This window comes from Methylocystis rosea SV97 (genome assembly GCF_000372845.1).
GTDB classification, from domain to species: Bacteria; Pseudomonadota; Alphaproteobacteria; order Rhizobiales; family Beijerinckiaceae; genus Methylocystis; species Methylocystis rosea.
The window spans coordinates 1931923-1988179 of sequence record NZ_KB889963.1 but is presented as its reverse complement, the minus strand read 5'-3'; the positions used below and the strand labels follow the sequence as shown (position 1 = coordinate 1988179).

53 protein-coding genes (1 of these 53 cut by a window edge) are annotated in these 56257 nt (G+C 63.1%); 25 read left to right on the top strand and 28 right to left on the bottom strand.

Features of this window, described 5'->3' with window-relative positions; genetic code table 11:
* Both A3OO_RS0110350 and A3OO_RS0110345 read right to left on the bottom strand, forming a co-directional pair.
* Positions 1-325, bottom strand: the start of a protein-coding gene (locus A3OO_RS0110350) for an alginate O-acetyltransferase AlgX-related protein (protein ID WP_018407774.1). Its footprint begins 983 nt before the window's first position; the window shows 325 of its 1308 coding nt (coding positions 1-325); it begins with the start codon at positions 323-325; the stop codon falls past the left edge of the window.
* A 5-nt stretch (positions 326-330) separates the two neighbouring features.
* The gene (locus A3OO_RS0110345) at positions 331-1752 is read right to left on the bottom strand and encodes an MBOAT family O-acyltransferase (protein WP_018407773.1); all 1422 of its coding nucleotides are present in this window, start codon (positions 1750-1752) and stop codon (positions 331-333) included.
* Between the two features lie 481 nt (positions 1753-2233).
* On the opposite strand from A3OO_RS0110345, the gene tyrS reads away from it, so the two are divergent.
* A complete protein-coding gene (gene tyrS, locus A3OO_RS0110340) occupies positions 2234-3496 on the top strand; it encodes a tyrosine--tRNA ligase (RefSeq protein WP_018407772.1) in 1263 nt (420 codons plus the stop codon).
* 9 nt (positions 3497-3505) lie between these two features.
* Here the strand turns inward: tyrS and A3OO_RS0110335 are convergent, their stop codons facing one another.
* The gene (locus A3OO_RS0110335; RefSeq protein ID WP_018407771.1) at positions 3506-7018 is read right to left on the bottom strand and encodes an AsmA-like C-terminal region-containing protein; all 3513 of its coding nucleotides are present in this window, start codon (positions 7016-7018) and stop codon (positions 3506-3508) included.
* A 123-nt stretch (positions 7019-7141) separates the two neighbouring features.
* Between A3OO_RS0110335 and A3OO_RS0110330 the strand changes: the two genes are divergently transcribed.
* Complete coding sequence (locus A3OO_RS0110330; protein WP_051080407.1) at positions 7142-7660, top strand: peroxiredoxin; 519 nt, start codon at positions 7142-7144, stop codon at positions 7658-7660.
* A 24-nt stretch (positions 7661-7684) separates the two neighbouring features.
* Here A3OO_RS0110330 and A3OO_RS0110325 read toward each other — a convergent pair whose 3' ends face one another.
* Positions 7685-8635 carry a tetratricopeptide repeat protein gene (locus tag A3OO_RS0110325; RefSeq protein ID WP_018407769.1) on the bottom strand — a complete coding sequence of 317 codons (951 nt, stop codon included), beginning with the start codon at positions 8633-8635 and terminating at the stop codon, positions 7685-7687.
* A 323-nt stretch (positions 8636-8958) separates the two neighbouring features.
* Between A3OO_RS0110325 and rnd the strand changes: the two genes are divergently transcribed.
* Positions 8959-10131: a ribonuclease D gene (gene rnd / locus A3OO_RS0110315; RefSeq protein WP_018407767.1), complete on the top strand. Its 1173-nt coding sequence runs from the start codon at positions 8959-8961 to the stop codon at positions 10129-10131.
* A gap of 250 nt (positions 10132-10381) precedes the next feature.
* Positions 10382-10768: a hypothetical protein gene (locus A3OO_RS0110310; protein WP_026222873.1), complete on the top strand. Its 387-nt coding sequence runs from the start codon at positions 10382-10384 to the stop codon at positions 10766-10768.
* Between the two features lie 58 nt (positions 10769-10826).
* Here the strand turns inward: A3OO_RS0110310 and A3OO_RS0110305 are convergent, their stop codons facing one another.
* From A3OO_RS0110305 to A3OO_RS0110245, 13 genes are all read right to left on the bottom strand, one after another.
* On the bottom strand, positions 10827-11873 hold the full coding sequence (locus A3OO_RS0110305; protein ID WP_018407765.1) for a linear amide C-N hydrolase: 1047 nt from the start codon (positions 11871-11873) through the stop codon (positions 10827-10829).
* A gap of 50 nt (positions 11874-11923) precedes the next feature.
* A complete protein-coding gene (gene ppx, locus A3OO_RS0110300) occupies positions 11924-13450 on the bottom strand; it encodes an exopolyphosphatase (protein ID WP_018407764.1) in 1527 nt (508 codons plus the stop codon).
* Complete coding sequence (locus tag A3OO_RS0110295) at positions 13443-15677, bottom strand: RNA degradosome polyphosphate kinase (protein WP_040573803.1); 2235 nt, start codon at positions 15675-15677, stop codon at positions 13443-13445. The genes ppx and A3OO_RS0110295 overlap by 8 nt, the downstream gene beginning before the upstream one ends.
* 66 nt (positions 15678-15743) lie before the next feature.
* Positions 15744-16439 carry a P-loop NTPase family protein gene (locus A3OO_RS0110290; protein ID WP_018407762.1) on the bottom strand — a complete coding sequence of 232 codons (696 nt, stop codon included), beginning with the start codon at positions 16437-16439 and terminating at the stop codon, positions 15744-15746.
* Positions 16436-17653 (bottom strand): AI-2E family transporter, encoded by a 1218-nt coding sequence (locus A3OO_RS0110285; RefSeq protein ID WP_018407761.1) that lies wholly within the window; start codon positions 17651-17653, stop codon positions 16436-16438. Before A3OO_RS0110285 ends, A3OO_RS0110290 begins: the two co-directional genes overlap by 4 nt.
* A gap of 1 nt (position 17654) precedes the next feature.
* Positions 17655-18203, bottom strand: coding sequence for a CDP-alcohol phosphatidyltransferase family protein (locus tag A3OO_RS0110280; RefSeq protein ID WP_018407760.1), 549 nt, complete (start codon positions 18201-18203; stop codon positions 17655-17657).
* On the bottom strand, positions 18200-19033 hold the full coding sequence (locus A3OO_RS0110275) for an ABC transporter permease (protein WP_018407759.1): 834 nt from the start codon (positions 19031-19033) through the stop codon (positions 18200-18202). The genes A3OO_RS0110280 and A3OO_RS0110275 overlap by 4 nt, the downstream gene beginning before the upstream one ends.
* Positions 19033-19944 (bottom strand): ABC transporter permease, encoded by a 912-nt coding sequence (locus A3OO_RS0110270; protein WP_018407758.1) that lies wholly within the window; start codon positions 19942-19944, stop codon positions 19033-19035. The genes A3OO_RS0110275 and A3OO_RS0110270 overlap by 1 nt, the downstream gene beginning before the upstream one ends.
* A gap of 177 nt (positions 19945-20121) precedes the next feature.
* The gene (locus A3OO_RS0110265) at positions 20122-21174 is read right to left on the bottom strand and encodes an ABC transporter ATP-binding protein (RefSeq protein WP_018407757.1); all 1053 of its coding nucleotides are present in this window, start codon (positions 21172-21174) and stop codon (positions 20122-20124) included.
* A complete protein-coding gene (locus A3OO_RS0110260; RefSeq protein ID WP_018407756.1) occupies positions 21171-21905 on the bottom strand; it encodes a class I SAM-dependent methyltransferase in 735 nt (244 codons plus the stop codon). Before A3OO_RS0110260 ends, A3OO_RS0110265 begins: the two co-directional genes overlap by 4 nt.
* Positions 21872-22351, bottom strand: a complete 480-nt coding sequence (locus A3OO_RS0110255; protein ID WP_040573801.1) for a DNA polymerase III subunit chi — start codon at positions 22349-22351, stop codon at positions 21872-21874. Before A3OO_RS0110255 ends, A3OO_RS0110260 begins: the two co-directional genes overlap by 34 nt.
* A gap of 84 nt (positions 22352-22435) precedes the next feature.
* Positions 22436-22741: a BON domain-containing protein gene (locus A3OO_RS0110250; protein ID WP_040573800.1), complete on the bottom strand. Its 306-nt coding sequence runs from the start codon at positions 22739-22741 to the stop codon at positions 22436-22438.
* A 59-nt stretch (positions 22742-22800) separates the two neighbouring features.
* Positions 22801-23196, bottom strand: a complete 396-nt coding sequence (locus A3OO_RS0110245) for a DUF4383 domain-containing protein (RefSeq protein WP_018407753.1) — start codon at positions 23194-23196, stop codon at positions 22801-22803.
* A gap of 234 nt (positions 23197-23430) precedes the next feature.
* Here A3OO_RS0110245 and A3OO_RS0110240 point away from each other — a divergent pair, with 234 nt between their 5' ends.
* On the top strand, positions 23431-24216 hold the full coding sequence (locus A3OO_RS0110240; protein WP_156824793.1) for a hypothetical protein: 786 nt from the start codon (positions 23431-23433) through the stop codon (positions 24214-24216).
* 47 nt (positions 24217-24263) lie between these two features.
* Here A3OO_RS0110240 and A3OO_RS0110235 read toward each other — a convergent pair whose 3' ends face one another.
* Positions 24264-25814, bottom strand: coding sequence for a leucyl aminopeptidase (locus A3OO_RS0110235; RefSeq protein WP_018407751.1), 1551 nt, complete (start codon positions 25812-25814; stop codon positions 24264-24266).
* 389 nt (positions 25815-26203) lie between these two features.
* Between A3OO_RS0110235 and lptG the strand changes: the two genes are divergently transcribed.
* From lptG to aat, 8 genes are all read left to right on the top strand, one after another.
* The gene (gene lptG / locus A3OO_RS0110225) at positions 26204-27289 is read left to right on the top strand and encodes an LPS export ABC transporter permease LptG (RefSeq protein ID WP_018407749.1); all 1086 of its coding nucleotides are present in this window, start codon (positions 26204-26206) and stop codon (positions 27287-27289) included.
* A complete protein-coding gene (locus tag A3OO_RS0110220; protein WP_018407748.1) occupies positions 27289-29871 on the top strand; it encodes an LPS-assembly protein LptD in 2583 nt (860 codons plus the stop codon). Before lptG ends, A3OO_RS0110220 begins: the two co-directional genes overlap by 1 nt.
* Before the next feature lie 89 nt (positions 29872-29960).
* Positions 29961-30749, top strand: coding sequence for a DsbA family protein (locus A3OO_RS0110215; RefSeq protein WP_018407747.1), 789 nt, complete (start codon positions 29961-29963; stop codon positions 30747-30749).
* Between the two features lie 91 nt (positions 30750-30840).
* Complete coding sequence (gene aroQ / locus A3OO_RS0110210; RefSeq protein ID WP_018407746.1) at positions 30841-31284, top strand: type II 3-dehydroquinate dehydratase; 444 nt, start codon at positions 30841-30843, stop codon at positions 31282-31284.
* A 7-nt stretch (positions 31285-31291) separates the two neighbouring features.
* Positions 31292-31813, top strand: coding sequence for an acetyl-CoA carboxylase biotin carboxyl carrier protein (gene accB, locus A3OO_RS0110205; RefSeq protein ID WP_018407745.1), 522 nt, complete (start codon positions 31292-31294; stop codon positions 31811-31813).
* A 13-nt stretch (positions 31814-31826) separates the two neighbouring features.
* Positions 31827-33185 carry an acetyl-CoA carboxylase biotin carboxylase subunit gene (accC, locus tag A3OO_RS0110200; RefSeq protein ID WP_018407744.1) on the top strand — a complete coding sequence of 453 codons (1359 nt, stop codon included), beginning with the start codon at positions 31827-31829 and terminating at the stop codon, positions 33183-33185.
* Between the two features lie 18 nt (positions 33186-33203).
* Entirely contained in the window at positions 33204-33524 is a 321-nt protein-coding gene (locus A3OO_RS21465) for an MliC family protein (protein ID WP_040573406.1), read from the top strand.
* 68 nt (positions 33525-33592) lie between these two features.
* Complete coding sequence (gene aat / locus A3OO_RS0110185; RefSeq protein WP_018407741.1) at positions 33593-34261, top strand: leucyl/phenylalanyl-tRNA--protein transferase; 669 nt, start codon at positions 33593-33595, stop codon at positions 34259-34261.
* Here the strand turns inward: aat and A3OO_RS21460 are convergent.
* Both A3OO_RS21460 and A3OO_RS0110175 read right to left on the bottom strand, forming a co-directional pair.
* Complete coding sequence (locus A3OO_RS21460; RefSeq protein WP_018407740.1) at positions 34258-35016, bottom strand: DUF2155 domain-containing protein; 759 nt, start codon at positions 35014-35016, stop codon at positions 34258-34260. The two genes, aat and A3OO_RS21460, sit on opposite strands and share 4 nt — an antisense overlap.
* 86 nt (positions 35017-35102) lie before the next feature.
* Positions 35103-35510 (bottom strand): NADH:ubiquinone oxidoreductase subunit NDUFA12, encoded by a 408-nt coding sequence (locus tag A3OO_RS0110175; RefSeq protein WP_018407739.1) that lies wholly within the window; start codon positions 35508-35510, stop codon positions 35103-35105.
* 125 nt (positions 35511-35635) lie between these two features.
* On the opposite strand from A3OO_RS0110175, the gene A3OO_RS0110170 reads away from it, so the two are divergent.
* Positions 35636-36844: an FAD-dependent oxidoreductase gene (locus tag A3OO_RS0110170; RefSeq protein WP_018407738.1), complete on the top strand. Its 1209-nt coding sequence runs from the start codon at positions 35636-35638 to the stop codon at positions 36842-36844.
* Positions 36845-36849: 5 nt separating this feature from the next.
* On the opposite strand, the gene A3OO_RS0110165 is transcribed toward A3OO_RS0110170, so the two are convergent.
* The 3 genes from A3OO_RS0110165 to A3OO_RS0110155 form a co-directional block, all read right to left on the bottom strand.
* Complete coding sequence (locus tag A3OO_RS0110165) at positions 36850-37737, bottom strand: YVTN family beta-propeller repeat protein (RefSeq protein ID WP_018407737.1); 888 nt, start codon at positions 37735-37737, stop codon at positions 36850-36852.
* Positions 37738-37913: 176 nt separating this feature from the next.
* Complete coding sequence (locus tag A3OO_RS0110160; protein ID WP_040573798.1) at positions 37914-38480, bottom strand: SRPBCC family protein; 567 nt, start codon at positions 38478-38480, stop codon at positions 37914-37916.
* 28 nt (positions 38481-38508) lie between these two features.
* A complete protein-coding gene (locus A3OO_RS0110155) occupies positions 38509-39060 on the bottom strand; it encodes an SRPBCC family protein (RefSeq protein ID WP_018407735.1) in 552 nt (183 codons plus the stop codon).
* Between the two features lie 211 nt (positions 39061-39271).
* Between A3OO_RS0110155 and A3OO_RS0110150 the strand changes: the two genes are divergently transcribed.
* Complete coding sequence (locus A3OO_RS0110150; protein WP_026222870.1) at positions 39272-39688, top strand: hypothetical protein; 417 nt, start codon at positions 39272-39274, stop codon at positions 39686-39688.
* A gap of 31 nt (positions 39689-39719) precedes the next feature.
* On the top strand, positions 39720-40871 hold the full coding sequence (locus A3OO_RS0110145; protein WP_018407733.1) for an extracellular catalytic domain type 1 short-chain-length polyhydroxyalkanoate depolymerase: 1152 nt from the start codon (positions 39720-39722) through the stop codon (positions 40869-40871).
* A gap of 11 nt (positions 40872-40882) precedes the next feature.
* Here the strand turns inward: A3OO_RS0110145 and A3OO_RS0110140 are convergent, their stop codons facing one another.
* Entirely contained in the window at positions 40883-41869 is a 987-nt protein-coding gene (locus A3OO_RS0110140) for a hypothetical protein (protein WP_018407732.1), read from the bottom strand.
* Between the two features lie 270 nt (positions 41870-42139).
* Here A3OO_RS0110140 and A3OO_RS0110135 point away from each other — a divergent pair, with 270 nt between their 5' ends.
* Both A3OO_RS0110135 and A3OO_RS0110130 read left to right on the top strand, forming a co-directional pair.
* Entirely contained in the window at positions 42140-42883 is a 744-nt protein-coding gene (locus tag A3OO_RS0110135) for a lysophospholipid acyltransferase family protein (protein WP_018407731.1), read from the top strand.
* An 18-nt stretch (positions 42884-42901) separates the two neighbouring features.
* Positions 42902-43171, top strand: coding sequence for a DALR anticodon-binding domain-containing protein (locus tag A3OO_RS0110130; protein WP_083909751.1), 270 nt, complete (start codon positions 42902-42904; stop codon positions 43169-43171).
* A gap of 93 nt (positions 43172-43264) precedes the next feature.
* Here A3OO_RS0110130 and A3OO_RS23550 read toward each other — a convergent pair whose 3' ends face one another.
* The 3 genes from A3OO_RS23550 to A3OO_RS0110105 form a co-directional block, all read right to left on the bottom strand.
* Positions 43265-44035: a hypothetical protein gene (locus A3OO_RS23550; protein WP_156824792.1), complete on the bottom strand. Its 771-nt coding sequence runs from the start codon at positions 44033-44035 to the stop codon at positions 43265-43267.
* Between the two features lie 500 nt (positions 44036-44535).
* A complete protein-coding gene (locus A3OO_RS0110115) occupies positions 44536-48180 on the bottom strand; it encodes a vitamin B12-dependent ribonucleotide reductase (RefSeq protein WP_018407727.1) in 3645 nt (1214 codons plus the stop codon).
* 575 nt (positions 48181-48755) lie between these two features.
* The gene (locus A3OO_RS0110105; protein ID WP_018407725.1) at positions 48756-49313 is read right to left on the bottom strand and encodes a hypothetical protein; all 558 of its coding nucleotides are present in this window, start codon (positions 49311-49313) and stop codon (positions 48756-48758) included.
* A gap of 129 nt (positions 49314-49442) precedes the next feature.
* On the opposite strand from A3OO_RS0110105, the gene olsB reads away from it, so the two are divergent.
* From olsB to A3OO_RS0110090, 3 genes are all read left to right on the top strand, one after another.
* On the top strand, positions 49443-50351 hold the full coding sequence (gene olsB / locus A3OO_RS0110100) for a l-ornithine N(alpha)-acyltransferase (protein ID WP_018407724.1): 909 nt from the start codon (positions 49443-49445) through the stop codon (positions 50349-50351).
* A gap of 222 nt (positions 50352-50573) precedes the next feature.
* Entirely contained in the window at positions 50574-51146 is a 573-nt protein-coding gene (locus tag A3OO_RS0110095; protein WP_018407723.1) for a hypothetical protein, read from the top strand.
* Positions 51147-51243: 97 nt separating this feature from the next.
* Entirely contained in the window at positions 51244-52107 is an 864-nt protein-coding gene (locus A3OO_RS0110090) for a hypothetical protein (protein WP_018407722.1), read from the top strand.
* On the opposite strand, the gene A3OO_RS0110085 is transcribed toward A3OO_RS0110090, so the two are convergent.
* A complete protein-coding gene (locus A3OO_RS0110085) occupies positions 52104-52454 on the bottom strand; it encodes a septal ring lytic transglycosylase RlpA family protein (protein ID WP_018407721.1) in 351 nt (116 codons plus the stop codon). The genes A3OO_RS0110090 and A3OO_RS0110085 overlap by 4 nt on opposite strands.
* Positions 52455-52881: 427 nt before the next feature.
* Between A3OO_RS0110085 and A3OO_RS0110080 the strand changes: the two genes are divergently transcribed.
* The 4 genes from A3OO_RS0110080 to A3OO_RS21455 form a co-directional block, all read left to right on the top strand.
* On the top strand, positions 52882-53460 hold the full coding sequence (locus A3OO_RS0110080; protein ID WP_018407720.1) for a hypothetical protein: 579 nt from the start codon (positions 52882-52884) through the stop codon (positions 53458-53460).
* An 84-nt stretch (positions 53461-53544) separates the two neighbouring features.
* Positions 53545-53967 (top strand): hypothetical protein, encoded by a 423-nt coding sequence (locus A3OO_RS0110075; RefSeq protein WP_018407719.1) that lies wholly within the window; start codon positions 53545-53547, stop codon positions 53965-53967.
* Positions 53968-54083: 116 nt separating this feature from the next.
* Positions 54084-55046, top strand: coding sequence for a thioredoxin-disulfide reductase (gene trxB / locus A3OO_RS0110070; RefSeq protein ID WP_018407718.1), 963 nt, complete (start codon positions 54084-54086; stop codon positions 55044-55046).
* A gap of 263 nt (positions 55047-55309) precedes the next feature.
* On the top strand, positions 55310-56257 hold a 948-nt coding region (locus A3OO_RS21455), incomplete at its 3' end, for a glycine--tRNA ligase subunit beta (protein ID WP_156824917.1).

Sequence of the window (56257 nt, the reverse complement as noted above, 5' to 3'; positions counted from 1 at the left end):
TGATGGAGACCGCCTTTTGCATTTCTCCTGAAAGAAAAGCCTCGAGAGTCCAGGACGCGGGCTTTGGCTTCGCGACTCCGTAAAGCGGCCAGGCGCTGCGGATACGCAGCTTCGGCCAATCGCCTTCGACGGCGAAATTCCACAAATTGGCGAGAAAGAGGAAGGCGATGAAGCCGGCGCAACCGAAGATTGGCAGGCGCGCAAGCGTGAGCGCCTTCATGAAGGCGCGTCGTGTAGCGACGCTTTCAGCGCGCGCGGGCGCACGCAGCGCCGCGCCGCTTTCTCCTTCATGTCGCCCGACGGGCTTTTCGGCAAGATCGCTCATCCGACTCAAAACCGGAAGTAGATGAAGGGCTTGAAGGGATCGGCAAGTCCCTTCGCCAAAGCCGCAAGGAAGAGCATGGAAAGCGCGCCGTTCGACGCCAGGGCGAAGCGCTGCGCTGCGACGCCCCAGTCGAAGTCCTTGACATAAAGCGACAGCCGCTGCGCGACGCAGATCGCCGCGGCGGTCAGCGCCACGACCACATATTCGGGAGGAATGGCGACAGGCGCGCTGGCGTGCGCCCATGGAGTCGCCATCAACGCGAGCAGCGCGCCGGCTTGCGACAAAGAGGTTGCGCGAAAGAATGTCCAGCCGACGACCACGATGATCATCGCAATGATGTTGGCGAACCAATCCGGCAACCGCTGCAGACGATTGACGAGAAAGAGCCGGTCGAGCACGAGGAACACGCCGTTGTAGGCGCCCCAGGCGATATAGGTCCAAGCCGCGCCGTGCCAGAGTCCCGAAGCGAAGAAGCAGATCCACAGATTGAGGTAGGTGCGCGCTTCGCCGCGCCGATTGCCGCCGAGCGGGAAATATAAATATTCGCGAATCCAGCTGGTGAGAGAAATATGCCAGCGCCGCCAGAAATCGGTGATGCTTGTCGCGACATAGGGCATGTTGAAATTTTCAAGCAGCCGGAACCCGAACATGCGCGCCAGCCCAATCGCCATGTCGGAATAGCCGGAAAAATCGAAATAGATTTGGAAGGTGAAGAATAGCACGCCCGCCCAGGCCTCCGCGAAGCCAAGGGAGCTGACGTCATGCGCGAAGATCAGGTCCGCGCCGCTTGCAAGCGTATCGGCGAAGAGCAGCTTCTTCACGACGCCGAGCATGAAGCGGGAAAAGCCCACGACAAAGTCGTCGACGTCGGCGTGCGGCATCGCCTCGAATTGGCGCGCGATGTCGTGATATTTGATGATCGGGCCGGCGAGGAGCTTGGGAAAGAAAAAGACGTAAAGCCCATAAAGCAGCGAACTACGCGCCGGCGCCGTGACGCCGCGATAGACGTCGACGAGATAGGTGATCTTTTCAAAGACGATGAAGCTGACGCCGATCGGCAATGCGATCTGCGGGATGTTGATCCCCGGCAACGTCAACGCCTTCAAAAGCGCGTCGACATTGAGCGCGAGAAAACCCGTATATTTGTAATAGACGAGGATCGCGAGATTGGCGACGACGCCGAACGCGAGCCAGCGTTTGGATGTGTCGCTCGCGGCCGATGTCGCAATCTTCTGCCCCACGTAAAGGTCGAGCCCGACCGACGCGAAGACAAGGAGGATGAAGACCGGCTCACTCCAAGCGTAAAAGACGACGCTTGCCGTAAAGAGGATGACGGCCCGCCGCGCGCGGACTTCTCCAAGGAACAGATACAGGAGGTAAACCGCCGGGCCGAACAGGAACAGGAACAGCGGCTCGTAGAAAAGCATGATTGTCCTGCGTTACTCGGCGCGCTGGCGCGAGCGCGAAGGCCTGCGGCTTTTACCAAAAGCCCAGCAGTGGGGCAAGAAAGCGGCCTCTCCCGCGTTAGCGGGGGAAGGCGCCACGAAGCGCCGGAAGTGGACAAGGCGCGTTTCGCCGCGAGAATGAAACGCCGGCCCCCTTCCCAACCCTCCCCCGCTTCGCGGGAGAGGAGCGCTATCGCTTTCGGCGGGCGCGGCTTCGGATCGCCGCTTCCATCGCCTCAAGCGTGACTGGGACCGAGGGCGCCGGAACAACGCCTTTAAGGCATCGTATGAAGGCTCCGCGCACCTTCGCGGGCAGAGCGATCTAACCCTTGCTGGTTAGATCGCCTTCGACATTGAGGACCAGGCTCCATCTCCCTAGTATCGTAAGGAGCTTCAAATCTTAACCGGAACTCTCGAGCCAGGGTCGCTTGCGCGGGCCCCGCGTTGCGCCTATCACCCCGCCATGACCGTTGATTTTTCTCCCACGTCCGATTTCCTGCGCGCGCTGATCGAGCGCGGCTTCGTTCATCAATGCTCCGATTTCGAGGGCCTGGACGAGAAGGCGCGCTCCGGCACGCTTTCCGCCTATATCGGCTTCGACTGCACGGCGCCGTCGCTGCATGTCGGGTCGCTGCTGCCGATCATGATGCTCGCCTGGCTGCAGCGCACCGGCGGCAAGCCCTTGCCGCTGATGGGCGGCGGCACGACGCGGGTCGGCGATCCTTCCGGCAAGGACGAGAGCCGCAAGCTTTTGACCGTCGAACAGATCGACGCCAACAAGGCGTCGATCAGGACCGTCTTCGAACGCTTCCTCACCTTTGGCGACGGCGCGAGTGACGCGCTGATGCTCGACAACGCCGATTGGCTGGCGGGTTTGAACTACATCGACTTCCTGCGCGACGTCGGCCGCCACTTCTCCGTCAACCGCATGCTGACGATGGATTCGGTGAAGCTGCGTCTGGAGCGCGAGCATGAACTCTCCTTCATCGAGTTCAACTACATGTGCTTGCAGGCGTATGACTTCGTCGAGATCAACAAGCGCTACGGCGCGCTGCTGCAGATGGGCGGCTCGGACCAGTGGGGCAATATTGTCACCGGTCTCGATCTCGGCCGCCGCATGGGCTGCCCGCAGCTTTACGCCCTCACGTCGCCGCTGCTGACGACGGCTTCAGGCGCGAAGATGGGCAAGACCGCCGCCGGCGCCATCTGGCTCAACGCCGACATGCTGTCGCCCTATGACTACTGGCAGTATTGGCGCAATACGGAAGACGCCGACGTCGCCCGCTTCCTGAAGCTTTTCACCTTCCTGCCGATGGAAGAGATCGCGCGCCTCGCCGCGCTGCAGGGCGCCGACATCAACGAAGCCAAGAAGACTCTCGCGACGGAGGCGACGGCGCTCATTCACGGCCGCGCGGCGGCTGATGCGGCCGCAGACACTGCGCGCACAACATTCGAAGAGGGCGCGCTCGCGCTGTCGCTCCCCAAGGTCGCCGTTTCGGCTGAGGAAGTCGCCGCCGGCCTTGGCGTGCTGACCGCCTTCGTCAAAGCCGGTCTCGTCGCGTCGACCGGCGAAGCGCGACGCCAGATCAAGGGCGGCGGGCTGCGCGTCAATGATGCGCCGGTGACCGACGAACGCACCGTCATCGGTGAAGCGGCGTTCGCGAGCGACGGCGTCGTCAAACTCTCGCTCGGCAAGAAGAAGCATGTGCTACTTGAGCGCGCGTAAGCTCGAAGACTACCGCTGCTGGGGCATGCGCGTCGTGCCGTCGATGACGCCCATGATCTTGCGCATCAACCCGGGCGCGATCGCCGAAAGCGGATTGACGCTGATCGAGGGCGATGGGAGCGCGCCATAGAGGCGATAGCTCAGCGCAAAGACGCCTTCATGCTGTCCGCCGGCGAGCACGACGCCGACCACCGGAATATTCGACAACAGATTGTTCAACGCATAGGCGGGCACATATGAGCCCACAAGGTCCAGCCGCTCGCGCGGGAAGTCGATGTAGCCGTCGAAGGTGAGGCCGATCTCGGGACCCGACAGCACGCCCTCGCGCACGGTAAGCTGTCCGCCCGACCAGCTGAAGTCGCTCTCCAATCTGCCGACGCGAACGAGGTCGGGGTCGAAGCGGTAATTGCCGCGATCGTCCGCGCGCGCCGTTCCGCTTTGCGCCATCAGCTGGCGAACGGTCGGTTCGCCGCGCACGAAGAAGTCGCGAATGCGCAAAGCGCCATCGGCGCGGTTCTGACTAAGTTGCACGGTCGCGCTCAGCGCGCCGCTGTCCATCTTTCGATAGATGTCGAAGAAGGAGAGCAGCGAGCCTCCGTCGTTTGTCGCAATTTCGAGTTGCGACTGGTTATCCTGACCGCGCCCCATGCCGACCGTGAGCTGCTCGCGGCCAAAAAAGCCCTTAAGCGCCACCGCGCGGGGCTTGCCGCCGCGACGCTCCAATTTCAGTTCGACGTTTGCGAGAATTTGCTTGCCGTAGCCGGTGACGATCGGCGACTTGAAGTCGAGATCGAGGTCGTCGACGCTGCCCTTGCCGCGTTCGGCGCGCAGCAATCCCTGCATGATCGGACGTGCGTCGAAATTTGCTCCGCGCGCGACGATCTTGACCAACTCGCCGCTGCGCTGCACGTCGACGCGCATGTCATCTCCGGGCGAGAGTCGCGCCTGCGAGAGACGGGCGGCGCGGAATGCGCCTTCGCGTCCGAATTCGATGACGCCCTGCGCCTGCGTCGGTCCCGCGTCGAACACGAATTGCTCGAGCGACATCGCCTCGCCGTGGCGCGTCAGCATGAACGAAGACTTTGCCGGCTTCCCCGCCGGCTTTACGAGACCCGGCAGCGGGTTGTCGAAATTCGTCCGGGTGAGATCGAGGTCGATCTGCGTATCGACGTTCTCAACCGGGATCGGCGTGCGTATCGTCGCCAGAATCGGGCCGCTGACGCCGGCGATGGCGTAGCCAGCGCGCTGGCGCGCAGCATCGTCAAAAGTGAATGCGACCTGCGCCTGTGCGGGCCCCTTGTCGCCAAAGCCGCGGCGCACGTCGAGGGTGGCCGGCGCGCCAAAGATTCGGCCGGTTCCGTTCACGCGCAGTCCGGCTGGATCAGCGACGATATGCAACGCGCCGCTCTCGAGCTTCTCCCTGCCGATCAGCTTCTCGATCACAAGGTTCGAGGTCGTCGCGTCGATGGCGAACGTCGTGGCCGCGTCGCGCGCGGTCGCCCCTGTCTCGAAATCGACGCGCAGCCGACCTTCGAGGGTGCCTTTCAGCGCGCCTGCTTCGACGGGGATAGACGCGTGGTCGGCGATCGCCGGCAACGAAAGCAGGTCAGAGACGGCTTCGACGTCGCCGCCCACAGCGACCTCGACCATCGCGGGCGTCGGCCGCAGCGCGCTGTCGGCAACGAGGAAGCGACCAGACGACAGTGCGAGGCGTCGACGCGGCCCGGTCTCCATGGCGCCTGAGCTCGCGTCGAAAGACGCCGTCTGTCCGGTGATCCGCAGTCGGCCGTTGATGCCGGTGAGCGGCGCCATGCCCGGCAGGATGTCGGACACTGTCGCATCGACGATGTCGCCTTCGGCGAACAGCGAGCGATCCGGCGGCGCCTGCTCGTAGCGCATCGCGTTCAGCGCCGCGCCGTCGAAGTCGGCGGCATATTGGGCGCGCTTCAGGACGCCGACCGGCACATGATCGACGAACCAGGTGCGCACGGACGGCGCGACATGGGTCGGCCATAGACGCGCGAGCGCGCGTATCTGCGTGTCCTCGATTCCCATCTTGAGTATGACGCGGATGTCGTCGCGCCAACTCAATGCGCCGTTGAGGTCGACGCGCGCATCGGGACCGGCAAAGGCGAATTTGTCGAAGACCATCTGACGTTCGTCGCGAAACAGGCGCGCATTGAGCAGTCCGTTGTCAATGCGGACATTTTTCTCTCCCGCGCGCTCAGGCGCGACCACGGTTGGCGCTTTGAGCCGCAACGCGATCGTCCATGGCCCATCCAGGCTCGCCGCATCGGCGATGGTCCTCGCCCCGTCAGGTGGGCGCGCCTCGCCGACGATGGTCATGTCGAAGCCGCCAGCCTTGAACACGAGCGGTGCGATTGCGACCTTGCGCGCGGCCCTGTCCCACACCGCGACGCCGGCGATCTTCTCGATCATCACCGGCTCGTGATCCGGCTCATCGAAGCGGAAATAGCCCCGGCCGATTTCCATTTGGCCCGACGCTTCCAGAACCTCGTCGCCCGGACCAAGCGCGAATCTCAGGTCGAAGGAGAGCGGCGCGTCGGTGTCGAAGCGGGTTGTGCGGAAACCGCCGGCAAGCGAAATCTCATCGATCGAAAAATTGCGAAACTGCGCGTGGAAATCGCGCCGTCCTCCCGGCGCGCCCTTTGCGACCGCGACGGCCGTCCAACGCCCCGAGGGACCACTGGCCGCCGCGGAGAAGCGCATACCGTTGTCGCCCTTGTCGAGGCTGAGCGTCACGTCTTCATAGCGGATGGCGCGATCGATCGTGCGGTCGTCGATGGTGAGCCGGCCGTGCGCCACGCCGAGGCGATCAAGCGCGGCGATTGGACTGTTCGGGCTCGTAGCGAAGTCCATGAGCCCGCGCAGGGCCCCCGCAGCGTCGCGCAGCAGAGTTGCGCGCTCGATTCCTGCGCCACCGGCCGGCGCGGCCCCGTCGGTCGCCGTCGCAGGCGCCTTGGCCGGAACCGGATGCGCGCCCGCGGAAATGGCCACGGATCCATCCGGATCGACGGAAAGTCGCAAGTCCAGATCAAGAACCTCGAGCCGGCGCAGCTTTATGCGGCCGATCAACAGGGAGCGAAGGTCGAGCGACAATTCCGCGCGCGGCGCCGCCACGATGGGACGACCGTCTTTCTTGACGATGAAATTGTCGACGGACAGCGTCGGGCCATGATCGCCATTGCCGATCGCGGCGGCGCCCAGCGAAAATTCGTAGCGGCCGCCTGCGAGTTCGTCGAGCGATTCGACGATGCGCGGCGCGAGCCAAGCAAAGGTGATGGAGCCCTGCGAAAGCAGCAGGAAGAAGCCGCCGAACGTCAGCGCGCACAGCAGCACTGCGGCAAGCCCGCTGAGCATGATCAGGCGGGGAAGTCCGCGCGGCGGCGCCCAAAAAAATGGCGATCGCCACGCCGCGCGACACGCCCGCTGAATCGCGCGCCGCGCCCTATCGACGACGATATCGCCGCCGCTAGGCTTGCGCCCCGTCCTGTCGGTCAATTGGCCTCGCTCTCGGCTCGATCGCAGCGCGGACGCGGGCGGTTACGCCGGTCTTGCCGGCTGGCGCGCAGTCTGCATTCTACGCACTGATTTTAGCTGCAGATGCGACGAAAGGAAGGCGCCATGAGCACGACCGTCGGCAAGGCCGAAACTACACTTAAGGAGGGAGCGAAGAAGGGAGGCTTGAAGGAGGGAGATTTGGCGCCGGCCTTCGATCTCCAGGGGGCTGGCGGCGAAAAGATCTCTCTCGCCGCCCTGAAGGGCAAAAAAGTCGTGCTCTATTTCTACCCTAAGGACGACACGTCGGGCTGCACGAAGGAAGCGATAGAATTCAACGCCTTACGCGAGAGTTTCGCGAAGGCCAAGACCGTGGTCGTCGGCATGTCGCCTGACCCGATCAAGAGCCATGACAAATTCCGCGCGAAATATGAATTGTCGCTGCCCCTCGCGTCAGACGAGGGAAAGGACACGCTCAGCGCCTATGGCGTCTGGGTCGAGAAAAGCATGTATGGCCGTAAATACATGGGCGTCGAGCGCACGACGGCGCTCATCGGTCCGGACGGGCGCATCGCCAGGATTTGGCGCAAAGTGAAGGTTCCCGGCCACGCCGAGGAAGTTCTGGCGGCGGCCAAGGCGCTGTAAAGCGCCTTTCGGCCGCCGGACGCTTCAGTTGTGGTCGTGTTCGGCTTCGGGAGGGGCGGAATCGGCCGGAGTCGCCGCGCCCGAACCCTTTTTGGCGATGAGCCTGGCCATGTCCTCCGATCCCTTCTTCGCCGCGGCGAGATCAGGCTTGGCCGCCAGCGCCGCTTCGTAATCGGCCTTGGCGCGGGCGAAGTCCTTCTTGGCCCGCCAGGCGTTGGCGCGGTTGACAAGCGCGCCGACGTAGCTGGCGTCGATTTTCAGCGCCGCGTCGAAGTCGGCGATCGCCTTATCGAATTCGCCCTTGGCGTAGTGGCAGGCGCCCCGTCCATTGCGCGCCGCCGCGAGTTTTGGATCGCGCTTTGCGGCCTCGGAAAATGCCGCGATGGCCCGGTCATGATCGCCTTTCCCGTGATAGAGAGCGCCTGCGGCGACGTCCGCCGCCGTTGATTTTGGGTCGGCTTTCGCGGCGTCCCCGAGATCGGCCAGAGCCTTCTCGACATCGCCTTTCGTGCGCCAAACATAGGCGCGCGCCAAAAGCGCGGCGGCGTTCTTTTTATTGGCGGCGATCGCCTGATCATAGTCGGCGAGCGCGCTGTTGAGGTCGCCCTTGGCATGATGCGCGGCGCCGCGCGCGGCCAGAATCACCGATGATTTAGGTTCAAACTCCAGCGCTTTGCCGAAGTCCTCGAGCGCGTGCGCGTAGTCGCCTTTCGCCTGATAAGCGCCGGCGCGATTGACATAAGCCGCCACCTTGTTGTGCGGGGTCTCCTTGTCGATCTCCTGAATGACTTGCGTGCAGCCTGCGATGCGCGCGTCAGGGTCAGGCGCGCGGCACTGGCCCCACGCGGGGCTGACGCCGCCCTTATGCGCAGCCATGGCGGGCGCGCTGACGACGAGAAGTGAAGCGGCGATAACAGCCGCCGGACACCGCGCCCGCGCGGCCGCGCGCGCTGCGAGAGTGAGACGCTCATGCATGAATTGGGTGGCTCCCCGGATAGAGTGGCGGCGGCATGCTACCCCATCAGGCATCGGCCGCAACTTGGAAATCTTGGAATTCCAGAGGCCGGGGCTGTCTTTTTGCGACAGTTGAGCGGTCTATGCGCCCCCCTGCTGGACCGCATCGGCGCCACGTTGCAGCTTTTCGCGCGGTCCAGTGCGGACGTGGCCTCCGATGGTCTGCGAATTTTCGGCAAAACCGTGTATTTTGGTCGGGCCGAGCCGGCCGAGCGCCGCTGAAACGTCCTAAGTCGCTCCTTGGGACTTCAGACCGAGACCAAAAACGTTTAGAACCAATTCAAATGAGTCTTCTTACCACCAATCCCGAACTGACGGCGGTCTGCGACCGTTTCGCTCAGCATCCCTTCGTCACGGTCGACACCGAATTTTTGCGCGAAACCACGTTCTGGCCGCAGGTCTGCGTCATCCAGCTGGCGTCGCCGGAAGAGGCTGTGGCGATCGACGCTCTTGCCGATGACCTTGATCTTTCGCCGTTTTTTGGGCTCATGGCCAATCCCGACGTCGTCAAGGTGTTCCACGCCGCGCGCCAGGATCTCGAGATCATCTGGCGCCTCGCCCGACTCATCCCTGCGCCGATCTTTGATACGCAGGTCGCGGCCATGGTCTGCGGATTCGGCGAACAAGCGTCCTATCTCGAACTGGTGAAGGCGATCACGCGCGCCAGTCTCGACAAATCGTCGCGATTCACCGACTGGTCGCGCCGACCGCTGTCAAACGCCCAGATCGAATACGCCATCGCCGACGTCACCCATCTTCGCGACATATACACAGCCTTGCGGGCGCGGCTCGAACGTTCCAATCGCCTCGACTGGCTCGTGGACGAGATGCAGACGCTCACCTCGCCCGCGACCTATGAGCAGCATCCCGAAAACGCCTGGGAACGGCTGCGCCATCGCGCCCGCAAGCCGCGCGATCTCGCCGTTCTGATGGAGCTGGCCGCCTGGCGCGAGTTCGAAGCGCAAACGCGCGACGTGCCGCGTTCACGCGTCCTGAAGGATGACGTGCTCCTCGAGATTGCTCAAGCCGCCCCGCGCTCTGTCGAAGCGCTCGGCAATTTGCGGTCCTTTCCCAAGGGCATGGAGCGCTCCCGCGCGGGAACCGACATCATCGCCGCTGTGGAGCGCGGCCTTGCGCGCGATCCCGCTACAGTGCCGCGCATCGAACGCGACCGACGCAACTCAAATGGCGCGACGGTCGAGTTGCTCAAGGTCTTGCTCCGTCAAGTGTCGGAGGAGACTGGCGTCGCCGCCAAGATGATCGCGACGGTCGAAGACCTCGAAGCCGTCGCGCATGACGATCACGCCGACGTTCAGGCGCTGAAGGGCTGGCGGCGCGCGATCTTCGGCGAAAAGGCGTTGGAGTTGAAGCGGGGTCGCCTCGCGCTCTCGGTGGAAAACGGCCGGGTCGTCACCTTTGACTGGCAGGCCGCGGACGAGCCCGCAAACGTTGAATAAGCCTGATGCTTTTACTGCAGCGCAGCAATACTGCCGCGCCATTTTTGCGCCCAAGCAAGCGGCTGACGAATATTTGTGCGCCATCAAAAATCTTTTAATATCAAATAGATAATTCGACATTACGATAAGTTATTGCACTGCGATATTGCCGTGCTGCAATGCAGTAACTACCTTCCATTCCGAGCGGGGCGCAGTTCGCTGCGACGGTTTCGCGTTAAGCCGGCCCTGCTCCGAAACGGAAGGATAAGATATGACTACAGGAAATCGAATTGTCGCGGCGGCGTTCGGCGGAGCGCTGTGCCTTGCAGCAAGCTCGGGCCTGTCCGCAGCTGATGCTTCCCTGACGATGAAGCCGCTTATGGCGGCGAGCTTTGACGCCGGCCCGAAGCATGTCGTGAGCTATTTCGTGGGCGGCGAGAACGGCTGCCGTCTGACCATGATGGTCATCGATTCCGCGTTGGAGGAGGATCCGACGCCCGTGACCCCGGCGACGCGTCTCGTCGTCACCGTCGCGGACGGAAAAGCGGCGTTTTTCGACTCTGCCGTCGGCACGTCGTTGCGCTTCAATTGCGCCACTGGCGCAGAGACCATGCGCGTCGACAAGATCAATCGAGTCGCGCGCGCTCCGGGTGAATAGTGTCAGAGAGCGGCGCGTCCTGTGACGCGCCGCCGAAGGCCCAGAAATGGCCTGCGGGTCAGTGCGACAGGAATTTGAACGGCTCAGCGGGAACGAATTTGTCCGAAACTTCGCCCGCAAGAATTGGACTGCCCGTGAGGTCGAGCTTTGCGGGCTTGGCGCCCGGTTCGAGCTTCAGTTTCGTCAGCTCGACCCAGAAGATCGAAGGGTTCAGCGTCGGCTCGAAATAATAGAGCCGATCCTTGATGTCAGTGACCGAACGCCATCGCGTCGAGGCGATGTTCGGCTCCTGCGGATCAGTGATGCCGAGCGGCACCGAGACGTTCCGAATGATGGAAAAGACGCTGGCGATCGCCACGCGCTTGTCGTCGACTTTCGGCGTCGCGTCTAAATTCCAACTGGCGCGGGCGAAGCGATCGGACGCGCGATGCGTGCCGGGAAGGAATTTCGACCCCCCGATCTCGACCCAATAGGTGTTGAGCGCAAGCTGCTGATCGAAAGGCGGCGAATTGGTCATCACCGTGTATTTCGGGTTGTGGTGAATGACGAGCTTTCCGCCAAGATATTCAAGTATGGCGCTGTCGCCAGATTGATCGGCCAGCGCCATATGGCTCGCCGCTTTGACGCCGCCGGGAAGATCAGGCGCGACGATCGCGAAGGGCTCCTTTTGCAGCGCCTTCACCGCATCAGCGACGTTCGCGTAGTTGTCGAGAACATATTGCGCCCAGCCGCCGACGGACAGCAGCGGCTTCTTGGAGGCTTTCGGGTCTCCGTAATCCGCCTCGGCCAGATAGAGAAGATTAACCGCGAGCCCTGCGTCATTCATGCCTTCAGCCGTGGCCGCGTTGTAAAAGTCGGCGATGAGCGAACCATATTTCGCAGTCCATTTGATCGGCCCCGGACCAACGCCGCCGTCGCGCGCCATGCCGCGCGGGAAAGACCACAGGCTGGTTCGCGGATCGACGTCCCAATCCATCGTCCGACCCACAAGATAGTCCTTGTCGCTGGTCGCATAGAGCACGCGCGTGCAGGCGTTGGCGCTCGCGCTCATCAATACGACCGCAACGGCGACCGCCAGAAGCCCTTTGGCGAATTGCTTGTCCATATCAAATTCCTTTCAAATAAGTTCGTTTGGGGAGTGAGCCGCTTTTGCGTTCAGGGCGCGATCTCGATCTGCGCGTCGGCGCCCATGAGCTTGCCGAGCGCCTTCAGACGATTGAGCACGCGCTCGCTCGCAAGATCGGCGTAAGCGGCAGGCAAAGTGAGCGTCGCCGCACGATCGCAGACCCGCAAGCGCGTGCGCGGCAACACGCCGGGCATCGACGCTGACAATAAATAGGCGACCCGCATGAGCGCCCCGAGAATGCGCGCGCGCGCGAACAGTCGCGTCGTCAACAGCGTGCGCAAATCCGAAAGGCCCTCCACCCCGTCGAGGCCTTCGTGCCGGAAGACGATTGCAAGCGACAGGAAGGCGCGGCCCGGATGATCAATGGCGACGAAGGGCCCCTGCGTCACGATGTTCATGGCGCGCTGCGCGCGATATTCCGGATGAGCGCGCCACGCGATGTCGGAGAGCAGGCAGGCGGCGTGGCGTAGCCGGCGCTCCTCGTCGGTTTCGTCTATGCCGCTCTTTTCCATATAGGCGTCCGTCCAATCGATGAGATCGTCGCCATAGCCCGGCGCGCGGGCGAATGTCGCTTCCAATTCGCGCGTCGCCGCGATCAAGGGGTCGACGCGCCGTTCGGCCGGCGACAGCCGCTCATACAACAAGCCTTCGCGCACGCCCGCGGCTGAAATGACGATTTCGCGAGGCTTGGCGCGGCGGATGATCTCGTCAAGCACGATTGCGCCATAGGCGAGCAGAGGCCGGCGCGCCGCCGAAACGAAGTCGATATCCTCAAGCGCCTCACTGTCGATATGTTCAACAAGTTCAGCGAAGTCGGCGGCTTCGCTTGTCTGTATGCGGTAATGATGCATGACGCCGAGCGCATAGTTGCGCTGACGCATGTGGAGTTTGGCGAGCGATCGCCAGGTGCCGCCGACCGCATAAAAGGTGCGGCCCTTAAGATGATCGAGCGGCTTCGCGTCGGCGATCGCCTTGCGGGCGATGCGCGTCGCCTCGCGCATGGAGCGTCGAGAGGCGTCCATCAGCGCGAGTCCGCCGAGCGGCAGGGTGATCCCCTTGCCGAGCGCTTCCTTGTGGACATCTATCAGTTCGAGCGACCCGCCGCCGAGATCGCCCACGACGCCGTCCGGCTCATGGATCGCCGAAATGACGCCAAGCGCGGAAAGCTCCGCTTCGCGACGGCCGGAAAGCAGCGAAATGTCGCGCTGAATGGCGTCGCGCGCCGCGTCGAGAAAAACGTCGCCGTTCTTGGCGCCGCGCACCGCCGCGGTGGCGATCACCTCGATGTCGTCGACGCCCATCGTCTCGCAAAGCGCGCGATAGCGGCGCAGCGCCTTCATCGCCTTGTCGACGCCTTCGTCGGGCAGTCGGCCTGTCGTGACGACGCCCTTGCCGAGACCGCACATCGCCTTTTCGTTGAAGATCGGGGTCAGCGCGCGCGCGAGCGCCTGATAGGCGACGAGACGCACCGAATTCGAGCCGATGTCGACGATTGCGACAGGTTTTGGCGCGGAGTCGGAGCGCTGCGTCGCGCCGCGCGCCGCCGCCTCAAGCATTTTGGCCGCGCTTTAAGAGCGAGCGCGGCCGCCAGTCCTTGAGCGACTTGCCGCGTCCCGAAAGCGAGGGATTGGTCATGAAATATTTGTGCGCGTTGAATCGCTCCTCGCCCTCGGGCGGAACGATGCGCAGCGACGAGCCGTCCGGCAGGACGCGATAGCTCTGCTCATTATCGATCAGATTGGCGAGCATGATCTGATCGAGCACCTGCTGATGCACCGTCGGATTGACGATCGGCATCATCACCTCAACCCGGCGATCGAGATTGCGCTGCATCAGGTCGGCGGAAGAGATGTAGACGTGCGCGCGCGGATGCGGCAGCACATGGCCCCCGCCGAAGGCGTAAACACGCGCGTGTTCCAGAAAGCGGCCGACGATCGACTTCACGCGTATGTTGTCGGAAAGTCCCGGGACGCCGGGGCGCAGACAGCAGATGCCGCGCACGATGAGTTCGACCGAGACCCCCGCCTGCGACGCCGCATAAAGGGCGTCGATGATTTCGGGATCGACAAGCGCATTGCATTTGGCCCAGATGACGCCAGGCTTGCCGGCTTTCACAAAGGCGATTTCCTGTTCGATATGTTCGAGAAGCTTCTTCTTGAGCGAGATCGGCGACACCGACATGCGCTCGAGCCCGGCGGGCTCCGCATAGCCGGTGATGTAATTGAAGATACGCGAGATGTCCCGTCCGATCACCGGATCGGCGGTGAACACCGAAATGTCCGTGTAGATGCGCGCCGTCACCGGATGATAGTTGCCAGTTCCGACATGGCAGTAGGTGACGAGGCCGCTGCCTTCCCGGCGCACGACGAGCGACAATTTGGCGTGCGTCTTGAGCTCGATGAAGCCGAAGACGACTTGCGCGCCGGCGCGTTCGAGATCGCGCGCCCAGCGAATATTCGCCTCCTCGTCGAAGCGGGCCTTCAATTCGACGAGAGCGGTGACCGATTTGCCCGCCTCGGCGGCTTCTACAAGCGCGCGCACGATCGGACTGTTGTTCGACGTGCGATAGAGCGTCTGCTTGATGGCGATGACATTGGGATCGCGCGCCGCCTGTTGCAGAAACTGCACGACGACGTCGAAAGATTCGTAAGGGTGATGGACCGCGAGATCCTTCTGCTTGATCGCGAGGAAACAGTCGCCGCCATTGTCGCGCACCCGTTCCGGAAAGCGCGGATTGTAGGGCTTGAATTTCAGTTCCGGCCGGTCGAGCGCGACGAGTTCGGAAAGATCGTTGAGCGCCAACATGCCGTCGATCTCGAATGTCTCCGGCTCGTTGACGTCGAGCTCCTCGGCGACGAGCGCGCGCAAGCTCGCCGGCATGTCGGCCGCCACTTCGAGCCGGATCACCGAACCGCGCCGGCGCCGCTTCAGCGCGGTCTCAAAAAGCAGCACGAGATCTTCGGCTTCTTCCTCGACTTCGAGATCGCTGTCGCGGATGACCCGGAACAGCCCCTGCGCCCGCAGCAAATAACCCGGAAACAGCCGCTGCGCGTTCATCGCAATCAGCGTTTCGAGCAGCATGAAGCGCTCGCGGCCGGCGACGCCCGCCGTCGCCGGCAAACGCACGAAGCGATCGATCTTGGGCGGCAGGCGGACCAGCGCCTGCAGCGTCTTGCGATCGCCGGGGCGCACGAGTTCGAGCGCCAATGTGAAGCCGAGATTGGGGATGAAAGGAAACGGATGCGCCGGATCGACCGCCAGCGGCGTCAGCACCGGAAACACGCGGCTGAGGAAATATTCCTCAAGCCACTCGCGGTCGGCCTTGGACACGTCCGCGGGCTCGACGATAATAATGCCGACGTCTTCAATCTCGGCGCGCAGCTCGCGCCAGCGCCGCAATTGCTCGCTGGTCAAGAGCGTGACGCGTTCGGTGATCTTCGTCAGCTGCTCGGCGGGCGTCAGCCCGTCTTCCGAGCGCGCCGTCACGCCGGAGCGCACCTGCCCGCGAAGGCCGGCGACGCGCACCATGAAGAATTCGTCGAGATTATTGGCCGAGATCGACAGGAAACGCAGTTGCTCAAGCAACGGGTGACTGCGGTTGGAGGCCTCCTCCAGCACCCGGCGGTTAAATTCCAGCCAGGACAGCTCCCGGTTGATGAACCGCTGTGGAGAGACCGCAAGCTTGGCGGGATCCTCCACGAGAATCCCGTCGGCGCAATCCATAACGGCGATATCGGCGCCCGTACGCTGGGCTGCGAGCTTATCTTGAATATGCGGCTTCATTTCCACTTCCGGGTCCCAGCCATCATGCCACAGGCCTGTGCGGCGACGAAATCATTCGACCAACCATCAAGTAAACTTCTCAATAACCTTGGCCGCGAGCGCCCGTGTGACAGGCCGCCCCTGCGCCAACGCCTCGCGGTCGAGAGCGGCGACAAAGGCGCGTGCGGCGGCAAGCGAGCGCTCCAGCCTCAGCGCGGCGAAAGCCAGCGCCGGCGGTTCGACGAGGAGCTGTCGATCCGCGAAGAGCTTCACCAAAACCGCGCGCATCAACGTCTCGTCCGGCGCGCCGATTTGGACGATCGGGGCGCGGCGCAAACGCGACAGCAGGTCGGGAAGCCGAATGTCCTCCGCCCGCGGCGCACTGGCCGCGCTCATCAGCAGGAAGGCGCCGCTTTCGTTCACAAAATTCAGGAGATGGAACAGTGTGGTTTCGTCAGCCGCCCGGTCGACGTCGTCGACGACGATGGCGCGCGGCGCCTGCGCGACCAGAACTTCCAGGGTCGGCAGGGCGTCGGGCGCAACGACAAGCGCGCCCGCGCGCGCCGCCCAAATGGCGCACAGGTGGGATTTGCCCGCGCCGGCGGGCCCGATCAGCGCGAGAACCCGATCCGGCCAATCCGGCCAGCGTTCGATCATTTCGAGCGCCGCGAGGTTCGACTCGGCGGGCAGAAACTCTTCGCGTCCGAAGCGCGGCGTCGTCGGCAGGTCGAGCGGTAACTGACGTCCCGGCTCGCATGTCTCCGGCGCGCCGGCCTTAGTCATGCGCGGTCGGGGATCGGGTGCTGATAGAGCGCGCTCCCGCGGTAGCGTTTTGCAAGAAAGCGCATGAAGGCGCCGAGCGCCGCCGCGACAGGCACGGCGACGATGAGGCCTGTAAAGCCGAACAGCGCGCCAAAGGCGAGCAAGGCGAACATGAGCCAGACCGGATGCAGCCCGACGGAAGCGCCGACGAGCCGCGGCGAAAGCACATAGCCGTCCATGATCAGTCCGGTCGTCACGATCGCCACCGCCTCGATCGGCAGATTGATATGCGGCCAGCCCTGAACGATCGCGACGATGATCGATAAAACGAAGGCGGTGACGGAGCCGACGTAGGGGATGAAGCTCAGAAAACCCGCGAGAACCCCGATGAGGAAGCCGAAATTCAGCCCGATCGCCGAAAGCCCGCCCGCATACCAGACGCCAAGGAACAGGCAGACAAGCGACTGCCCGCGCACGAAGCCGGCAAGCGCGCGATCGATGTCGCGCGCGAGCGAGCGCACGTCCTCGCGATGGCGCGGCGGAATCAGATCGTCGATGATGGCGACCATGTGATCCCAATCGACCAGCATGTAGAAGGCGACGACCGGCGTGATCACGATGAGCGAGACCACGTTGATCAGCGCATAGCCCCGCCACAACAGCGATTTCACGAAATCGCCGAGCAACGTCGCGCCCTGGCTCGTGAGATCGTTTATATATTTTTGCGCATCGAAAGACGCCGCGGCGCCGCCCAGCCCGAATTCCTGCAGCCAGCCATTGATGGAATCGCTGGTGAAGCGCTCGCTCCATTGCGTCAGGAGCCCATGCAGCGTCTGCAAATAGCCCGGCAGCGATGTGATGAAACCCGCAAGCTGATGCGAAAGAATCGGCACCAGAATAACGGCTGCGGTCCCGACGACCAGAAGAAAGACGACGAGCAGGAGACCCGCGGCGCCCAGCCGAGAAAGGCCCAGCCGCTGCAGCCGATCGGCCACGGGATCGAGCAGATAGCCGAGCGCGGTTCCGGCGACAAAGGGCGCAAGCACCGGGCTCAGGAAATAGAGCGACAGGCCTAGCGCCAACAGCGTCAAGCCCCAGAGCGCGAGCTGCCTTTCAAGGCTCAGCCCCGCCCATTGCAGCTGCCGCATCTCGGCGCCGTCGCCCGCGTCGAGCGGCGGCGGAATGACCGCCGGCTGCGCAGTATCCGAGCTGAGCGACGGTTTTCTCTGTGACATGTCACAGCCTCATATGCTGGACCCAAAGCCACAGATAGACGCAGGCGGAAGCAACGGTCAATGCGGCGACGAGGGCGATGAGCGTCACATTTAGCAGCGGAATATGAAGGCCGTATGCCTGAGCGGCCAAAACCACGCCCGCGAACACCAGTTGCGCGGCGGTGGTCGCCTTGGAAGAAAAGTGTGGATGCACCTTCATCGGCCGGCCCATGAGCCAGGACAGCGACACCGCGCCAGTGATCATGACATCGCGAAAGACCACCATGATTGTGAGCCACGCCGGCAGCGCGTCGACAATGGCGAGCGTGACGTACATTGAAACGATCAGCGCCTTGTCTGCGATGGGATCAAGAATCGCGCCGAGTTCAGATTGGAGATGGTAGGTCCGGGCCAGCCAACCGTCGAGGGCGTCGGACAGGCCGGCGACGGCGAATAGCAGGAAGGCGGCGGTCCATTGACGCTCGACGATCAAGATGATCGCCGCTGGCGTCAGCACGAGACGGCCGATGGTGATGAAATTCGGAAGAGAAGCGAACCAATTTTTTGTCATGATGCATTATCTGGCGCACGCGCCAAGCTTGTCACCACTTGGCCGTCGCGCCGCGCGCGGCTGGAAGAAACAAGCGCCGCGAGTCCGAGCGCTACGGCGACGAGCGCCAGAAGCAGCGTCGAAATGGCGTTGATCTGTGGCGAAACGCCCAAACGCACTTGTGAGTAGATGCGCATCGGCAGCGTCGTCGCGCCAGGGCCCGTCGCAAAACTGGCGATGACAAGATCGTCGAGAGAAAGCGTGAACGCCAGGAGATAAGCGGTGACGATCGCTGGCGCGATCTGCGGCAACGCCACGCGGACGAAGGCCCCGAACGGCGTCGCCCCGAGATCCATCGCCGCTTCTTCGAGCGCCGGATCGCTGTCGCGCAACGCCGCGAGAATCGCGACCGTCGTGAAACACATTGTCAGCGTCACATGACCGATGACCAGCGTGATGAAACCTCGTCCGACCCCGAACGCGACGAAACACGTAAGCAGCGCGAGGCCGAGCACGACCTCCGGCAGAACGAGCGGCGCGTGCACGGCGCCAAAAAACAGGAAACGCGTGCGAAAGCGGCCGAAACGCGTGAGCGATATGGCCGCCAGGAGGCCCAGCAGGGTCGAGATCGTGGCCGAAGTCAGCGCGGCGGCGAGGCTGATCTTCGCCGAATGTAGAAGCTGCTCATTCTCCAGGAGCGCCGCATACCATTTCGTCGAAAATCCGCCCCACACCGAAACGAGTCGCGACGCGTTGAAGCTCATGACCGCGAGAATGACGATCGGCGCGTAAAGGAAGACGAAGCCTATCAGCAGAGTCGCGCGCCGCGCCCAGGAAACGACCGCGCTCATCAGGCGCCTCCCTCATCGGCAAGCCGCGCCCGCTCCCACAGCAGCAGCGGAATCATCAACACAGCGACGAGCACGATCGCCGCGGCCGAGGCCGCCGGCCAGTCGTGATTGGAGAAGAAGTCGTTCCACAAGGTTCGCCCGATCATCAGCGTCTCGGAGCCGCCGAGAAGATCGGGAATGACGAATTCGCCGACCGCGGGAATGAAGACGAGAAGCGCGCCGGCAACGACGCCTTCACGCGAAAGCGGCAGCGTCACGCGCAAGAACACTTGCGCCGGCGAAGCGCCGAGATCCGCCGCCGCTTCGCGAAGGCTCGGGTCCTGGCGCTCCAGCACCGCATAAAGCGGCAACAGCATGAAGGGCAGATAGGAGTAGACGATGCCGACGACAACAGCGCCCGTCGTCGCGAACATTTGCAGCGGCGCGGTAATAAGCCCCAGCGCCATCAGCGCATTATTGATCAGCCCTTCATCCTTCAACAGCGCGATCCAGGCGTAGACGCGGATGAGAAAGCTCGTCCAGAACGGGGCCGCGGCAAGGCCGATGAGAAGGGGACGCAGCCGCTCGGGCGCGCGCGCCATGGCGAGCGCGAAAGGATAGGCGATGATCAGCGTGATCAGCGTCGAGACCGCGGCGATCGTAAGCGAGTATAGATAGGATTCGAGATAAAGCGTGTCGCTGACGAGGGCGCGATAGGCGTCAAACGTAAAAGTCTGCGCCTTGGCCCAAATGGCGGCCAAACTGTCGGAAGGCTCGAAAATCGGCCGATAGGGCGGGCGCGCCAGCACCGACTGCGAAACGGAGATCTTGGCGATGAGCAGCATCGGCGCAAGAAAAAAGGCGCCGATCCACAGATAAGGCGCCGCGATCACGAGCCGCTCGCCGAGCGAGAGTTTGCGGCGTGCGCTCATGCCACGGCGCCGCCGTAAGCGCCCTCAACCTGAGGAGCCTGCGCAGCAGGCGTCTCGAAGGATGAAGGCGCGGCTTCCCGCGCGACTGGATTTCCTCGTCCTTCGAGACGGCCTCTCCGAGGCCTCCTCAGGATGAGGAAATCCGCGTTGCGCCGCGCATTCATTGTTAACCTCACCCTATCTCTCCTCCGCGAGAAGCGCGCCGGCGCCAGGCGGGAAGCTGAGCCTCACCGAGTCGCCGATCGCGTGGCGCTCGCCATGGCTTGCCGCCGCCCGCAGAACGATGTTGCTGGCGACGCGCACCCGCAGCAGCGTCGTTTCGCCGCGAAACACGAAATCCTCGACAAAGCCCACGATTCCCTCGCCGTCGCGCGCAACGCCGATCCGCTCGGGGCGCACGCTGAGCGTCGCCTGCGCGCCGTCCGGAAGATTTCCGGGCTCGCAGGGGATTCGTCCAAACTCGGTGATCAGCGCCGCAGCGCCGTTGCGGTCCAGGCGTCCCTCGATGAAATTCGTTTCGCCGACGAAGCCGGCGACGAAACGCGTCGCGGGCCGGTCGTAAATCTCCATCGGCCCGGCGACCTGCTCCACCCTGCCCGCCCGCATCACTGCGATGCGATCGGCAAGCGCCAGCGCCTCATCCTGGTCATGTGTGACGATGACGAAGCTCGTTTGCGTCCGCCGTTGGATTTCCTTGAGCTGAAACTGCGTCTCTTCACGCAGCTTGCGATCGAGCGCGCCGAGCGGCTCGTCGAGCAGCAGCATTTTCGGACGCGGCGCGAGCGCGCGCGCCAGCGCGACGCGCTGCTTCTGTCCGCCGGACAGCTCGGCGATTCTCCGATGGCCAAAAACCGAAAGCTGCGTCATCGCGAGCAATTCGTTGACGCGCGCGTCGATGGCGTCTCTGGTCTCGCCCTGCCGGCGCAGTCCGAAGGCGATGTTCTCGAACACGTTGAGATGCGGAAACAGCGCATAGGATTGAAACATCATGTTCACAGGGCGCCGGTTGGGCGGCACGCCTGAAAGATCGACGCCGCTCAGCGCGATCGTTCCGGCGTCCGGCGACTCGAAACCCGCAATGCAACGCATCAGCGTGGTTTTGCCGCAGCCCGACGGGCCGAGCAGCGCGAAGAATTCGCCGGCCCCCACGTCGAGCGACACCTCCTCGAGCGCAACGACCGCGCCGAATTTTTTGCTGACGCTTTTAATCGACAGCAGCGGCGCGCTCACCCGCCCGCCTCGTCGCGACGAAACTCCGCGCGCCAATGGCGAGCGAGATGCCCGCTCGGTGGAATATCTTCGAGCGAAACGAGCCGCAGGCCGGCGACGGCGAACGCCTCGATGTCCTTCCGCGCGAGCGGCCATGGCGGGCCGCTAATCTCCTCATTGTCATCGCGCGCCCGCGAGATGACGAGCAGCGTTCCGCCCGGCGCGACAAAGGCGGCGAGCGCCCGCGCAGCGTCGGGGAGAAGCGTCTCGGGAAGCGCCTGCAGCGTGTAGAGTTCGTGCACGAGATCGAAGGCGCCGCGCCATTCCGATGGCGCATCGAAGAGATCGGCGGCGTGATAGTCGACCTTGCTCTGAGGAAAGCGCTCACGCGCCCATTGCACGGCGCGCTCGACGAGATCGAACGCGACGACATGCGCGCCGGCGCGCGCCAGCGCTTCGGCGTTGTCGCCCAGTCCGCAGCCGACGTCGAGCGCGCGAAGGCCGATGAGCGAGCGGGCGGCCAGCCAATCTTCAAGCAGCGGGCGCGGCTCAAGATGCACCCAGGGCACGCCCGCCGGATCGCCTTCCGCTAGCGAATAGACGGTTTCAAACCATTCCCGGCGCTTGGGATCAGCCGCGATTCCTCCCGAGCGTTTATGCGGATCAACGGCGTCGAGCTTTTCGCGCGCTCGGGCGCGGCGCTCGGCGAAATCTTCGTTTAGGACTTCGGTTCGCGCGCCTTCTCTTCCCATCCGCCGCTCTCGCTCTGCTGGTGATAGACGAGGCTATAGCCCAGATCGCGCAGTTCTTTCCATTGCGCGCGCGCGTCGGCAAGTTCGGCGTCGTCGCGTCCGTCAAAAACCAGCGCGGCGCGTTCGCGGGGCGCACTAGAGCCGGCGAGCGCGGGAGCGATGCGCGCGCCCTCGATGAAAAACCGCACCTCGGCGTCGTTGGGGTTGTCGGTCTCGCAGGTGAGATAGATCGGCTGCGCCTCCGGCGCGCCGTCCGCTTTCGTCCCGTGTGGGAGAAAGCTCTCCGGACGATACGACCAGAGATCTGCGTCAAGTTTAGCAAGGCGCACATCGCTCATCGCCTGCACGATGGCGCGCCAGCCACGCGCGCGTGAACGCTCGAGGAGCGTTGGCAGCGTCTGCTCCACCGTGGCGCGGGTGAGATGATAGAAGGCGATCTCGGGCATGGCGGGCACCTTTCGGCCCCGGCTATGTCGGAACTCTCCCTCTCGCGCAAGTTTTAAGGCTGGCCGCTCTTCCTAGGGGCGCCCTCAGCCCGGCGTCCAGGAGGGCGGATCGCTTGCGGGAAAAGATTCAAGGCCAGCCTGGTAGACGTCGTCTTTCGGCGCCTCCCAAACCCCGCTGATGGTCAGGGCGTTTTTGACTTTGAGGGGCGAAGCGGCTGTTGAAGCGGCGTATTCCGCCTCCATCCATTCAGCCGCCGAGGCGACGGAGCCCTTGAGCACGACGTGTCCCTCGACGATCTCCACCGAGATCGACTTGGCGTCCGCCAGAGGGCTTTTGTCGAGAGCCTCGCGGACGGCGTCGCGAAGCTCCACTGTGTCCATATCGGTCATCGCAGCCTCGGCCAAAAGCGCCGCAGCCCCAAGGCTGCGGCGCGGCGCTTTGCAAGCTCTTACATATGGGCCGTGGTGACCGATCGTTCCATGGGCTTCGTGAAGCCGATCGCGAGCAGGACGACAGCCAGGAATGCATGCAGCCAATGGTCGGCGTGGTTCATCTCCACCAGCCCACCGAACTCTGCGACGTTTGGCGCAAGGAAGCCGAGGATGGCGATCGCCGTATAGACGATGGCCACTGTGCGAATCATGAGGACCGGGACGCCGAAATAGGGGCTGAGCAGCAAGAGCGCTCCGGTGATGAGATGCACGAAGTTATGGGCTGTATTCACGTGGAAGTAGCCGCCGTCATAGACAATCGGATTGGGGATGAACCCCAGCAGGCCGACCGCCACGAACACGACGCCGAGAATGGTCGCGATAAAATCCGCGTTCCATCGAGATTCGATCATGATGCGTTCCTTTCAGTCCAGGACCAACTGAACTGACCATCAGATTGGGCGGCGCGAAATAATTTCCATTAAAAATGCGCAATATACTAAGCTGCAAAGCTATAGTGAGAGCGCAAAGCTATAGCGATCTGGGTATAATCCCGTTGTTTCTTCGCACTTCGGCTTGACGACGCAAGCGAAGCGGTTAAGCATCGAGTTTGATTGCTATTGTGGGATGCGGAGAGACCGGACGTCATGTTGGCGGACCAGATGCGACCGACCGAGCGGGACGACGACATCGCCGACATCGAGCCGCTCTGGGCGGTTCGCGCGAACGCCAGGCTCTGTGCCTTTCGATGGCCTAATATCGTGCTGCTCACAATGATTGTACCGTGGTTATTTCTGGCGGCTTCTGGGGGAGCCGTGACAGACCTAGCAGTTACAGCAGCGATTATAGCCATGTCGTACCCTATCTTGTTGCTGCTACACTACTATAGGGTGGGCAAAGGCCTCATCTACGTTGGAAGTCGTCGTGGCATATCAACGTGTTATTGCGTTCAGGAAAGGGCTAATGTTTTTTTTGTTAAATATTCTTTGGAGAGCTATGACTATGACATTGCTACGTCTGTTAAAATATTTGAGTTCAATAGTGGTTTCGCGATATCGCTTGGGCGGTCTTTCGCTGCATCATCTTCAGGAGGTGGGGCGAGCTTTTTTAAGCCTGTTCCGGCCGGCCCTCTCGCAATCGACAAGAATCCATATTACAGTTTTGTCTTTGAGCTCGATAAAAGGGGTGTATGGATGAATAAGGCCCGTTCGGCGATTCAAGACATAAGCATCGACAAGAACATTGTTAGCAGTTTTATTTCGATGAAAGTGAAGAGCGCACGCTATGTGCCTATACTATTTATGCTCGACACGATTTTTTGTGACAAAGAACATGCGGAGATGATCGTTGGAAGCATTTTGAGTTCCGACCGATTCGTTGAACTGCAAAAGGCGGAACAGCGCTATAATAATAATTTGGAGCGGGGCGCCTGAGGCGGCGACAAGCGCCGTCTCTAGACGCGTTCGCAGGCCCCGAGCCGCTACCCCTCATAATAATCCCGCACCAGCCGGTCGAGCAGCCGCACGCCCCAGCCTGCGCCCCAGCTCTGGTTGGTGTCGCTCATCGGCGAACCCATGCCCGTGCCGGCGATGTCGAGATGCGCCCAGGGCGTCTTGCCGACGAAACGCTGGATGAAATGCGCGGCGGTGATCGAGCCGGCATGCCGGCCGCCGGTGTTCTTCATATCGGCGAATTTCGAGTCGATCAGCTTGTCATAGGCGGGACCCATCGGCATGCGCCACAGCTTCTCGCCGATGTGGTTCCCGGATTTGGTCAGGCGTTCGGCGAGTTCGTCGCTATTGGTGAAAAGCCCGCAATATTCCTGGCCCAGGGCGACGAGAATGGCGCCGGTGAGCGTCGCCAGATCGATGACGGCGGCGGGCTGATGCTTCTCTATAACGTATGTCAGCGCATCGGCGAGGACGAGCCGACCTTCGGCGTCGGTGTTCACGATCTCGATCGTCTGGCCCGACATGGATTTGACGATGTCCCCCGGCCGCTGCGCCTTGCCGTCCGGCATGTTCTCGACGAGGCCGAGCACGCCGACGACATTGGCCTTCGCCTTGCGGGCGGCGATCGCGTACATGGCGCCGGTCACGGCGGCGGCGCCGGCCATGTCGCCCTTCATGTCCTCCATCGAGGCGGCGGGCTTGATCGAAATGCCGCCGGAGTCGAAAACGACGCCCTTGCCGACGAAGGCGAGCGGCGCCGCGCCCTGGGCGCCGCCGCTCCAGCGCAGCACGACGAGCCGGGCGCCCGCCTCGGACCCCTGCGCGACGCCGAGCAGCGCCCGCATCCCGAGTTCGGACATCGCCTTCTCGTCGAGGACCTCGACCTCAACGCCAAGCTTCATCAGCTCCGACGCGCGGCGGGCGAATTCCGGCGGAGTCAGGACGTTCGCCGGCTCATTGACGAGAGTCCTTGCGAGCATGACGGCTTCCGCCAAATGGCCGCCATCCGACATCGCGGCGCTATGGCCGTCCGGATCGGCCAGGGCGACGACGACCTCCATCGGCCCGTCGCGATCCGCCTCGTCCTTCTTCTTTGTCTTGTAATGGTCGAACTTATAGGCGCGCAGCCAGCCGCCGAGCGCGAATTGGCCGACCGAATCGTGAGCGGCGGAAATCCCTTCCGGCAGGTCGAACAGCACGACCGCCCGCGCCCCAGCGCCCATTTTCGCCGCGGTTTGTCCGCCAAGCGCCACGAAGTCCTCGAAGGGCTTGGCGGCTTCGCCGCCGTCGGTCTCCTCCGCGGCGCCGAGGCCGATCAGAATCACCCGACTCGCCGGCGCGCCGGGAGCCGCCAGAACCTCAAGCGACGTTCCCGATTTGCCCTTGAATTTCGCCGCCGCGGCGGCGCGAGAAAGATGCGCGGCCGCATCCTTGAGCACGCTGGCGGCGCGCTCGCCCATGGCGAGATCACGGCCCACGAAGACGACGAGGGTGCGCGGATGCGCGGCGTCCTCGGGCTGGCGCAGCAGCGCTTCAGCGGCGTCGAAGGGCTGGAGTTCATATTTGGCGTTGACGAGCATCAGGGCCTCTTGCCTCCTCCGCCGAAGCGGAAGTCGTTCCGGCGCGAATGCGTCGGTTTTTGAGAAAGTTAGCGCCGGCGGCGCGCCAGGCGCGCAATTTAACGGGAGCGGCCCGCAATATCTTCCCGCGGGCGACCGCGGTCAATCGCGGCTCTGGTCATGTTTGAACTATTCCAGATTCGCATCCCGCCGCGGAATCGCCGCGATCTTTACGCAGAAATCCGGCGTGGCGCAAAAGCAACGCTCGCGAATTGAATATGTCGGGGCGGCTCACAGGAGCCGCGCAACGCTTGCGCGCAAAGATGCGAGCGTCTAGCGATCGTTAACAGGGCTTTAACTGCTCCCGCCTGGGGCGGCGCGCCAGAACACTATGGAGGACAGCCGCAGCCATGATCGGGGCGACGATCACGCGCTATTTTGCGCTGCGGTTTATGCGTACGATTCTGGCGATCTTTTTTACGATTTTCTGCCTGATGTTCGTCGTGGTGTTCGTCGAGATGCTGCGGCGCGCCAGCGACAATCCGCAGGCCGGCGCGGCGACCGTTGCGCTGATGACGGCGATGCGGGTGCCGGCGGCGGCCGAGATGATCCTGCCTTTCGCCGTTCTCTTCGGATCGATGGCGACCTTCGTCGACCTCACCAGGAAGCTTGAATTGATCGTCGCTCGCGCCGCCGGCATGTCGGTTTGGCAGTTCATTGCGCCGCCGGCGCTCACCGCCCTGCTCATCGGGGTTGTGTCTGTGGCGATTTACAACCCGCTCTCGGCGTCGATGAAACAGCGCTCCGAGCAAATGGAGTGGGATCTTTTCGGCGTGCCCGGCAGTTTGCGCATCGACCACGGCGTCTGGCTGCGCCAGCATGGCGTCGACGGCCTCGCGATCATGCACGCCATGAACTCCTCGAATGGCGGCTCGGAGCTCGCGGAGGTCAGCGTCAACATTTACGCGGCGCGCGGCGGTTTCCTGGAGCGGGTCGAAGCGCGTCACGCGCGACTCGAGCCCGGGGTCTGGGTGCTCGAAAACGCGCAGGTCAGCCTGCCCGGAGAGCCGGCGCGCAGCGTCGGTTCTTACATGCTCGCCACCGACCTGACGCCCGAGCAGGTTGCGGCGGCGACGACGCCGCCGCAAGGCACGCCGTTCTGGTCGCTGCCGGAAATGACGGCGCGCACCGCCGAAGCGGGTCTCGACGCGACCGGCTATCGGCTGCAGTTTCAGACGCTTCTTGCGCGACCGCTGCTGCTCGTCGCCATGGTTCTCGTCGCCGCTTCCTTTTCATTAAGATTCTTTCGATTTGGCGGGGTCGCAAAAACCCTTTCGGGTGGCGTGGCCGCAGGCTTCGTGCTTTACATCGTTACTAAAGTCCTCTCGGATCTCGGCGGCGCAGGCATGGTCAGCCCTGTAGTGGCCGCATGGTCGCCTGCGCTTGTCGGGAGCATGTTGGGCACGGTCATTTTGCTCTATTCGGAGGACGGCTGATGGCGCTCACCAGCTCCTCCCGGCGCCTATCCCTTCTTGCGGGCGCGCTCGCTCTCGTCGAGGCGGCCTTCGCCACGCACTCCGCCGCTGCCGCGCCGCCGGCCGCGGGCGCCGATGCGCGCATGGTCGTCGAGGCCAAGGAGCTCGTCTATGACGAGAAAAAGAACACCGTCACGGCGCGCGGGGCCGTCCAGATCTATTACAAGGGCCGGCTGCTCGAAGCCGACCGCGTCACCTATGACCGCAACACGTCGCGCGTCTTCGCCGAGGGCCACGCCACGCTGACCGAGACCGACGGCTCCATCGCCAGGGCCGAGCGTTTCGACTTCACGGACGATTTCAAGAACGGGTTCATCGAGAGCCTGCAGGTCGACACCGTCAACAACACGCATTTCACCTCGCCGCGCGCCGAGCGGACCGGCGAGACGACGACCTTCGAAATGGGCACCTACACCGCCTGCGAGGCCTGTCGAAACGATCCCGCAAAGCCGCGCACGTGGTCGGTTCGCGCCAAACGGATCATTCACGACAACGTCGAGAAGATGGTCTATTACGAGGATGCGTCTTTCGAACTTCTTGGCGTGCCCGTCGCCTATGTGCCGTTCTGGTCGTCGCCGGACCCGTCGGTGAAGCGCAAGTCCGGTTTTCTGTCACCGGTCTTCATCTATCGCCAGCAGCTCGGCGCCGGCGTCGGCGTGCCTTACTTCTGGGCGATTGCGCCGGATTACGACCTCACCGTAACGCCGATTTATTTTTCCCGGCAGGGCCCGTTCGTGACGGCCGAATTCCGTCAGCGCTTTGATAATGGCGGCTACACGATCCGCGGTCAGGGCACGCATGTGGGAGACACAGGCGCCTTCGCGCAAGCCCCGCTTGGCGCCGGCAACAAGCAGTGGCGCGGCGCCCTCCAGTCTTTCGGCGAATTCTGGCTCAACGACCGTTGGCGCGCTGGCTGGGACATCACGGCGCTGTCCGATCGCTACTTCCTGCAGGACTATCAGCAGTACAACTATCTCCTGCAGAACTATTTCTTCCGCGAAGCGTCATCGACGATCTATCTGACCGGCCAAGGACCGCGCAGCTATTTCGACATGCGCGGCTACTATTTCCAGCTGCTGTCGCCCAATGACGTGCAGGCGCAGCAGCCCGTCGTCCATCCGGTGATCGACTATAACCGCGTCTTCGACATCGATCCTGCGGCGACGGCAGGCGTTGGCGGACAGGTTGAACTCGACGCCAATGTGACGAGCACTTCCGCCAACGTCGCGAACTTCGAGTCCATACAGCCGCGAACGCTCGACCGCATCTATAGCCTCTACAACGTTTGCCAGATTTACGGGCGGGCGCCCGACCCGGCGCAGAGCGGCTGTCTGTTGCGCGGCGTCGGCGGCGATTATCAGCACGCAACGATCAGCGGCGCCTGGAAGCGTAAAATCATCGATCCGGTCGGCGGCGTGTGGACCCCGTTCGCGTTCGCGCGTTTCGTCGGAAGTTATCTCGATTACGACCGGCAAGGCTTGTTCCCGATCTATAACCAAAGTCTGTCGGCGATCCCCAATGCCGCGCAGGGCCAGTTCTTCAACGGCGCCGACAACCGCTTCCGCGGCCAGGCGCTCCCGGGCTTCGGCGCCGAATGGCGCTACCCGATCCTCGCCAGAAGCTTTATCGGCGACATCGTCTTCGAACCGATCGCGCAGGTCATCGCCCGTCCCAACGAGACTTCAATTCCATCGCTGGTGAACATCGACGCGCAAAGCCTCGTTTTCGACGATTCAACGCTGTTCGAGTGGAGCAAGTTCTCTGGCTACGACCGGTTCGAGACAGGCACGCGCCTCAACTATGGCGGCCAGGCCACCCTGTCGTTGTCCAATGGCGGCTTCATCAACGCGATGATCGGCCAGTCGCGGCAGATCGCCGGCGCCAACTCCTATGCGCAGGCTGACGCGGCGAATGTCGGCCTCGATTCCGGCCTCGACTCGCGCGCGTCGGACATCGTCGGGCGGTTCGCCTTTGCGCCCTCATCCGTTCTCAGCCTCGTGGCCAAGGGCCGCTTCGATAAGGGCAACTTGCGCGCGCGCCGGCTCGACGTGTTCGCGACAATGAATCTGGATCCGATCTCGCTCCAGCTCCAATACGCGAATTACGCGTCACAGCCGGCGATTGGCTTTGACGTGCGTCGTCAGGGACTCTCCGCGACTGGAAAATACGACATCACAAAAAACTATTTCCTGATGGGCACCGTCACCTTCGATATGAGCCGCTACCTCTATAACTCGCTCACCAATCCAACGACCACCTACTACGGAACGACGCTTACGGGCTCAAATCTCACCGGCACGGCGCCCCTATTCTCGGTCGCAACGCTCGGCGGCGGCATCGGTTATCAGGACGAATGCACGACGCTGTCGATCAATTATTCGCAGATCTATCAGCCGCAGTCCTACACGGGCCTGCCGGCGCGCAACCAGACGATAATGGTCACGCTCCAGCTGCGCACCCTGGGCGAAGCAAAGTTCAACTACGGCGTCGGTTCGATGCTGGTGAACGATGGCGTGGGGACCGCCGCCGCCCTGCCCCGCTGAGCTGCTCTAGATAATTGTTCTATCCTCGGTCGGGAGGACGCCCGCCGCCCCCTGTGCTAAAAGCGCGGCGACGAAGGGACCCGACACGAATGCGCTGTCGCGCAAAGGAGAATGCAATGAGCTTTTTTATCTCGCTCGCCGCCGGCGCATGTCTCGCTCTAGGCGCGGCGACGCCGCTCTTCGCCGAGGAGCTTTCAGGCAAGCAGAAGGTTGAGATCGAGAAGGTCGTGCACGACTATCTCATTGCGAACCCGGAAGTGGTCCGGGAAGCAATTGACGAACTGGGAAAGCGCGAGAAAGTCGCCGAGGCCGCCACGCGCGAAAAGGCCGTCGGCCAGCACGGTGATAAAATCGTGAACTCGCCCAACCAGGCCGTCGTGGGCAATCCGAGCGGCGACGTCACGCTCGTCGAGTTCTTCGACTACAACTGCGGCTACTGCAAGCAGTCGATGGCTTCGGTCGCCAAGTTGATCGAGGCGGACCCCAAGTTGCGGGTGGTGCTCAAAGACTTCCCCATTCTCGGCCCCGACTCCGTCGAGGCGGCGCAGGTCGCGACCGCCGCGCGCATGCAGCTCGACAGCCAGAAGTTCTGGGAATTCCATCGCAAGCTGCTCACGACTCGCGGCCACATCGGCAAGCAGCAGGCGCTGGCCGCGGCGAAGGACGTCGGTGCCGATATGCCCCGTCTCGAGAAAGACATGTCGAGCGCAGAGACAAAGGCCGCACTGAAGGAAGTCGCGACGCTGGCCGATGAGCTGCGGTTCGATGGAACGCCCGCCTGGGTGATCGGCAAAGAGGCGATCGTCGGCGGCGTGCCCTACGCGCAACTGAAAGCCAAGATCGAAAACATGCGCAAATGCGGCAAGTCCGTCTGCTAGCGCGGCGACGGGCTTCCTTTGCGGCGACAACGAGGCTAAGACAGACAGCCTGCCGCCTTGAGATTTTTCTGGGAACGTTTTCGGAAGCGCTATGTCAGCCGTCCATGTGCTTAACGGTCCCAATCTCAATCTTCTCGGCAGGCGTGAGCCCGCGATCTACGGAACGGCGTCGCTCGACGATATCCGCGCGACGCTGGAAAAGCGTTGCGCCGAACGCGGCGTGTCGCTGGTTTTCCGGCAATCCAACCACGAAGGCGATCTCGTCGACTGGATCCATGAAGCCGGCAGCGCGGGGGCGCCTGTCATTTTGAACGCTGGCGCGCTGACGCACACATCGATCGCGCTCTATGATGCGATCAAGGGCGCGGAAGCTGTGGTCATCGAAGTGCATCTATCCAATGTGCACGCGCGCGAGAGCTTTCGGAGCCATTCCTACATCTCGCCCGCGGCGCGCGGCGTGATCGCGGGCTTCGGCCCGCTCTCATACATTCTTGCCCTCGACGCTGTCTTTGAAAACGAACTGAGAAAGAGCTGAGACACTTATGGCGCGCAAAGCTCAACCGCCTCGAACCGCTTCCTCCCGCAAACCGGCGTCGGTCTCCGCGCCCGCGCCCGTCATCGACGCGGATCTGCTGCGCACGATTGCGGAGCTCGTCGCAAACTGCAATTTGACCGAATTTGAGGTGGAGAAGGGCGATTTGCGTATCCGCGCGGCGCGCACGCCTGCCGCAGCAATCGCGAGCGTCGTCGCGCCGTCGGTCCAACCCCTGCCGCCGCCAACGGCAAAGCCGGTCACATCCCCGGCTCCCGTCACGGAGCCCCCCGAATACCTGGATGCTGTGAAGTCGCCCATGGTCGGCACCGCCTATCTTCGGCCGAACCCCGACGCAAAGCCCTTCGTCGAGATCGGCGCGCGCGTTTCGCTCGGCGACAAGCTCTTGCTGATCGAGGCGATGAAGACCTTCAACGACATCGTCGCCACCAAATCCGGCATTGTGACGGCCATACTGGTCGAGGACGGCCAGCCAGTGGAATACGGCGAACCTCTCCTCGTGATCGAGTAGGCGGCGGTAAGAGATGTTCGACAAGATCCTTATCGCCAACCGCGGCGAAATCGCGCTGCGCATCCTGCGCGCAGCCAAGGAATTAGGCGTCGCAACGGTCGCCGTGCATTCGACCGCCGACGCCGACGCCATGCACGTCAAGCTCGCCGACGAGTCCGTCTGCATAGGGCCTGCCCCCGCCCGCGACTCCTATCTCAATATTCCTGCCCTGCTCTCCGCCTGCGAAATCACCGGCGCGGACGCCGTGCATCCGGGCTACGGTTTCCTTTCGGAGAACGCGCGCTTCGCGGAGATTCTCGAAGAACACAACATCACCTTCATCGGCCCGAAATCCGAGCACATCCGCCTGATGGGCGACAAGATCGAAGCCAAGGCGACGGCCAAGAAACTTGGCATTCCTTGCGTGCCTGGCTCCGAAGGGCCGATCCTGAGCGAAAAGGAAGCGCTGAAGGTCGCCGAAAGGATCGGCTTTCCCGTTCTGGTGAAGGCGGCGTCCGGCGGCGGCGGCCGCGGCATGAAGGTCGCGCGCGACGCGCATGACCTTCCCATCGCAATCGCCACCGCGCGCACCGAAGCAAAGGCCGCGTTCGGCGACGATACGGTCTACATCGAGAAATTTCTCGAAAAGCCGCGTCATATCGAGTTTCAGATTTTCGGCGACGGCAAGGGCCAGGCGGTGCACCTCGGCGAGCGCGACTGTTCGCTCCAGCGCCGACACCAGAAGATCTGGGAAGAGAGCCCCTCGCCCGCGCTCAACGACGCCCAGCGTTCGGAGATCGGCGAGATCTGCTCGCGCGCCATGCGAGACATGCAATACGCCGGCGCCGGCACAATCGAGTTTCTCTACGAAAACGGCGAATTCTATTTTATCGAGATGAATACGCGCATTCAGGTCGAGCATCCCGTGACGGAGGCGATCACCGGCGTCGATCTCGTCTGCGAACAGATCCGGGTCGCGGCAGGCTCGCCGCTCTCCCTGCGACAGCAAGACATGTGGTTCTACGGCCACGCCATCGAATGCCGCGTAAACGCCGAGCACCCCACGAGCTTCAGGCCCTCGCCGGGGCGCATCGCTTATTACCATCCGCCCGGCGGCGTCGGGGTCCGCGTCGATTCAGCGGTCTATCAGGGCTATACGATCCCCTCCAACTACGACTCGCTCATCGGAAAACTGATCGTTCACGGGCGCAACCGAACGGAAGCGCTGATGCGACTGCGGCGCGCGCTCGATGAATTTATCGTCGACGGCATCGATACGACGCTTCCGCTGTTCCGCACGCTCGTGCGCAACGCCGACGTTCAAAACGGAATTTACGACATTCATTGGTTGGAGCATTTTCTGGCGACGGGCGGCATCGAGCCCGGATTTTAGAGCGAAGGGTGGAAGAAGATGAACCGATCCTTGGTCATCGTCGCAACGGTTCTGGCGGCAGCTGCGCCGCTCTCATCCGCCCACGCAAAAACTACCATGCGCGGTCCCTTCGTCTTCACTTGTTCGGGCGATCCCAACGCGGCTCTGAGCGTCACTTTCCTTGGCGCGAACGCCAATCGCGCCAAACTTGTCTTTAAAGGCGAGACTGTGATGGCCAAACAGGCCATGGCCGCGAGCGGCGCGCGCTACGTCGCAAAGAATATCGAGTTCTGGAACAAGGGCGACGACGCGATGGTGGAGTGGCGGGGCGCGAAGCTCAACTGCACGACGCATAATTAATTCGATTTCTTTAAAGAAACTCGCCGCCGAGGGTGGCGCGGCGTTCTCGCGCCGCTATCCTTGAGTATATGTCCCGCCTCAACGCCCCCTATGCGATCACCCCGCATCTTCTGCTCCGCGCCTATTCCATCGGGCTTTTCCCGATGGCCGAGAGCGCTGACGACGATCAGCTCTACTGGGTCGATCCGGAGCGGCGCGCGATCTTTCCGCTCGATGACTTCATCGTGTCGCGCTCCCTGGCCAAGACCGTACGGTCCGATCGCTTCGAGGTTGTCGTCGATCGCGATTTCGACGCGGTGATCGAAGCTTGCGCCGCTCCCGCGTTTCGACGTGAGCGGACCTGGATCAACGCCGAAATTCACAGGCTTTATCGCGAGTTGTTCGATATCGGCTTCGCACATACGGTCGAATGCCGCCTCGATGGGCGTCTCGTCGGGGGGCTCTACGGCGTCGCTCTCGGAAGCGCGTTTTTCGGGGAGAGCATGTTCCATCTGGAGCGCGACGCCTCAAAGGTCGCGCTTGTCCACCTGATGGGGCGATTACGGGCGGGCGGCTTCCAGCTGCTCGACACGCAATTCATTACGCCGCATCTCGCCTCGCTCGGCGCGATCGAGGTTTCACGCGAGGAATATCATCGCGCGCTCGAGCAGGCGCTTCCAGAGAAGGCCAACTTCAACGTCTGGCCCAAGAACGCGCCCGTGAGCGGCGCTCAGGCGCTGGCCGCGCTCGCGGATTAGAAGGGAAACAGCGGGCTGCTCGCTGGAGGCGGCGCCGCAGCGGGACTGGGCTGTTCGGCGCGCCGCTTCTTCTTCTTGCGTCCGCCTGTCGGCGAGGCGGCAGGATCTTCCGCTGGCGCAGGAGCCGCCTCAGGCTCGACGGGCGCCGGAGCGGCCTGATCGACGGGCCCGATCGGCTGATTTTCCATTGGCGGCGGCGCCGTCGGTTCAACTCTCCTCGAGCGGCGCTTCTTGCCGCTGGCGCCTTCGAGAGCGGTGGTCGCCTCGGCCTCGGCAGGCTGAGCCGCCGGCGCGGCCGCCTCAGCGGGCGGCGCGACCGTCTCCTTGCCGCCTTTGCAGTCGACCAGCCAGACGTCATAGACGGGATGTTCGACCCCGTGGAGACCGGGACTTGCGGCGAACATCCAGCCCGAGAAGACGCGCTTCGCCTCTTGTTTAGCGTCGGTCTTGACCGATTCGGGCTTGGGGTCGCCCCGGCGTTCCGGCTTGAGGATGAGTTCGTCCACCTCGACGAAGCTGGTCGTCTGCGGCGTTTCGGTCTGCGGTCGCGTGTTGCACACGCGCGGCGTCACCTGAAGGGCGCCGAACTGCACGGTTTCGTCGATCGCGACGTCAAAATTGATGATGCGGCCAGTTGTCTTGTCGAGGCCGGCGAAGATCGCGGTCGGATGCCGGATCGGCTCGGCTGACGCTGCGACCGCAAAAAAAGCCCACGCGCCGACAGCCGCTGGCGTCAGGGATAAGGGCAACTTCATCCGATCACCGCATGATTCTCCGCCCGCCTCAAAAACAAGCCGGGGACGAAAGCAGGCAAGAAAGGCCTTTCCAAGGAGAGCGCCGCTCAGCCTTCGGGCCGCCAGGGGGCGTAGTCGCCGCCGGCGGGCGGCCGCTCGCCCAGCGCAAGCTGAGAGCCCGGCGGCCGATAGGCCTGCGGCGTTCCGGTCAAATTGGCCTGATGCGGAAGCTCCCAGGCGCGCGGCCGATAGGTCTCGTCCGTCGGCGACGTATCCACCGTGTGGTGCAGCCAGCCATACCATCCGGGCGGCGTCGCCGAACCCTCGCAATAGCCGTTATAGATCACCCAGCGCCGTTCAAAGCCGAGCGCGGAATCGATCTTACCGCCGCGCCGACGGTAATAAACATTGCCGAATTCATCTTCGCCGACGCGCTCGCCGTACAGCAGCGTCCACAGGCCGGTGCTGAGCGTGGCGCGGTTCCACCAGGTGAAGAAGCGAACGATATAGGACATGTATTTGGCGTCCTCGATTTTGTGGCCCCTTATTGCGTCTGATGGCGCCAATGTCCAGCCTTGCCGCAACCCCGCAATCAAGCCGCTCGCGCTTCCGCTTGCGACGCCCCCAGACGGAGGACAGCATGTCCGCGACACTTTCGACCCAATGCTGCGTCGTCGGCGGCGGCCCTGCCGGGCTCATGGCCGGATTTCTGCTCGCGCGCGCCGGCGTTGACGTCATCGTCCTCGAAAAACACGCCGACTTTCTGCGTGACTTTCGCGGCGACACGATTCACCCGTCGACGCTGCGCATCATGGACGAACTCGGCCTTCTCGATGAATTCCTGCGGCTTCCGCACCACAAGACCTATGAGCTTTCGGCTTGGATCGGCGAGCGTCAATACAAAGTCGCCGACTTTTCGAGCCTCCCCGGCACGTGCAATTTCATCGCCTTCATGCCGCAGTGGGATTTTCTCGATTTCATTGCTGAGCATGCGCGCACGCTGCCGAATTTCCGCCTTCTCATGCAGACCGCTGGCGACGACCTCCTGTTCGATGGCGACCGCATCTGCGGCGTTTCGGCGAATGGGCCGGAAGGAGAACTGAAGATCAAGGCCAAGCTGGTCATCGCCGCCGACGGGCGGAGCTCACGGATGCGAGAGGACGCGAAGCTCCCCGTCGAGGACTTCGGCGCGCCGATGGACGTGCTGTGGTTCAAACTGCCGCGCAAGGAGAGCGATCCCGACGAAAGCTTCGGCCGAATCGCGCCGGGTCGCATGCTCGCGATGATCGATCGCGGCGCCTATTGGCAGTGTGGCTGCGTCATTCCAAAAGGCGACGCCGAAAAATTGCGCGAGAAAGGCATCGAGACATTCCGCGACTCCATCGCCGGCTTAACGCCCTTCCTTGCCGATCGCGTCAGCGCGCTTAAGGATTGGACCGACGTGAGCCTACTGACCGTTCAGGTCAATCGGCTCAAGACGTGGAGCCGCCCCGGATTTCTGTGCATCGGCGACGCCGCGCACGCCATGTCGCCCGTCGGCGGCGTCGGCGTGAACCTGGCGATCCAGGACGCCGTCGCCGCCGCCAATCTCCTTTCCACGAAGCTGCGCGACGATGCGCTAAGCGATGAGGACGTGCGCGCCGTGCAGCGCCGGCGGGAGTTTCCGACCCGCGTGACGCAGGCACTTCAGCTCGCCATCCAGAATCGCGTGGTGCGCAGCGTGCTCTCCGCGCAAAAACCCTTGGACGCACTGCTGGCGCTGCGACTCCTTAACGCCGTGCCGCTGCTGCGCAGACTGCCGGCGCGGCTCATCGGTCTCGGCGTGCGGCCCGAGCACATCCAAACGTAAGCCCGTCAATCGGCGTCGCGAATAAAGGCGCCGAAAGCGCGCGGGCCGTCGCCGGTCTGGGCTTTCCCGAGAACTTTCAGCGTCTGCGCGTCGAGCGCCCAGAGTTCGTTCGAGAACCAATTGGCGACATAGACTCGCGCGCCGTCGCCGCTGACCGCAAGCCCTTCCGGATATTCGCCGACCTTCAGAGTTTGAAGCGGCGCCAAGGTCTCGGCGTCGAAGACGCTGACGCTGTCGGCATGCTGATTGGCAACGAAGACACGGCCCTTGGCGAGCGCCACCGTGTAAGGCCGGCTGCCGCATTTGAGCGTCGCGACGACTTTGCGAGGCGCGAGGTCGATGACGCTGAGGTCATCCGACTCCACGTTCGCCGAATAGGCGCGCGCGCCGGCGGCGTCGATCGTCACGCCGAAGGGATGCTTGCCGACCGGTATGGTCGCGACGCGTGAAAGCGTCGCCGCGTCAATAATGGAAAGCGCATTGTCGTCGCGGTCGGCGACGACAATCGTGTTGCCGTCCGGCGTGACGGCGACGCCCGACGCCATTGCGCCGACGCCGACGCTGCGCTGCGCGCCATTCGCCAGATCAATCTCGACGAGGCGCCGGCCATAGAGGTCGGCGATATAGACGCGCTTGCCGTCGGGGCTCACGGCGACGCCGAGCGGCCCGCCTGCGACCGGAATGCGCTTCTCGATGGTGCGGGTCGCCGCGTCGATGACGGTGAGAAACTTGCCTTCGGGGCTAGTGATGAAGGCGCGCGCGCCGTCGCGCGACACCGCGACTCCGGCCGGTTTGCCGCCGATGGGCAGCGTCGCGACGGTCTGCATTTTGGAAAGATCGACGATCGAGAGCGCGTCGGCGCCTTGCGCCGTGACGAAGGCCTCGTCGGCCATGGCGGGTGAAGCCAGAACAACAAAGAGACCGGCGAGTAAGGCACGCGCCCATCCCCTCTCCCCGTTTACGGGGAGAGGGTTAGGGTGAGGGGCCGGGGCATTTGTCCTATACATCCGATCATGCGCCATAGGTTCGGAAAATCACCAAGCCCCTCACCCTAGCCCTCTCCCCGCTATTAGCGGGGAGAGGGAACGCTCGCTTCCACCTTCGCCTTCAAGGCGGCGAGATAGGCGCGCTGCATCGCGGTGACCGCGGCGATGGCGACGTCGTCGTTCAATTCCGGCGGCGGGTCGTTGTTGGGATAGCCGCGGTAGAAGCGCGCCTTCCATTCGACTTGCGTCTTGCCGCCTTCGGCCGGCCGCAACGTAATCAGCGCGGTGTAATTCGTCGCCGGCAACCGCTTCACATCATCGCCTTCGCGATGCACGCCAAGCAGCATCCGCTCGGCGTCGCGCTTCGTCAGCAGCTCCTCAATGACGCCGCCGTCGGCCATGATCAGCCTGCGCCGCGCCTGATCGGGAACATCGTCGCCCGATGCTTCTATACGGGCGACGCCCGGCAGCCAGTCGGCGTGAGCGAAGTCAGAGACGACCGCCCAGACGTTGTCCGGCCGCGCATCCACGATCGTCGTCTCGACGACTTTCAGCGGCGACGCGCCATGCGCCGCGACTGCGGCGATCGGCAGAAACACCGCGAGCCCCGCCGCAGCGCCAAGGATGAGCCGGCGCGTGACCGCGATCATGACCGACGCTTGGCGCATGGCGCGGCGCTTACTTGCTCTCCGCCTTGGCCTTCAACGCGGCAAGACCGGATTTGTAAATGTCGCTCACCGCCTTCAGCCCGGCCTCGTCGGAAAGTTCCGGCGGCGGATCATTGTTCATGAAGCCGCGATAAAACGCGCCCTTCCATTCGACGACGCTCTTGCCGCCGTCTTCCTTCACGCTGATCGTCGCAGCGTAGTTATTGACCGGCAGCACTTTCACGTCGACGGCGTCGATCTTGTAGCTCAGCGACTTGCCGTCGGCGTCATATTTCGTCAGCGTCTCGTCGATTGTGCCGCCGTTCTTGAGGGTCAGCTTGCGCTTCGCGTCGACGGCGTTGCCGCCCGTCCCTTCCGTCTTTGCAATAGCGGGATGCCAGTTCCAATCCTGGAAATTGCCGACGATCTCCCAGACCTTCGCGGCCGGGGCGTCGATTTCGATCTTTTCGACGACCTTCTGGCGCGACGGGCCGTGCGCGAAGGCGGGACCGGCGAGCAGCCCGGCGGAAAACAGCGACAGGGCCGCAACGACACATGCGCGGCGCGCAAGCACAAACGTCATTAGGATCTCCCAGAAAGCCTGATCTTGGCCGCCAGTGTGAGCGGGCAGGCGCACATAAGGGCGCCTAAAGCGGCGGCGTCAAGAGTAGCGAAGAACTCGACCGCGCGGGCGCAGTCGTCAGGTCGACTATGGCATAAAGGTCGTGCGCGCCACTTGCGCCCAAACTAATCACCATCCATATACCATCCAGACAGATGGTGAGAGGATGGCGATGGCGGACTTACACAAATTACGAGAAAGACCGCCGGAGGCAGAGAAAATCACGATCAATGTCGGATATGTCGATCTCGGCCATATCGATCTCCTGGTGCGCGAAGGCTTCTACTCCAACCGCACCGACTTCATCCGCACGGCCATCCGCAACCAGCTCAGCGCGCATTCGGACGCAGTCAAACAGTCCATCGTGCGGAACACGATGGAACTCGGCTTGCGCCACTACAGCCGCGAAGACCTCGAGACCGTAAAGGCGGCCGGCCGCAGGCTGCGGATCCATGTCCTGGGACTGGCGTCCATCGCCGAAGACGTCACGCCGGAACTCGCGCGCGAGACCATCGAATCCATCACGGTGCTCGGCGCGCTGCAAGCGAGCAAGACCGTCAAGGCGGCGCTCCAGGACCGCATCAGTTGACCTTCTCACTCTCCCGCGAGGCGTAGACAAAATGAAAGACCTCCTGACGAGCGCCTTCAACAGGGCGACGCAATTGACGCGCGAGCGAAATCTCGCGGAAGCGACGCGCGTGCTGATGGGCGCGCTGACGGCCGGCGGCGCTGCGACGCCGACGCCGCAGCCGGCCGCGCATGCCGAGCCGCATCCCCCGACGTTTCGTCTGCGCCGTCCGCTCGGCGAGACGGTGGAGTTGCTGCGCCATGCCGGTCTTCCGGGCCTCAATCAAAGCGGCGCGCCGCTCGTCGGCCTGCGACAAGCCCCCAAAATCGACGTTCCGCCGGGCGCCGCCTACCTCTCGCGCAGCTATGTCGGCCCGGCCGGCGCCCGCGACTATAAGGTCTATGCGCCCGATGGCCTTGGAGACGGCGAACGGCCTTTGATCGTGATGCTTCACGGCTGCTCGCAGAATCCCGACGACTTCGCCGTCGGCTCGCGAATGAATGAGCTGGCTGAAGAACATGGTTTCATCGTCGCCTATCCCGCGCAGTCGACCACGGCCAATCAGATGGGCTGCTGGAACTGGTTCAACCCGGCGGATCAGACCCGCGAGAAGGGCGAGCCCAGCCTCATCGCCGGCATGACCCGCGCCATCATGGCGGAATGGCGCGTCGATGAGTCGCGCGTCTATGTGGCGGGTTTGTCGGCCGGCGGCGCCATGGCCGCGACCATGGCCGCGACCTATCCGGAACTCTACGCCGCAGTGGGCATACATTCCGGCCTCGCGCACGGCTCGGCGAGCGACGTCGCCTCCGCCTTCGCGGCGATGGGCGGTAAGTTCGAACTCGGCGCGGCGCGCAGGTCGCTGTCTGACGACTACGTGCGGACAATCGTTTTCCACGGCGAAGCCGACCAGAAGGTGCATCCGACCAACGGGGAAACGATCATTGCAGGGGCTCGGCTCGATCTTGCCGATTCGCTCGCGCGCGAAACGCGCGAGACCGGATCGGCGGGCGGCCGCAATTACAGCCGCACCGTCATCGCCGACGCGCGCGGCGTGCCGCAGCTGGAGCATTGGGCTGTCGAGGGGCTCGGCCACGCCTGGTCGGGCGGCAATCCCGACGGGTCCTTCGCCGATCGTCACGGCCCTGAGGCTTCACGCGAAATGGTGCGGTTTTTCCTAGCGGATGCATCGGCGGCGCGGTAGCGCCGGCGCTGTCATGCGCAATCGCCGTCGCCTGATTCTTGCTCCTCCTCGGATGCGCTCGCTGTTATATCATCTTCGTCGTGAGGAGTTTGCTGGCGACGCGGCGCAATCCTTTCTTTCTTTTTTCTGAACTGGTCGAGTTTCGCGCCTTCCTCCGGCCTAGCGAAAAAGACATAGGCGGTCACTAGTCCCCACATCGCTTTCTCTTCTTCAAGAGTTTCGGGAAGAATGAGACCCAGGCTGTCGGCAAGTTTGATGCGCCCGATGTTGACAAGAGCTTGAACCGCGAAGGCCCAAGCATCAATCGTCCTTACCGCGATCCAGTGCGATAGCGCCATTAACAGAAATAACGGAGTAGAGAGGGCCAGTATGGACAGATCAAATTTCTCATAAAATGCGGTGATTATGGTCGCAAACCCGAATCCGCCGCTGAGAAAGAACAGCGCAACGAAGAAGTCGACGGACGATTGGGCGCTACTGATTTCTGTTTGAATATATTTTGGAGAAACGGAACACAATTCGTGCCACAAAGTTTGTGAATCGAGATTGAACCTGGTCTTCCCATACGTCTCGAAAGACCTAATCGCATTCCCAAATTTGGTCGGCACGACCTGATCATCCCGCAATGGATAGCGAGCATAATCTTCTAACTGCAGACCAAAAAGCCATCCGGATTGAGCCCCTTGAATGCCTCTTGCGCGTGCTCGTTTAATGTCCAAGTGTCGCTTCACCCTCCGCTCCTTGAGCCACCGCGGCCAGAGAAGATAACCTTCGAGGATGCGGTAGAGTTGAGTAGAGAGGGACGACAGGAAGATTGCGATAGCTCCGGTAATGGACACAAAGGTCACCGCCGCCTCGGAGTCCAGGCTAGTGGGAAGCCAGCCATGTAGCGCGTGGGCCTTCGGATAGACGACAAGCCAGTAGTACCCGAGCACTAAAGCGCTCGAGAAAGCCCACGCATAAAGCCTTCCCCACAGCGTCTTCAGGATTTCCGACATCCGAGCCCTCTTAATGCACTGCCATTAACTCGGTGCATTCGGATGCGGGATCGGAGCTGGCGGCCCCGGATCAGGCGGTCCCGGCGGTCGAGGTGATCGAATTTCACCGCCGCCGCCGTCGGGCTTGGGTTTGCCAGATGCTTCCACGAGCGGCTCCAAATGTTTTTGGCGCTATCCACTCCAGGTTGAGCGACCGCCAGGCCCCTTGTCAACGGGAACTAGCAATGTGCTTGTCATGCGCCTGTCTTACAGGCGCTGCATCTGCGCGCCATGCCCTATCTGCGCGCGCTCGCCTTTGCCCTCACGCTGACGGGCGCCCTTCTCTTCCTTGTTCCGCTACAGGCGCTGGCGCGCCGGCGCGGCTGGCCGATTCAGCACGCGATCCAGACGCGCTTCTGCCGCGTGGTCTGCGCCGTCATCGGCATAAAGGTCGAGGCGCGCGGCGCCCTGCCTTTGACGGCGCCGCGCTTTGTCGTCGCCAACCATGTGTCATGGACCGACATCATCGCGCTCGCGAGCCTCTACCCCTTTGTCTTTCTCGCGAAGAGCGAAGTCGCGAGTTGGCCTGTGCTCGGACTGCTCGCGCGGCTGCAAGGCACGATCTTCGTCGAGCGCGGCGCCAAGCAGGATATTGCGCGCGTCAATGAGGCGCTCGCCGATGTGCTGCGCGCGGGCGGCGATCTCGTCGTCTTTCCGGAAGGCACGTCGAGCGACGGCGCTGATGTTCTTGCCTTTCGCTCGGCGCATTTCGCGCCGCTCGAAGCCATGACGGCGCGCGGTGAAGCGCCGACGCTCGCGCCTGTGGCGATCTCTTATTCAGACGGGTTGGAGAGGATAGATGTCGGCTGGTATGGCGACATGACCTTCCTGCCGCATCTGTGGCGCTTGATGAAGCGCGGCCGTACGCAGTGTCACATCGCCTTTGGCGAGGACGTCGAGACTGCAGGCAAGGATCGAAAGACGCTGGCAATGGAGACGCGCGCGAGCGTACGCGAGTTGCTGGCGTCGCTCTAGCGCAGGAAGCGCGCCGCAATCGAGCCGCAGGAGCATAAGCTCGCTGCAGCCATCGCCCGCGTGCGCGAAGAAACTGCGGAACATCTTGCCAAGGAAGATTTCGTCGGCGCTATGCACGTGCTGTCAAACCTTCGCGAGCCGGTCGACGCCTTCTTCGACGATGTGACGGTCAACGCCGAGAACGCCGATCTGCGCTTGAACCGCCTGCGCCTCCTGGCCGAGCTCCGCCGCGTGATGATGGGCGTCGCCGACTTCGGCAAGATCGCCGGAGAGGCGGGGGCGGCTTAGCCCGAATTCATCGCTCTTCGAGAGCGTGGGCTTTTCCCGCTCATCAGTAAAATGCTAGCCGGATCCAAGCAGTCCCCGCCCGGGGTCACCCGACTATTTTGCGAGCTTGCGAAGGAGCTGTTCTGCCCAAGAAATTCCTGGGGGAAGCAGGTCAATAGCATCGCTCCTATTATCGAAAAAGATCGGCCGTTTTGAATGAAGTGGCTTCAAGACTTTTCTTTTGTAATCAGTCGCATTTGCGTACTCAACCCATCTCTGCACGTCTATACGGGGTGCCTTAAGGTCAGAAAAATACAAGGTGATTACTGTCCTTTCGGCAGCCGTCGCGTTCTGATGCAATAGAACCTTTTTGCCGTCCTTTTCCCAAAAAACAGGGTTCCAGCGCGTTGCTAGGCTATCAACCACTTGTTGTGCGCTGTTGATGTCGCAGCTGTAAAACATTCGGACAAACTCAGCCAAAATCCACTTCATTCCTTGCAAAAATAATAGACCGTCCATTTGATTGGGCTCTAAGTCCCCGCCGGCGTGGCCGATGGCCCTGTTATTTCGCATCTCGTACAGGGCTATCAGCAACCGTGGAATCTGTATTCTTACGGCTCGAGGAAAGGCATTCTGCGGCAGTTTCTCAAGATCAGCGCAAGCGGATCGCATGTCCTTTGGCTTGAACGGGGAAGCTGCATACGTTCCTGATGAGAAACCGTGGCAAACGCAGTAGGCTATTTCGCAGAACTTTCCTGCCTTTAGACCAAGTTTTTCCCAATCCGAGTGCAATGAAGCTCTCAGAGCCTCTTCATACTCGGATATCAAGGGGCCTCGGATTTGAGAAGGGATGTTTCCGAGTGCGATCGAAATATCGGTCGTCATTCACAACGCTAGGGGTTTGTGTATTTCCATATGCCATCGGTCTTCGTTCTGCGTAGCTTTCCAGCTTTGGTTAAACTCGTAAGTGCCGCTGCGATTTGGTTGGATTGATAGGTGTGACCTTTCTCTTTGAGACCTTCGCCAATCTCCCCGTTGGACTGCGGGGTCTTAAAAAATGCAGATTGCAAATTTAGGATTCGTTCCCCGCAGCTCGGCCCGTTTCGCTTGGATACGGTTCTGGGGCGCTTTGCAGCGGAGGCAGCATTCGCAGTCTCAGAGGCGGCAGCAAGCGACTCGTTAGCGTCCGGCGGTATGCATGCCGCATTGCCAAAGCGTTCGCGGAGTAAGTCCCTCAGATCGTCGTAGATTTTAAGGACAACGCTCGCGTCGCCTTCAACTTCAATCAATCCGAGGCTAGCGTTGATGTGCAGCTTTGAATTCATATGCAAAGACCCCGCAAATATGTCTGACGAGACTGAGTAGCGACCACAAACGACGCTCTCTCACGAACACCCCGTCGTCGCCCCACACGTCTCGCATTTCAAACACGTGCCGTTCCTCACCAGCGTGAAATTCGCGCACTCGGGACAGGCTTCGCCGACATAGCCCTTCATGCGCGCTTCGGCGCGTTTTTCGGCGACGCCGGTGACGGTCTTCGTCGGCTCGGTCCAGCCGAGCGTCGAGGTCGGGTCGTCCGCGTCATGGACGACTTCGGGCGTCGGCTCGGCCTTTAAGGCTGTCGCCCCGCCGCCCTGCACCACCATCAGCCGGTCGGTCTTGGAGCGCAGCAGACCACGCGAGACGACGGAGTTCGTCTCCGGCGCCTTGCCCTCATGCTGGCCCTTGCCGAGCACGTCATGGCCGACGTCTTCGGGCGAGACATGAGCGAGATCGTTGCGGCCGAGATAGGAGACGGCCAGCTCGCGGAACACATAGTCGAGGATCGAGGTCGCATATTTGATCGCGTCATTGCCCTGCACCGGACCCGCGGGTTCGAAGCGGGTGAAGGTGAAGGCGTCGACATATTCCTCGAGCGGCACGCCATATTGCAGGCCGAGCGATATCGCGATGGCGAAATTATTCATCAGGCTTCGGAAGGCCGCGCCTTCCTTGTGCATGTCGATGAAGATTTCACCGAGCCGCCCGTCTTCATATTCGCCCGTGTGCAGATAGACCTTGTGGCCGCCGACCGTCGCCTTCTGAATGTAGCTCTTGCGCCGGTTCGGCAGCTTCTCGCGCTCGCGGATCACCTGATGCACGACGCGCTCGACGATGCGTTCGGCGATGGCCGCCGCGCGCGCCGGCATATTGGCGGTGACGAGTTCCTCGACGACGTCCATCGCGTCGATGTCGTCGTCGCCGGCGATGAGCTGCGCCGAGAGCGGCTGCGAGAGCTTGGAGCCGTCGCGATAGAGCGCGTTGGCCTTGAGCCCGAGGCGCCACGACAGCAGATAGGCCTGTTCGCAATCCTCGATCGAGGCGTCATTCGGCATATTGATGGTCTTGCTGATCGCGCCCGAGATGAAGGGCTGCGCCGCCGCCATCATGCGGATATGCGAGTCGACCAGGAGATAGCGCTTGCCGGTGCGCCCGCAGGGATTGGCGCAGTCGAACACGGGATAATGCTCGCGCTTCAAATGCGGCGCGCCTTCCAGAGTCATCGCGCCGCAGATATGCACATTCGCGGCGTCGATGTCGGCGCGCGAGAACCCCAGATGCGTCAGCAGATCGAAGTTCTTGTCGTCGAGCGCGGCCGCTGGCACTTTCAACACGCCGGTGAGAAAATCCTGCCCGAGCGTCCATTTGTTGAAGACGAATTTGATGTCGAAGGCGCTGCGCAGCGCTCCTTCCACCGCCGCGATCTTCTCGTCCGTGAAACCCTTCGCCCGCAGGCTCGTGGTGTTGATCGCCGGCGCGTTGGAGAGCGAGGCGTGGCCGACGGCATAGGCCTCGATCTCGGCGATCTCGCTCTCGCGATAGCCGAGCGAGCGCAGCCCTTCCGGCACGGCGCGGTTGACGATCTTGAGATAGCCGCCGCCCGCGAGCTTCTTGAATTTGACCAGCGCGAAATCGGGCTCGATGCCGGTGGTGTCGCAGTCCATCACCAGGCCGATGGTGCCGGTCGGCGCGACGACGGTGACTTGCGCATTGCGATAGCCGTAGAGCTCGCCTTGCGCGAGCGCTTTGTCCCAGGCGGCGGCTGCGCGTTCGACCAAGAGCTGATCGGGGCAGGAGGCGACGTCGAGCGGCACGGGCGCGATCGCGAGCTGCTCATAGCCGACGCGTTCGCCATGCGCGGCGCGGCGATGATTGCGGATGACCCGCAGCATCGCCTCGCGATTCTCCATGAAGCGCGCGAAGGGGCCGCGCTCCTTGGCCATCTCCGCCGAGGTCGCGTAGCAGACGCCCGTCATGATCGCCGAAAGCGCGCCGGCGATGGCGCGACCGGCGTCGCTGTCATAGGCGACGCCAGACGACATCAACAGTCCGCCGACATTGGCGAAGCCGAGGCCCAGCGTGCGGTAGTCATAGGACAGCTGCGCGATTTCCTTTGAGGGAAACTGCGCCATCAGCACCGAGATTTCGAGCACCACGGTCCACAGCCGCACGGCGTGCTCATAGGACTCGACGTCGATGCGCTTGGTCTCGAGATCGCGGAACTGCAGCAGATTGAGCGAGGCGAGATTACAGGCCGTGTCGTCGAGGAACATATATTCCGAGCACGGATTGGATGCGCGAATAGCGCCGCCCGCCGGGCAGGTGTGCCAGTCGTTGATCGTCGTGTGGAACTGGATTCCCGGATCGGCGGACGCCCAGGCGGCGTAGCCGATCTTCTCCCACAGATCGCGGGCTTTCAGCGTCTTCGCCGTCTTGCCGTCGAGGCGCTTGATGAGGCTCCAGTCGTCGTCCTTCTCGACCGCCTGCAGGAACGCGTCCGTGACGCGCACGGAGTTGTTGGAGTTCTGACCCGAGACGGTGAGATAGGCTTCGCTGTCCCAGTCCGTGTCATAGGTGTCGAAGTGAATGTCCTTATAGCCCTGCTTGGCGAACTGAATGACGCGCTTGATGTAATTGTCCGGCACGTCGTTTTTGCGCGCGAGCTTGATCTCGCGTTTCAGCGCCGGATTGATCTCGGGGTTAAAGCAGTCGTCGCCGGGGCCTTCGCAGTTCATGCAGGCGCGCATGATCGCCTTCAGATGCTTCTTGACGATCTTCGAACCGGTGACCAGCGCGGCGACCTTCTCCTCCTCCTTCACCTTCCAGTCGATGAAGGCTTCGACGTCGGGATGGTCGATGTCGACGACGACCATTTTCGCCGCGCGCCGCGTCGTGCCGCCGGATTTGATCGCGCCCGCCGCGCGGTCGCCGATCTTGAGGAAGGACATCAGGCCAGAGGACGAGCCGCCGCCCGAAAGCTTCTCCTTCTCGCCCCGCAGCTTGGAGAAATTGGTGCCGGTGCCGGAACCATATTTGAACAGCCGCGCCTCGCGCACCCAGAGATCCATGATGCCGCCGTCATTGACGAGATCGTCGGCGATCGACTGGATGAAGCAGGCGTGCGGCTGCGGATGCTCATAGGCCGATTTCGACTTCACCATCTTGCCATTGGCGTAGTCGACGTAGAAATGCCCCTGGCTTGGGCCGTCGACGCCGTAGGCCCAGTGCAGGCCGGTGTTGAACCATTGCGGCGAATTGGGCGCCGCCATCTGCATGGCGAGCATGTAGCGAAGCTCGTCGCTGAACGCCTGGGCGTCTTCCTCGGCGTCGAAATAGCCGCCCTTCCAGCCCCAATAGGTCCAGGCGCCGGCGAGACGGTCGAAGACCTGCTTGGCCGAGATTTCGGAGCCGTTGCGCTGGTCCTTGGGAAGTTCGCTGAGCGCTTCCGTGTCGGCGACGGAGCGCCACAGGAAGGACGGCACGGCGTTCTCCTCGACGCGCTTCAAGCGCGCCGGCACGCCGGCCTTGCGGAAATATTTCTGCGCCAGAACGTCGGCCGCGACCTGGCTCCACTGGTTGGGGACGTCGATATTGTCGAGGGAAAAGACGATGGAGCCGTCGGGGTTGCGGATCTCGCTCTTCGTCGTGCGGAACGGAATGTTCGCATAGGGGGATTCGCCCGCCTTGGTGTAGCGCCGCTCAATTTTCATCGTCTCATCCCCTCAAAGCGCAGGCGTCCGCCCGCACGCAGCCATTCGCTGGCCCGCGACGCAATTTTTGCCAATTCTGAACTCGAAAGACGCGCGCCCCGCGCTCGCGGATGGATACGCCGCGATTGAAAGCACGCCGAAAACGAGGATCACGCCCACGCAAAGCAACGCTCTCGTCCGGCTGTCGCCAAAACTCGCCGAACGTCCTTGAGATCGTTCGCCGCGTCGCCATTCCGTGTTGCCTCCAGACTGCGTGAGTCTTGCGACGACGTCAAGATATAGTGATGAAAATTAAAAAAGCGACAACATGTGGATAAGTTAGTGGATAAGGGGGAAAACTTCAGTCGGGCAGGAATGAGCGTCCGGCATCTGCGCAGATTCGGCAAGCGGGACTTTTGCGGGCGCTGCCGTCCCCCTAGCCCTCATGCTGAGGAGCGTCCGTAGGACGCGTCTCGAAGCACGAGGGCGAGGGGTCGCACTCCCGCAGCATCCTTCGAGACGCCGCTTCGCGGCTCCTCAGGATGAGGATGCGCACTCGAGCGCCATACTCTCAAAACAACAAAGCCTCGCCGCCGCTACTTGCAGGCCTTCGCGTCCGCCGCCTTCAGCAGAAAGGCGTGGTTCTCCGCATTGTCGGGGCTCAAATAGAGATAGCTGGAGCGCCCGCCCGCATCGGGCCCCGGCATTTCCAGCCGCTCGACGACTGTCACGAGCACGCCCTCGGGCTGCGCGGCGATCCGGAAGGAGCCGGACTCACTGTAGCCGATCCGGCAATGCCGCACGCCGTCGTTCTTGCTCTTGCAGAGGTCGGTTTCCTCGGCGGAGAGCGACGCGTTGCATAAGAGGGCGCCGCGGTCCTCTTTGCAGGCGCCGAAGGTGGAGAAGGTCGCCTTGCCCCGCCCCTTCGTCGAAAATTGCAGCGTCGCCGAAAACGGATAGGGCGGCGTGTCTTTTCGCGTCTCGATCGACAGCCACGCTTTGTCGACGATCTGCTTTTTATGGGCGGAAAGATGCGCCGTGTCATAGGCGCGCGCGTAACATCCGAGCGAAGGGAGCGGCTCCGCCTGCGCCGCGACCGTTGCGAAAACAAAAGCGCAGATCGCCGCGCTGCAGATCAGTTGAGATTTGAACATTCGGACTCCTGGAGCGAGACGTTCAAGTGTAAACCGCAGCTGGCGCGTCACAGCAGCAATTCTCGCGTCACAAAAGCTTCGCCTCCCCGTGATCTTCAAGCGGGGAGATCGCAGCGGAGCGAGTCGCACATGTGGACGGTCAACGCGGATTTCGGTCAGACGATCTTCGCCCTCGTCAATTTTCCGCAAGCGGATGCAAAAAAGCAGAAAGCGGCCAAGAAAACGCTCAGTGAAACGCTCGGCCGTCTCGGCGCGCTGGAAGTGCGGCTCGCGCGCGGCAAGAGGGAAGTGCGCAAGGCGCAGCGCCTGCGTTACGACGTCTTCTACAAGGAAGGCGGCGCCATTCCCGATGCGCGCACGGCCTTCACCCGCCGCGACGCCGACCGTTTCGACAAATATTGCGATCATCTCATCGTCATCGATCACGCGGCGCAGACGCGGCGCGGCAAAATCAGGCCGAAGATCGTCGGGGCCTATCGGCTGATGCGCGACGACATGGCGAAGAAGGCCGGCGGCTTCTATTCCGAGAGCGAATATGACGTCGGGCCGCTCCTCGCCCGTCACGCCGGCAAGCGCGCGCTGGAACTCGGGCGCTCCTGCGTGCTCGCGCCCTACCGCGGCAAGCGCACCATTGAACTCCTATGGCGCGGGCTTCTCGCCTATGTGCGGGCGCATGACATCGATGTGATGTTCGGCTGCGCAAGCCTGCACGGCGCCAATCCGCTCGCCCACGCGCAGGCCTTGAGCTATCTGGCGCATTACGCCCCGGCGGAAGACACGTGGCGCGTCAGCGCGCGAGACGAGCTGCACACGCCGATGCGAATGCTGGCGCGCGACGCATTCGATCCGCGCAAGGCGCGCGACGCGCTCTCGCCGCTGATCAAAGGCTATCTGCGGCTCGGCGCGCGTTTTGGCGACGGCGCGGTCGTCGATCGCAAATTCAACACGACGGATGTTTTCGTGGTGATGCCGGTCGCCGAGATCGACGCGCGCTATCTGGAATTTTTCGGCGGCGCGCCGCACCGCCGCGCCGCTTAGCGCTCTGTCATTTCCGACGCGCGCGCCGCCACTCGGCGCGCTGCACAGTCCAAGGCGCTGAACTGGCTGGGCGCCGGCAGCGCCGCCCCGCTCTGGCCGCCCCCGCTCTCCGGAGTCGCCCTCAAGATTTTTCCCTGCTCGTGGCCTCTTGAAGACCGGCCGCGCCGCTCTGTTTAATCAAGAGCGCGGCCGCGCGCGAAATCGCCGCGCAGGAGCAAAAACATGGACGCGAAGAGAGCCACCACACCCGAAGAACGCCATGAGCTGCGCGAGGTCGTCGGCCTGTTCGACACCGTCGACACGCTGCAGTCGGCTATCGACGATCTTCTCACTGGCGGTTTCGACCGCTCGGAGATCAGCCTACTCGCCGAAGAGGACACAGTGCGCCAAAAGCTCGGCGACACGGATGTGAGCGCCGACGCGCTTGAAGACAGTCCCAGAGCGCCGCGCACGCCATACATCGACAGCGAGTCGCTCAATATCGGCAAGGCCTCGATCGTCGGCGTGCTGTTCTACGTCGGCGTCTTCATTGGCGCCGGAGTCGCCCTTGCCTGGGCGCTGTCTTTGACGAGCGCCATTGCGGTTGGACTGTTGACCGGCGGCGCAGCCGGGGTTTTGGGCCTGCTGGTTTCAAAGCTCGTCGGCGACCGTCAGACCAAATGGGCGCAGTCGCAATTGAAGCATGGCGGACTGCTGCTTTGGGCCCGCGTCTGGAACGAGGAGCGAGAACGCGCGGCGATGGAAATCATGCAGCGCCACGGCGGCCGCGACGTGCATGCGCATGTGGGAGCATAAGCGCAACCGTCGGTTGTCAACAGCCCGGATCGCTTCTAGCATCGCCTTGTAAGGCCCGCGGCGGATCGGCGGCGGGCGGGTTGCTGTGCGTGTCGCCATGCGTGTCGCTGTGCGTGTCCTGGCGGTTTTTATCGTTTTTTGCTTTGGGGTCGTTGCGGCGGCGCAGTCGGCCTTGGCTGGCGCGTGGCTCATGCCGCCCGGAGAGGGGCAGGCGATCGTCACCACGACCTTCGCCGACGCGCGCAAAGCCTATGACGCCAGCGGCCGGCTGATCCAGACGCCCTCCTATCGCAAGTTCGAGACGCGCCTCTACGTCGAGCACGGCCTTTTTGACTGGCTGACGATCGTCGCCGAAGGCGGCTATATGAATTTCTCCGGCGCTGCCGGGCCGTACGACCACCTCAACCTGCTCGTCGAGGAAGCCAAGGCCGGCCTGCCGCTGTCGCTCCAGGGCCCGCCGGGCGCGCGCTATGACGGCCTCGGATTGGGCGCGCTCGGCGCGCGCACGCTGCTCTTCACCTGGGGCGATTACATCGTCTCGCTGCAGGCGGGCGTCCGGGCCGCCTCGCCGGCGGCGCGGCGGTTCCTCGATATGCGCGATCCCGTGCAGGCCGACCTGCGGCTGCTCGTCGGCCGGCCCTTCGAGTTTTTCGGCTTTCCCGCCTTTGTCGACGCCCAGCTGGGTTATCGGTCGCGCGGACAGAATGGCGACGAGATCCGCGCCGACCTCACCGCTGGGCTACGACCCCTGCCCCCGATCCTGCTTCTCGCCCAAAGCTTCTCCGGCTTTGCGCCGAGAGGCGGCCCGGCTGGCGTCGTCGCCGCGCAGAAATTTCAGTTGAGCGCGGTTTACGACATGACGGCGTCGCTTTCGTTGCAGATCGGCGCGATCGCCGCGCTTGGCGGCGTCAACTCGCCCGCCGAGCGCGGTCTGATCAGCGCATTCTGGTGGCGATATTAGTTGGCGACCTGCTCTACCCTGACATGCGCGACGCCCGCCGATCGGAAGCCGAGGCTGTCGGCGGCCGCGACGGAAACGTCGATCACCCGCCCGCGCGTGAAAGGCCCGCGATCATTCACCGTGACGACGATCGAACGATTATTATGCAAATTGGTCACCCGCACCTTCGATCCGAAGGGCAATGTCCGATGGGCCGCCGTAAGAGCGCCGACATGCGCGCCGCTCGCCGTGCGCCCCCTGTGCGCGTAATAGGACGCTTGGCCAACCCACTCGCCCGCTTGCGTCGCCGTCGGAGCGAGCAGGCTCGCGGCGCAAAGGGACAGAACTCCGGACATGACTCTTTTCACAACATTCTCCTTTGCAAGGGCCGCAAGCGACTCCGCGGATCTCTGGCCAATAGAAATCGCTCGTGACCAAACAATGGCGAGCTTAGAAGCGTCACGCCGCCATCCGCTGAGCACTTAATAGAATGATGGAACCGCGCTTAAACCTACATTGTTCCATTACTGCTTATTCTTGTCTTTGATCGTCATGACCGCTTTGCATAAACTTGTCTTCTTGGCTTGCGACATAAGCGCAACACTCCAGGACTATTTTTATCGGGAGGCTCCTTCCCCTGCTCGAGCGTAGAGCGCAGCACTTCTTGAAGTGCGTGCGCCCCGCGCGATTTAGTGACGTTGGCGGGGTTGGCGGCGAATATTCAGCGCGCCAGGACCGCGCATGGATTTTCGCCCGCCAGCGCAAATGCTTTGAGACCACGATCAGGAGCTGGAAATGTCTCAATCGGTCAAAACGGCGGTCGCGACGGCCGCGTTGGTTATCGGGTTGCTGGCCCATACGGACCTCGCTGAGGCGCAGAGGGGCGGCTTTGGCGGCCGAGGCGGCGGGTTCGGCGGCGGCGGTTTCGGCGGTGGCGGGTTCGGCGGGTTCAGGGGCGGCGGCTTCGGCGGCGGCGGCTTCGGTGGCGGCGGCTTCAGGGGCGGCGGACTTGGCGGCTTCAGGGGCGGTGGTTTCGGCGGCGGTTTCCGTGGCGCGGTTCTGCCCGGCGGCGGCTTTAGAGGCGGCTGGCGCGGCGGCGGCTGGGGCAGGCCTGTGGTCGGCGGTTGGGGCGGCGGCTGGGGCTGGCGACGCCCCTGGGCGCGCTCTTATTGGCCCTGGTATGGCGCGGGCCTGATCGGAGCGGGGTACGGCTTGGGTTGGGGTTCGTCCTATTATTCCAACATCGGCTACAGCGGCTGCTATCAGCTTCGCAACGTGTGGACCAATTGGGGCTGGCGGCCCCAGTGGGTGAACGTCTGCTACAGCGGCTGGGGCGGCGGTTGGGGTGGCTGGAACACCGGCTGGGGCTGGTAAGCCGATCGCTTCGCGTCGGCATTTTTGAGACACACGCGCCCTCCCGGTCTGGGAGGGCGTTTTTGCATCGGAGAGGAGCTGGAGATGTCTAAAGTAGTTAAAGCGGCGGCCGCGACCGGCGCTCTGCTCATTGGCTTAATAGCTCATTCCGGCGCCTCGCAGGCGCAGCGATGGGACGGATGGCATGGCTTCGGCTGGGGCGGCGGCGGCTTCCGCGGCGCGGTGCTGCCCGGCGTCCACTGGGCCGGCCGTTGGGGCGGCCGCGCCGGCCCGGGCCGGCCGGTGGGCTGGGGCGAGCCTTGGGGCTGGAGCTATTACCGCACAGACCTGCCCGCCTATTCGCCGGGATACGACGCGGGCGTTGGGGGCGGGGGCTGGCCCAGCTACGCCAACGCCGGCTACGGCGACTGCTATCAGATCCGCCGGGTGTGGACCCATTGGGGCTGGCGACGCCAATGGATGAACGTCTGCCCGGGCTGGGGCGGCGACGGCGGTTGGGGCTGGTAAGCCCTTCCGATTTTCCGGGAGGCCTTTTGCATTGGCCGCCTGCCCGGCAGCCCGAGCGGTTGCGGCGACGCTGATAATAGCTAGATTGCGGGCTTCGTCACTCGCGAGGCCACCTCATGCCGCATCATGCGCGCGTCATCATCATTGGCTCCGGCCCGGCCGGCTATACGGCGGCGATCTACGCCGCCCGTGCGTTGCTCGAGCCGGTGCTCATCGCCGGCTTCGAGCAGGGCGGTCAGCTCATGATCACGACGGAGGTGGAGAACTACCCCGGATTCGCCGAGCCGATCCAAGGGCCCTGGCTCATGGAGCAGATGCGCCTGCAGGCCGAACATGTCGGGACGAAGCTCGTCTCCGATCATATCATCGGGGCGCATCTCGACGAGCGGCCGTTCAGGCTCACTGGAGATTCGGGCAAGTCATACACCTGCGACTCGCTCATCATCGCCACCGGCGCCAAGGCGAAATGGCTCGGCCTGCCGAGCGAGGAAAGGTTCAAGGGTTTTGGCGTCTCCGCCTGCGCGACCTGCGACGGATTTTTCTTTCGCGGCAAGAAAGTGCTTGTCGTCGGCGGCGGCAACAGCGCCGTCGAGGAAGCGCTGTATCTTTCCAATCTCGCGTCGCATGTGACGATCATCCACCGCCGCGACGAATTCCGCAGCGAGCGCGTATTGGTGAAGCGTCTGCTGGCGCAGGAGAATGTCTCGATTCTCTTCAATCATGTGATCGATGAGATCGTCGGCGACGAAAACCCGCTGAGCGTCACCGGCGCGCGCGTCAAGAATGTCGCGACCGGCGCGATTCACACGCTTGCGGCGGACGGCGTCTTCGTCGCCATCGGCCATTCGCCCGCGTCCGAACTGTTCCGTGGCCAATTGACGATCAAACCATCGGGCTACATCGCCGTCGAGCCTGGAACGACGCGCACCAGCATGCCGGGCGTCTACGCCGCCGGCGACGTCGCCGACGAAGTCTATCGCCAGGCCGTCACAGCGGCGGGCCTCGGCTGCATGGCGGCGCTCGAAGTCGAGAAATTTCTCCTCGATGCGCCGACCTCGGCGGTCAAGGAAATCGCCTGAGATATTCCGACAAGCGCCCGCCTCCACCCTCCCCTTGAGGGGGAGGGTCGCGCCGAAGGCGCGGGGTGGGGTGACGACCCCAACGCGCGCGCTCGACACAATATGCGGCGCGCTGTACGAGCGTCCGAATGAAAGCTCTGCTTTCACCCCACCCCGGACTGCGTCGCAGTCCGACCCTCCCCCTCTAGGGGAGGGTGAATAAACCCAGGCGCATGTCTTCCGCACCGGGCGGAGGGAATGAGGCGCAGAGCATAAAAGCGCAGATGTCCGATCTCCTTCTCGAACTCTTCTCCGAAGAAATTCCGGCGCGTATGCAGCGGCAGGCGGCTGACGACCTGAAGCGGCTCGTCACCAATGCGCTCGTGGAGCGCGGCCTGACCTATGAGGGCGCCGCCGCTTATGCGACGCCGCGCCGTCTCGCGCTGCAAGTGGTCGGCCTGCCTTCGCGCCAGCCCGATATCCGCGAAGAGCGCAAAGGCCCGCGCGTCGGCGCGCCGGAGGCGGCGGTCGCCGGCTTCCTGAAGAGCGCCGGACTCGCCTCGCTCGATCAGGCGAAGATCGCGAAGGACAAGAAGGGCGCCGAGTTTTATCTCGCCGTCATCGAGCGCGCCGGCGCGGAGACGATCGACGTTCTCGCTGAAATTCTGCCGGCGATCATCAAGAGCTTTCCCTGGCCGAAGTCGATGCGCTGGGGCGCGGCGTCCGAGCGCGGGGATTCGCTGCGCTGGGTGCGGCCGCTCCATTCCATCGTGGCGACCTTCGGACCGGAGACGGAATCTCCCGAGGTCGTCCGTTTCGAGGTCGACGGAATCGCATCGGGCAATTTGACCCACGGCCATCGCTTCCTGGCGCCGCAGCCCATTCGCGTGAAGCGCTTCGAGGATTATGCGCTCTCGCTCGAGCGCGCCAAAGTCGTCATCGATCCGGCGCGCCGGCGCGACATCATTCTGCATGACGCGAAGGATCTCGCCTTCGCGCAAGGGCTGGAGCTTGTCGAGGACGCTGGCCTGCTCGAAGAAGTCGCGGGACTCGTCGAATGGCCAGTGACGCTCATGGGCGCGTTCGACGAGAGTTTCCTCTCCATTCCGCCGGAAGTCATTCGGGCGACGATCCGCGTGAACCAGAAATGTTTCGTGTTGCGCAACCACCCTCCCCTTGAGGGGGAGGGTCGCGCCGAAGGCGCGGGGTGGGGTGAAGCGGCTCCCCCAGGC

Coding starts and splice junctions, on each gene's coding strand:
- A3OO_RS0110345 (WP_018407773.1), bottom strand. CDS start 1,752: ATGCTTTTCTACGAGCCGCTGTTCCTGTTCCTGTTCGGCCCGGCGGTT.
- tyrS (WP_018407772.1), top strand. CDS start 2,234: ATGACCGTTGATTTTTCTCCCACGTCCGATTTCCTGCGCGCGCTGATC.
- A3OO_RS0110330 (WP_051080407.1), top strand. CDS start 7,142: ATGAGCACGACCGTCGGCAAGGCCGAAACTACACTTAAGGAGGGAGCG.
- A3OO_RS0110325 (WP_018407769.1), bottom strand. CDS start 8,635: ATGCATGAGCGTCTCACTCTCGCAGCGCGCGCGGCCGCGCGGGCGCGG.
- rnd (WP_018407767.1), top strand. CDS start 8,959: ATGAGTCTTCTTACCACCAATCCCGAACTGACGGCGGTCTGCGACCGT.
- A3OO_RS0110310 (WP_026222873.1), top strand. CDS start 10,382: ATGACTACAGGAAATCGAATTGTCGCGGCGGCGTTCGGCGGAGCGCTG.
- A3OO_RS0110305 (WP_018407765.1), bottom strand. CDS start 11,873: ATGGACAAGCAATTCGCCAAAGGGCTTCTGGCGGTCGCCGTTGCGGTC.
- ppx (WP_018407764.1), bottom strand. CDS start 13,450: ATGCTTGAGGCGGCGGCGCGCGGCGCGACGCAGCGCTCCGACTCCGCG.
- A3OO_RS0110295 (WP_040573803.1), bottom strand. CDS start 15,677: ATGAAGCCGCATATTCAAGATAAGCTCGCAGCCCAGCGTACGGGCGCC.
- A3OO_RS0110290 (WP_018407762.1), bottom strand. CDS start 16,439: ATGACTAAGGCCGGCGCGCCGGAGACATGCGAGCCGGGACGTCAGTTA.
- A3OO_RS0110285 (WP_018407761.1), bottom strand. CDS start 17,653: ATGTCACAGAGAAAACCGTCGCTCAGCTCGGATACTGCGCAGCCGGCG.
- A3OO_RS0110280 (WP_018407760.1), bottom strand. CDS start 18,203: ATGACAAAAAATTGGTTCGCTTCTCTTCCGAATTTCATCACCATCGGC.
- A3OO_RS0110275 (WP_018407759.1), bottom strand. CDS start 19,033: ATGAGCGCGGTCGTTTCCTGGGCGCGGCGCGCGACTCTGCTGATAGGC.
- A3OO_RS0110270 (WP_018407758.1), bottom strand. CDS start 19,944: ATGAGCGCACGCCGCAAACTCTCGCTCGGCGAGCGGCTCGTGATCGCG.
- A3OO_RS0110260 (WP_018407756.1), bottom strand. CDS start 21,905: ATGGGAAGAGAAGGCGCGCGAACCGAAGTCCTAAACGAAGATTTCGCC.
- A3OO_RS0110255 (WP_040573801.1), bottom strand. CDS start 22,351: ATGCCCGAGATCGCCTTCTATCATCTCACCCGCGCCACGGTGGAGCAG.
- A3OO_RS0110250 (WP_040573800.1), bottom strand. CDS start 22,741: ATGACCGATATGGACACAGTGGAGCTTCGCGACGCCGTCCGCGAGGCT.
- A3OO_RS0110245 (WP_018407753.1), bottom strand. CDS start 23,196: ATGATCGAATCTCGATGGAACGCGGATTTTATCGCGACCATTCTCGGC.
- A3OO_RS0110240 (WP_156824793.1), top strand. CDS start 23,431: ATGTTGGCGGACCAGATGCGACCGACCGAGCGGGACGACGACATCGCC.
- A3OO_RS0110235 (WP_018407751.1), bottom strand. CDS start 25,814: ATGCTCGTCAACGCCAAATATGAACTCCAGCCCTTCGACGCCGCTGAA.
- lptG (WP_018407749.1), top strand. CDS start 26,204: ATGATCGGGGCGACGATCACGCGCTATTTTGCGCTGCGGTTTATGCGT.
- A3OO_RS0110220 (WP_018407748.1), top strand. CDS start 27,289: ATGGCGCTCACCAGCTCCTCCCGGCGCCTATCCCTTCTTGCGGGCGCG.
- A3OO_RS0110215 (WP_018407747.1), top strand. CDS start 29,961: ATGCGCTGTCGCGCAAAGGAGAATGCAATGAGCTTTTTTATCTCGCTC.
- aroQ (WP_018407746.1), top strand. CDS start 30,841: ATGTCAGCCGTCCATGTGCTTAACGGTCCCAATCTCAATCTTCTCGGC.
- accB (WP_018407745.1), top strand. CDS start 31,292: ATGGCGCGCAAAGCTCAACCGCCTCGAACCGCTTCCTCCCGCAAACCG.
- accC (WP_018407744.1), top strand. CDS start 31,827: ATGTTCGACAAGATCCTTATCGCCAACCGCGGCGAAATCGCGCTGCGC.
- A3OO_RS21465 (WP_040573406.1), top strand. CDS start 33,204: ATGAACCGATCCTTGGTCATCGTCGCAACGGTTCTGGCGGCAGCTGCG.
- aat (WP_018407741.1), top strand. CDS start 33,593: ATGTCCCGCCTCAACGCCCCCTATGCGATCACCCCGCATCTTCTGCTC.
- A3OO_RS21460 (WP_018407740.1), bottom strand. CDS start 35,016: ATGAAGTTGCCCTTATCCCTGACGCCAGCGGCTGTCGGCGCGTGGGCT.
- A3OO_RS0110175 (WP_018407739.1), bottom strand. CDS start 35,510: ATGTCCTATATCGTTCGCTTCTTCACCTGGTGGAACCGCGCCACGCTC.
- A3OO_RS0110170 (WP_018407738.1), top strand. CDS start 35,636: ATGTCCGCGACACTTTCGACCCAATGCTGCGTCGTCGGCGGCGGCCCT.
- A3OO_RS0110165 (WP_018407737.1), bottom strand. CDS start 37,737: ATGGCCGACGAGGCCTTCGTCACGGCGCAAGGCGCCGACGCGCTCTCG.
- A3OO_RS0110160 (WP_040573798.1), bottom strand. CDS start 38,480: ATGATCGCGGTCACGCGCCGGCTCATCCTTGGCGCTGCGGCGGGGCTC.
- A3OO_RS0110155 (WP_018407735.1), bottom strand. CDS start 39,060: ATGACGTTTGTGCTTGCGCGCCGCGCATGTGTCGTTGCGGCCCTGTCG.
- A3OO_RS0110150 (WP_026222870.1), top strand. CDS start 39,272: ATGGCGGACTTACACAAATTACGAGAAAGACCGCCGGAGGCAGAGAAA.
- A3OO_RS0110145 (WP_018407733.1), top strand. CDS start 39,720: ATGAAAGACCTCCTGACGAGCGCCTTCAACAGGGCGACGCAATTGACG.
- A3OO_RS0110140 (WP_018407732.1), bottom strand. CDS start 41,869: ATGTCGGAAATCCTGAAGACGCTGTGGGGAAGGCTTTATGCGTGGGCT.
- A3OO_RS0110135 (WP_018407731.1), top strand. CDS start 42,140: ATGCCCTATCTGCGCGCGCTCGCCTTTGCCCTCACGCTGACGGGCGCC.
- A3OO_RS23550 (WP_156824792.1), bottom strand. CDS start 44,035: ATGACGACCGATATTTCGATCGCACTCGGAAACATCCCTTCTCAAATC.
- A3OO_RS0110115 (WP_018407727.1), bottom strand. CDS start 48,180: ATGAAAATTGAGCGGCGCTACACCAAGGCGGGCGAATCCCCCTATGCG.
- A3OO_RS0110105 (WP_018407725.1), bottom strand. CDS start 49,313: ATGTTCAAATCTCAACTGATCTGCAGCGCGGCGATCTGCGCTTTTGTT.
- olsB (WP_018407724.1), top strand. CDS start 49,443: ATGTGGACGGTCAACGCGGATTTCGGTCAGACGATCTTCGCCCTCGTC.
- A3OO_RS0110095 (WP_018407723.1), top strand. CDS start 50,574: ATGGACGCGAAGAGAGCCACCACACCCGAAGAACGCCATGAGCTGCGC.
- A3OO_RS0110090 (WP_018407722.1), top strand. CDS start 51,244: ATGCGTGTCGCTGTGCGTGTCCTGGCGGTTTTTATCGTTTTTTGCTTT.
- A3OO_RS0110080 (WP_018407720.1), top strand. CDS start 52,882: ATGTCTCAATCGGTCAAAACGGCGGTCGCGACGGCCGCGTTGGTTATC.
- A3OO_RS0110075 (WP_018407719.1), top strand. CDS start 53,545: ATGTCTAAAGTAGTTAAAGCGGCGGCCGCGACCGGCGCTCTGCTCATT.
- trxB (WP_018407718.1), top strand. CDS start 54,084: ATGCCGCATCATGCGCGCGTCATCATCATTGGCTCCGGCCCGGCCGGC.